Origin of the sequence: Frateuria terrea (assembly GCF_900115705.1) — a bacterium.
In the GTDB taxonomy this organism is placed as follows: domain Bacteria; phylum Pseudomonadota; class Gammaproteobacteria; order Xanthomonadales; family Rhodanobacteraceae; genus Frateuria_A; species Frateuria_A terrea.
Genome location: NZ_FOXL01000008.1, coordinates 110761 through 166767, shown reverse-complemented (window position 1 = coordinate 166767; position 56007 = coordinate 110761). Strand labels below are relative to the sequence as shown.

Genomic DNA, 56007 nt, shown 5'->3' with positions numbered 1-56007 from the left:
GAAGTCGTCAAGCGCCACCCGCACGCCGCGGCTGCGCATGTTCTCGAGCATGCGCTTGACCTGCGCCGGGTTGTCCAGCAGCGCGCGCTCGGTCACCTCGATGCGCACCTGCCGCGGCGGCAGGCCGTGCTCGGCCAGCAGGGCGAGCAGGCGCGCGTCGAGATCGGGCAGGCGGAAGTGGCGGCCGGAGACGTTGATGCTGACGAAGCCGTCCTTGCCCAGGATCTGCGGCGCCTGCGCGCAGACCTGCTCGAAGATCTGCCAGTCGATGCTCTCGGCGCAGCCGGCTTCCTCGGCGATCACCAGGAATTCGCCGGGGGCGAGCAGGCCGCGGTCTGGATGGTGCCACCGCAGCAGCGCCTCGTAGCCGACGATGCGACCGTCTTCCAGCGCCACGATGGGCTGGTAGAAGGGCGCGAACTCGTTGCGCGCGAGGCCGCGGCGCAGGTCGCTTTCCAGCTCCAGCAGCGACAGCGCCTCGCGGCGCAGCCGGTCGTCGAACACGGCGGCGCGGTGGCGGCCTTCGTCCTTGGCGCGGTACATGGCCGCGTCGGCGTCGCGCAACAGTTCTTCCGGCTTCTGGTAGTGCGGGCCGGGCAGGGCGATGCCGATCGAGGCGGAGGTGAAGATCTCCTTGGCGCCCAGACGAAAGGGCACCTGCAGCTCGCTGATCACGCGTTCGGCCACCGACACCGCGGTCGCCGGGTCGACGATGCCTTCGAGCAGCACGGCGAACTCGTCGCCGCCCAGGCGCGCGACCATGTCGCGGGTCTTCAGGCAGGCTCGGATGCGCCCGCCTACCTGGAACAGCAGGTCGTCGCCGACCAGGTGGCCGACCGAGTCGTTGATCACCTTGAAGCGGTCCAGATCGATGAACAGCACGCCGAAGCCCCCTTCGTCGGCGTCGGCACGGTAGCGTTCCAGAGCCTGCTCCATGCGTTGCAGCAGCAGGGTACGGTTGGGCAGGCCGGTCAGCGAATCATGCAGGGTCTCGTACTTGAGCCGGCGCTCGACCCGCTCGCGCTCGGCGATCTGTTCGCGCAGGTCGCGGTTGGCCAGCGCCAGCGCGCGGGTGCGTTCGGTGACGCGGCGCTCGAGCCCGGCGTAGGCCTGCTTGAGCGACTCGGCGGTGTGCTTGCGCTGCAGCGCGTTGGCGATGTGGTAGCTGACGAAGGTGAGCAGTTCCTGGTCGCGTTCGTTGTAGGTGTGCTCGGGGGTGTAACTCTGCACCGCCAGCACGCCCATCACCTTCTCGCCCCACACCAGCGGCACCCCCAGCCAGCACAGCGAGTGTGTGCCCTGGCGCTGGATCTCGCCCAGCGCGGTCAGCCGCTCCAGTTCCGCCGAGTCGGCCAGCAGCGGCTTGCCGTGGCGAAGCACGTACTCGGTGGCGCCCCGGCCGTGCAGGCGCGGGGCCGGAACGTTGTCGACCTCGTCGACCGAATAGGGGAAGGTCAGCTGTCCGCTGTCCTCGTCGACCAGCGCGATGTAGAAGTTGCGCGCGTACAGCAGGCCGCCGATGACCCGGTGCACAGCGGCGTAGAACGTGTCCAGGCCTTCGGAGGTGCTCGCCAGCTCGGCGATGCGGAACAGTGCCGCCTGCAGCCGCTCGCCGCGCTGGCGCTGCAGCACCTGCTGGCGGAGCACGCGGTTGGCCTCGCGCAGGGCGGCGGTACGGTCGGCCACGCGGCGTTCCAGCTCGGCCTGGGCCTGGCGCTTTTCCAGCGCGGCCTGCACGTGCTGGGCGACGTAGCACAACAACTCGCGATCCTGCGTGGTGTACTGGGTGTCGGCGCGGTAGCTCTGGATCACGATGCCGCCAACCACCTTGCCCTCGCGCAGCAGCGGCACTCCCAGCCAGTGCTCGCAGTCCGGGCCGATCAGCACCAGCCGGTCGGGCAACGTGCGGTTGAGCTCCTCGATCGAGCCCATCATGGCGCGCCCGCCCTTGAGCAGGTTCCAGGTCAGGCTGTGCTCCAGCTCGGCCAGCGGCACGCTCCGCTCTGGCGAGGGCGGGTCGCGGTCGGCCGCATCGGCGTAATACGGGAAGCGCACGCTGTCGGTGGGCTCGTCGTACAGCACGATATAGAAGTTCTCGGCATACATGAGACTGCCGACGATGGCGTGCAGCGAGCGCATCATTTCGGTCATGTTGCGCTCGGTGCCGGCCTGTTCGGCAATGGCGAACAGCGCGCGCTGCAGGCGCTCGGCCAGCGCCAGGCGGGAGATCGCCTCGTACAACCGCGCGGTCTCGGCCTGTTGGCGCATCCGCGTGCCGGCAAGGCGGCCGAACCAGGCCAGTCGCTCGCGCAGCGGTTCCGATAGCGGCGCTTCCGGCTCCAGCACCAGTACACGCAACCCTTGCGGATCTTCGGCCAGCTCCAGCCGGGCGGCAGACGCCGGGTTCTCCTCGCCGCCCAGCTGGCGCCAGCCCAGGCGGGCGCGCACGTGCCAGTCCGACAGGAGGGTTTCGCAAACGGCCGCCACACTGCCCGCGTCCGGAGACCCGAAAAGCCTCTCGACCGCCCGATGCAGCGCTTCCCGGTCGGCCGGGAACGTCGGGGGCTCGCGAGAGGGGGGAGCCGGGTTCATGGGAGGGCTGGAGGTTCCGTGGCGGGGGCCGTGGCGTGACTATATCGTGCGCCGCGGGCTTTGTTGGAGTCGGGTTTGCCCTGTTTTTCATTCAGGCGGAACCCCATCTTCACGGGACGGTCCGACATGGAGGATATGTGCCTAGGTTCACCGTTTCCCGAACGGGCGCTCGCCCCCGGGGTGTTAGGTAAACGTAAAGTAGCTATACTTCGATCCACTGGCTGGCATACGCCCGGCTGACACTGTCCATACCTGACAAAAGACCCATGCGCCGCCTGTTGCCCCTGTTGATCTTGCTGATGCCGCTTGCCGCGGCAGGGCAGTCGCTGGGCGGCGATCCGCATGAACTGGCGCAGCATTTGCTGCACCAGGCGCCCGATCAGATAGCCAACCTCGGCCAAGGCGTCGTCGTGCCGCTGTGGCGCGGTAGCGACGGCCGAATGCTGATGCTCAAGGCCGATGCGCAGTCATCCGCTTCGAGCCAGCGAGCGGATGCCCCGTTGTCCTTCCAGGCGGTCGATGCCGGCAGCGTGATGACCACCGGCCTGCAGTACGGGCTGGACCCGCACCTGCAGCTCCATGCCGGGGTGAGCGAGCACAACTGGATCTCGCGTGGCCCGCGGGTGGTCGGCAGCGAGATTGGTGCCACCTACAATCTGGGCCGCTACAGCGTAGGCCTGAGCGTCGGCGCCGACAGCACGCCTGACCAGCGCCTGCCGCGCGTTCTGCCGGGCGCCACGCCGGGCGTCAACGGACTGCCGGACTTCGACAGCAGTTCCCAGCTCAACGCGCGCGGTCGCGTCGAAGTCGGCGGGCAGAGCGGCATCGACCTGGGCGCCAGCGTCGGCCGCATCCGCCTGCTCCCTGGCAATGTGTTGGGCATCAATACCCTGGACCAGAAGGCGCTGACTTTCGGCGTGGACCACGGGCCGGTAAGCGGCATGCTTATCGGCCGCACCATGCAGCCTGCGCTTCCCGGTGGTTTCTACGGCGACAAGCGCTGGAGCAGCATCGATCTTGGCGTCACCTTGCGCCTGCCCTGGCAGGGCGAACTGAGCATCGGCGCGCAAAACCTGTGGTCGTCCGGTTCGTCGACACCGACGCCTGCAGGGCCGGAGCCGGACCAGTCGCGCACGCCCTACGTGCAGTACCACCAGGACCTGTAGGGCTTCTTCTGGACACGACAAAAGGCCGTCGCATGCGACGGCCTTTTCTTTTGCCGGTCTTTTTTCATTTGTCCGATCATGCCGAGATGGCGCTCCGAATATCGAAGCGCTTTGCGTATCCCGCACCCGCGCGCGCTCTTTCTCTGGAATGACCGACGCCAGTCAATCTTTCTTGCGAATCCGCAGGTCACCGCTGAAGGTTTCGACGTGGATGCGTCCCTTGCTCCCGCCGACCTCCGCGTTGAGCTCGCTGCCAGGGCCATGGTCGTGTTCGCTGACCTGTCCGAAATCGCTGCGCAGGTCGCCGCTGAAGCTGCTGGCGTGGATTGCCGCGGACAGGCTGGCAGGGACCTGGATCTGCACGTCGCCGCTCATGCTGTCGATGTCGATGCTGCCGCGTTCGGCCAGCCCTCCGTTGAGCTGCACATCACCCGATACGGTGCTCAGGTTGAATTTCTGCCACGGTCCGCCGCTGGCCTGGATGCGGCCGGAAACAGTCTGCAGGTCGGCGGTCGTGCCCAGCGTCGGGGCGAGGATATCGCCGCTGACGGTCTGCAGGTCGGCACGCTCGGCGTGGCCGGACTGCTGCACCGTGCCACTCACGCTCTCGACCGAAAGGTGGGGTGTACGAGCGTTGATGCGCACGCGGCCGCTGACGGAGTTGACCGAGATCTCGCCGCCGTCCATGCCGTCGATGCCCAATGGTGCGCTGACCACTTCCACGTCCAGCGAGGCGCCTTTGGGTACGTGCAGGTCGAGAGTGGTGTCACCCATCGAGTTGTCCCCATGCCAATTGAACCAGCCGTTCGAGCCGCCGCCCTTGGGCTTGACCTTGATCTCGAGATGGCCGTTGTCGCCCCCGATGGCGAGCGGTGCGGCACCCTCGCCAAGGCTGCCGCCGACCTGGACCTCGTTGCGGTCCCATGCGGTGATCGTGACCTGGCCCTTGACGTTGCTTACGCTGATGCGCGCATCGGGGCTGGCAGGGTGGCGCAGGTTGATGGGCGTATCGGCCAGCGCCTGGCCGATGCACAGGGTAAGCAGCAGGGGAAGGTAGCGTACGGTCTTCATGGGATGGTTCCTCAAGGGGGTTCAGCCTGCCTGCTGGTCGAGTTGGCGCAGCCGCGATTGTTGCTGGCGGGTGCGCGACAGGAGTCGCTGCAGTCCCGGCGAGTTGGGGGCCTGTTCCAGCGCCTGCCTGAGCTCCAGGCGCGCGGCGTCGAGCTCGATCGCCGCGCCGGCCAGGCGTGGGTCGCCGGGTTTCCAAGTCGTGTGAGCGGCGGCCGCGACGGTGACCTGCGGCTGGCCTGGCGAGTGGCTTTGGCGCAGGCTCAAGCCCACTGCGAGCAAGCTCAGGCCGGCAAAGCTGGCGGCAAGCAGCCAGCCCGGGCGAGAGCTTGAGCGCGCCGGCGCCGCCGGTTCGAGCGCGCTGTCGATGCGCGCCCACAGGTCGCTGCGAGGTGCAACCGGCGTGCGCAGTTCGCGCAACTGGCGTCGCCATTCGAATTCGTTCATGACGGTTCTCCGGGTTCGAGCATCCGGCGAAGCAGCGCGCGAGCGCGATGCAGTTGCGCCTTGGATGTACCGACAGCCATGTCCAGCTCGCTGGCGATCTCCTCGTGGCGCCAGCCCTCCACGTCGTGCAACACCAGCACCGCTCGCGCGCGGGGCGGCAGCTTTGCGATGGCGCGTTCCAATTCCTCGCGTTCGGCGGCGCAGAACGGGACTTCGCCGTGGTCCGGCAGCTCGTCCTCGTCCATGAAGCCGACCGGCTGCGCGCCGCGCGAGCGGATGTCCATCAGCGCCACGTTCACAGCAAGGCGGTAGAGCCAGGTGCCGAAGGCGCTTTCGTGGCGGAAGTCGGCAAGTTTCTGCCAGGCCCGCACGAAGGCGTCCTGCGTCAGGTCCTCGGCGCGTGCGTGGTCGTAGCCGGCCAGGCGGTACACCGCACCGTAGACGCGGTCGATGTGCTGGCGGTACAGCCGCTGGAAAGCCTGTCGATCGCCTCTGGCCGCGGCGCGCGCGTCATCGGCGTCGGACCACGCAATGGGCGGTGGCGGCATCGGGCTTCCGGTAGCGAGGCAGGCGGTGTCCATCTTGCCAGCTTGGATGCGCGGTGGCGGCGGAACGTTTAAGGCGCCCGGTGCCGTTCACCTTCCGTGCGCCGCTCAACGGCAGCGGCTCAAGGGCATGCGTTCATGCGAAGCGCAGGCGCGCAGCGCCGGAGCCAAAGCAAGCCCCCCAAAACCGCACACCCGGCACTCTCCCGCGAAGGAGAGAGTGCCGACAGGCGGGTGAGGGTTCGGGCGGAGCGAGCTGACCGGCTACCGAACCGTCGTCTCGACCCTCTTCCGAAAGGCAAAGGGCTCAGGCGCGGCTCAGGCCGTGGCGGCGCGGGGCGCGGTGTCGGCGGACAGACCGCTGGCTACGCGCCGCTGCTCCTGGCGCAGGCGTTCGGGCAGGCGCGTGCCGAAGGTATCCAGGTACGCGCCGATCGCGTCGAGCTCGGCTTGCCAGCCGGCCGTGTCGATATCGAGCAACTCGGTGGCGGCCTCGCGTGGAAGATTCAAGCCGTCGAGCTTGAGCTCGCCCTCGGCCGGCACGATGCCGACCGGGGTCTCCACGCCGCGGGCCTTGCCTTCGACGCGGTTGATCATCCACTCCAGCACGCGCAGGTTCTCGCCGAACCCCGGCCACAGGAACCTGCCGTCCTTGCCCTTGCGGAACCAGTTGACGTGGAAGATCTTCGGCAGGTTCATGCCGGGCTGGTCGAACGACAGCCAGTGCGCGAAGTAATCGCCGTAGTGGTAGCCGCAGAAGGGTTTCATCGCCATCGAATCGCGGCGCAGCACGCCGACTGCACCGGTAGCCGCAGCGGTCGTTTCCGAGCCCATCGCTGCGCCCATCAGCACGCCATGCGCCCAGTCGCGGGCCTCCATCACCAGCGGCAGCAGCGACGGACGGCGGCCGCCGAAGACAATCGCGTCGATCGGCACCCCCTGCGCGTCCTCGGCCTTTTCAGACCAGGTCGGGCACTGTTTCGCGCTTACGGTGAAGCGCGAGTTCGGGTGCGCCGCCGGACCGTTGGCCGGATCGTACGGACGTCCCTGCCAGTCGGTGACTGGCGTGCCAGGCAGGCCTTCCCACCAGGGCTGGTTGTCGGCGGTGACCGCAACGTTGGTAAAGATGGTGTCGCGCGAGATCGACTGCAGCGCGTTGGAGTTGGTGGCCGTGCTGGTGCCCGGCGCCACGCCGAAGAACCCGGCCTCCGGGTTGATCGCGTACAGGCGGCCGTCCTCGCCGGGACGCATCCAGCAGATGTCGTCACCGACGGTCCAGACCTTCCAGCCATCCCTGCGGTAGCCCTCCGGGGGAATCAGCATCGCCAGGTTGGTCTTGCCGCAGGCAGAGGGGAAGGCGGCGGCGATGTAACGCGTCTCGCCCTGGGGATTTTCGATGCCCACGATCAGCATGTGCTCGGCCAGCCAGCCTTCATCGCGGGCCTGGTTGCAGGCGATGCGCAGCGCATGGCACTTCTTGCCCAGCAGCGCGTTGCCGCCATAGCCCGAGCCGTAGGACTTGATCGTGCGCTCTTCGGGAAAGTGCATGATGAAGCGACGCTCAGGATCGAGTTCGCCGGTGGAATGCAGGCCCCTGACGAACGTCCCTTCGCGCTCGATGCGCTCCTGCGCGGCTTTGCCCATGCGCGTCATGATGCGCATGTTGGCCACCACGTATGGGCTGTCAGTGATCTCCACGCCGCAGCGCGACAGCGGCGAGCCGATCGGGCCCATGCAGTAGGGGATCACGTACATCGTGCGACCTTCCATGCAGCCGTCGAACAACGCGTCGATCTTGGCGTGGGCCTCGGCCGGGTCCATCCAGTGATTGTTCGGGCCGGCGTCTTCCTCGTTCTTGTGGCAGACGAAGGTCAGGTGCTCCACGCGCGCCACGTCGGAGGGGTTGGAACGGTGCAGGTAGCAGCCCGGATGGGTTTGCTGGTTGAGCTCGATCAGGGTGCCGTCGGCCAGCATCTCCTTGACCAGTTGCTGGTACTCCGCCTCGGAACCGTCGCACCAATGGATCTTCGCCGGCCGCGTGCGCGCCGCCACCTCGTTCACCCAGCGCTCGAGCGCTTCCAGCTTGCTGGCCATGATGTCCTCTTCAAGGTCTTAGGAAAAAAGGGTTCCGGAACGCTAGTTTGCGTGCACTGGTATTGCAAGGTTGAGCGCAGCAAAAGGCATGCGCGGGCGTGCGCGCACCGCGCCCCTGAAGGGGTTATCAGGCCGGAATCAATGTCGCGATCATGTGTTCCACGTAGGCGTCGAAGTCCTCGTGGCTGATGCGCGGAAGGCCAAGCGTGAAGTTCAGCTGCAGGAAGCCCACATAGGCGGCGTAGGTCAGCCGCGCACGATTGAGCGCTTCGGCCGGGGGCAACCCGGCCTCGCGGAACGCGGTGGCAAGGAATTCGGTGCGACGCTGCGAAACACGCGCCATGACCGGCACCACCAGCGGGTGATCCAGCGCCTTGAGCAGGGCAGCGTAGACGCGGTGCGGCTGCACCTCGTGCGCCACGCGGCGGAACAGCTCGGGCAGCCGCTCGCGTGGATCTGAAATGGCCTCGATCTGCGCGATCACTTCGCGCTCGCCGTACTGCTCCCATCGCTCCAGCGCCGCCTGCAGCAGCGCCTCGCGGGTACGGAAGTGCCAGTAGAAACTGCCCTTGGTGACGCCCAGCCGGCGCGCCAGCGCTTCCACCGCCAATGCCCCGACGCCCTGCTCGGCGATCAGGACCAGGGCTGCGTCTTCCCAGTTCTCGGCAGATAGACGGGTGCGTTCGGACTTGCTGCTGGCATTCATCGGCACATGGTAGCGCTTGTGACGGCGACAGGCGCGGGACGCGCCGGCGGCCCGTGACCAAATCCCCTTGGCATGGCCGGCGGTTGGTCGGATGGCGGTTGACGGGCCTTCTGTCGCCAATCCATACTCATGCGTATGGTAACGATCCGCACCAGCACCTTCCCGAGCCATGACGGCCTGCCGCTGGCGGTCGACGTGCGTGGCACTGGCGCACCGGCGCTGCTGTTCGCGCACGGCTTCGGCCAGACCCGCGGCGCATGGAACGCCGCCGCCGACGCACTGGCAGCCCGCGGTTGCCGCTGCATCACCTTCGACAGCCGCGGCCATGGCGAGAGCGGCCGAGTGGCAGGCGGTGACTACCACATGGACCAGTTCGCCGGCGATCTGATGGCGCTCGCGCGGGTCCAGCCGGAACCGCCGATCCTCGTCGGCGCCTCGATGGGCGGCCTGCTGGGCCTGGTGCTGGCCGGCGAAGCGCGCCCGGCGCCGTTCCGTGCACTGGTGCTTGTCGACATCACGCCGCGCTGGGAAACCGCCGGGGTCGAACGCATCCTGGCCTTCATGCAGGCCTATCCGGACGGTTTCGCCGATTACACCGAGGCGGCCGAGCAGATCTCCGCCTACCTGCCGCAGCGACGCGAGCGCAAGCGCGAAGAACAGCTCAAGCCGCTGCTGCGCGAGGGCGCCGATGGCCGCCTGCGCTGGCATTGGGATCCGGCGTTGCTGGAGGACGTGGTGCGCGAGAGCGAACGTTACCAGCCACGCCTGCTCGCCGCCGCGGCGCGCGTGGACGTGCCGGTGCTGCTGCTCTCGGGTGAACGCAGCGACGTGGTCTCGCGCGAGACTGTGGCCGAGTTCCTGAAGCTGGTGCCGCATGCACGCCACGTGGAAGTACCTGCTGCCACGCACATGCTCGCCGGCGACGCGAACGATGCGTTTACGCACGAGATCGCCAGGTTCATCGAAGATGTTTTCCCGGGGGGTGCCGTGCGCCGCCCGACCATTCCGCAAGAGGTGCATTGAAATGTCCGTGTTCCTGACTTTGCTGGCAGCGCTGGTCGCGAGCGGCGCCTGCGCCTACCACCGTACCGGCCTGCGCACCTGGGCGATCGCCACGGTGGCGACCACGCTGGTGGTTGGCCTGCTGACCGGCGCCTGGGCGACGATGATCGTGCTGCTCGTCATCGAGCTGCTGATCGCGGTGCCGCTGCTGATGCCCACCTTCCGTCGCCGCCAGATCAGCGCGCCGCTGCTGAAGATGTTCGCCCGCGCCACGCCCGCGCTTTCGGCCACCGAGCAGACCGCGCTGGAAGCAGGCACGGTCGGTTTCGAAGGCGAGCTGTTTTCCGGCAAGCCGGACTGGAAGCAGCTGCTGAAGCAGCCCAAGCCCGAGCTCAGCACCGAGGAGCAGGCCTTCCTCGATGGCCCGGTGGAAGAGCTCTGCGCAATGATCGACGACTGGCAGATCACCCACGAGCTGGCCGACCTGCCGCCGGAAGTCTGGGAGTTCATCAAGAAGAACAAGTTCTTCGGCATGATCATCCCGAAGCAGTACGGCGGCCTGCAGTTCTCCGCGCTGGCGCACTCGGCGGTGCTGCAGAAGCTGTCCACGGCATCGGCGACCGTGTCCTCCACGGTGGCGGTGCCCAATTCGCTGGGGCCGGCCGAACTGCTGCTGCACTACGGCACCGAGGAGCAGAAGAACCACTACCTGCCGCGCCTGGCCGTCGGCGAGGAGATTCCCTGTTTCGCGCTGACCGGGCCCTACGCCGGCTCCGACGCTACCTCGATTCCCGATTACGGCATCGTCTGCAAACAGATGGTCGATGGCGTCGAGACACTGGGGGTGAAGCTCACTTTCGACAAGCGCTACATCACGCTAGCGCCGATCGCCACGGTCATCGGCCTGGCCTTCCGTATGTATGACCCGGAGCGCCTGCTGGGCGAGACGGAAGACCTGGGCATTTCGCTGGCCTTGCTGCCGCGCTCCACGCCGGGGCTGGGGATCGGCAGGCGCCACTTTCCGCTCAACATTCCGTTCCAGAACGGTCCGGTCCACGGCAAGGACGTGTTCGCGCCGATGTCGACGTTGATCGGCGGGCCGAAGATGGCCGGCCACGGCTGGCGCATGCTGGTCGAAGTGCTTTCGGTGGGCCGCGCCATCTCGCTGCCCTCCAACGCCACCGGCGCAATGCGCGCCTCGGCCGCCGCGACCGGCGCCTACGCGCGCATGCGCAAGCAGTTCGGCCTGGCGATCGCGCGTTTCGAGGGCGTGGAGGAAGCACTGGCCCGCATCGGTGGCCTGACCTATGCCACCGCAGCGCTCTCGCGCGCCACTGCGGCAGCGGTCGACCGCGGTGAGAAGCCCGCAGTGACCTCGGCGATCGCCAAGTACCACGCCACCGAATGGGCTCGCCAGGTCGCCGGCGACACCATGGACGTGCACGGCGGCAAGGCCGTGCAGCTGGGCCCGAAGAACTACGCTGCGCGCGGCTGGGAAAGCGTGCCGATCGCGATCACCGTGGAAGGCGCGAACATCATGACGCGCAGCCTGATGATCTTCGGCCAGGGCGCGATCCGCTGCCACCCCTACGTGCTCAAGGAAATGCAGGCGCTTTCGATCGCCGACTACGGCGAGAAGCTGCGCACCTTCGACCGGTTGCTATTCGGCCACATCGGGTTCGGCATCTCCAACGCCGTGCGCAGCTTCGTGTTCGGCATCACCGGCGCTTCGATCGGCCAGTCCGCGGGTGACGCCTACACCCGGCGCTACTACCGCAAGCTCGACCGCTATTCGGCCGCGCTGGCACTGTGCGCCGACGTGTTCATGGGCGTGCTGGGCGGCAAACTGAAGTTCAAGGAGAAACTCTCGGCGCGCCTCGGCGACGTGCTGTCCTACCTGTACATCGCAAGCAGCATGCTCAAGCGCTACGAGGATACCGGTCGTCCGGAAGCCGACCGGCCGCTGCTGGCCTGGGCCTTCCACGAGTGCATGTGGCGCACGCAGATGGCGCTCGATGGCGCGATCCGCAATTTCCCCGTCAAGCCGGTCGGCTTCCTGCTGCGCGTGCTGGTGTTCCCGTTCGGCCGCCGCGAAGTGCCGCCGTCGGACCGCCTGGGCCGTCGCGTAGCCGCAATCCTCACCGCGCCAGGCGAGGCGCGCGACCGGCTCGTCGACTGGGTCTACCTCACGCCCACGCCGAACAACACGATCGGCCGCATGAACACGCTGCTGCCGGACGTGATCGCCGCCGAGCCGGTCGAGCGCAAGTTCGGCAAGGCACTCAAGGCCGGCCAACTGAAGGCGCACGACTACGAAGGCCAACTGGCCGCGGCCGTGCGTGAAGGGGTGCTCACCGATGCCGAGGCCGCCCTGCTCAGGCGCGTGCGCGATGGCGTGTTCGAATTCATCTCGGTGGATGATTTCGACCCCGCCGAGCTGGGCGCGAAGGTCACACGCGCGGACCGCAGGCACGAATCGGAACCGCAGAAGCGTATCGCCTGAGCGAAGCCCTAGGTTGTAGCCCTCTCCCCCTCGGGGGAGAGGAAGCATGCGTTCGGCAAAGCGTGGACTGTGAGGCGGCGCGCGCCCGGGGAAGCCGAGGGCGTTAGGTCGCCAGCACGCAGCGATTCTTGCCGCCATTCTTTGCCTGATACAGCGCACGATCTGCCGCCTGGATCAACGCTTCATCCCCACCGGTCCGGGCTGACCACAGCGCAATGCCGACGCTGGCGCTGACGTTCGCCACGAAGCTGCCCTGCGCCGACACGAGCGGATAAGGCTCCGCCAGGCTGGCGCCCAGTTCATGGCAGCGCTTCATCAGGACCGGTACGTCTTCCAGTTTGCCAATGATGAGCGCGAACTCGTCGCCGCCCAGTCGCGCCACCGTGTCGTCCGCGCGCAGGTTTAGCTTCAGCCGCGCCGCGATCGCCTGCAGCAGCGCATCGCCGGCTGGGTGACCGTGACGGTCGTTGACACCCTTGAAGCCGTCGATGTCCAGCAGCACCAGCGCAAAACCGGATCCACCTTCGAGTGCGCGTCGCATGGCGGTGTCCAGGCGGTCGTGGAACAGCGTGCGGTTGGGCAGGCCGGTGAGCATGTCGTGGGTGGCCTGGTGGCGCACCTGGGCTTCGACGCGCTCGCGTTCGGCAATCTCCAGCTGCAACTGGTCATTGCGTTCGGAGAGTTCCTCCAGCGTCTGCTCCAGCTTCACGCGCGCGGCGTAGAGCTCGAGGAACACGCGCACCTTCGACTGCAGCACCAGATCGTTGACCGGCTTGGCGATGTAGTCGACCGCGCCGTGGCGATAGCCTTTGAGGCGGTTGACGTCGTCGACGTAAGCGGCGGTGACGAAGATGATGGGCGTGTCCTTGAGCTGGTCGGCTTCGCTGAGCAGGGTGGCGACCTCGAAGCCGTCCATGCCGGGCATGTTCACATCGAGCAGAATCAGCGCGAACTCGTGCTCCAGGCACAGCGCCAACGCCTCGTTCCCACTGGCCGCCTCGTACAGCTGCGCACCGCTGCGAGCGAGCAGGCGGCGCATGGCCACGCGGTTGGCAAGGGTGTCGTCGGCCACCAGGATCTTCGGCGCGGTCGTGGTCATCGTCGAGCGCTGGCACACCTGTTTCGTTGGGGTGCCCGATCATAACGACCGGGACCGGCATTGGGCTGAACGGGGGCGCGCCTTGCGCAAGCTGCAAAGGCTCGACCGATCTGCGGAATGGACGGCTAGACCTCCAGCCAGCTCCGCACCAGCGCGGCCAGCCTGCCGATGTCGATCGGCTTGGATAGGTAGTCGTTGGCGCCGGCCTCCAGGCATCTCTCGCGGTCGCCCGGCATCGCCCGCGCAGTGAGCGCGATGATCGGCAGTTGCGCGCGCCCATGCTGGCTGCGGATGGCGCGGATCGTTTCGTAGCCATCCATGCCGGGCATCATGATGTCCATCAGCACCAGGGCCACGTCGGCGCGCTCGTCCAGCACGCGCAACGCCTTGGGAGCATCGGCCGCCATGCTCGCTTCGAGGCCCCAGCCGCGCAATACCTTCGATAAGGCGAACAGGTTGCGCATGTCGTCGTCGACAAGCAGTACATGGCGCCCATTCAGCGATGCCGGCAGGGCGGCGCCTGCTGGTGCCGTGGCGGACGATGGCGCCATCGCGGCGGCCGCCCGTGCCCGGCCGGCTGGCTGGCCGAGTGCTTGCAGGAACTGACGGACTTCCTCGCGCAGCCGTTCCGGCGAGCGCGCGCCCTTTACCACGATGGCGTCGGTGTACTGGCGCAGGTGGCGGCTGTCTTCCTCGCTGAGCTCGCGGCCGGTGTAGACCACCACCGGCGGCAGGCCCTGGGCACGGCCGGCCAGCCGATCCAGCAACTGCATGCCAGACATGCCGGGCAGGCCCAGGTCGAGCACGATGCAGTCGTAGCGCTGGTGCGCCGTGCGTTCGAGGGCTTCTTCCGCGGAACCGGCTTCGTCGATGGCGACCTGGTAGCCACCGAGCAAGTGACGCACGGCGTAGCGCGCGTCGGCATCGTCGTCGACCACCAGCAGCCGGCCCTGGCGACCATCGAGCAGCCGCTCGAACGCGTTGGCGATCGCTTCGCGGGTGACCGGTTTGACGAGGAAGCCGACTGCGCCCAGCTTGCGTGCGCGATCGACGCCCTCGGCCGAGGAAATGAAGTGCACCGGTACCGCGCGCGTGGCCGGATCGGAACGCAACCGTTCGAACACCGCCCAGCCATCCATACCCGGCAGCGCGACATCGAGCAGCACGCCGCTGGGCTGGTGTTCGCGCGCCAGTGCCAGGCCGCTCTCGCCGTCGGCCGCCAACAGCACGCGGCAGCCCTTGCGGTGGAGCATGTCGGCCAGGATCCGCGCGAAGGCCGGGTCGTCCTCGATCACCAGCACGCTGGCGTCGCCCGGAAGCAGATCACTGCGGTCGTCGTCGATCAGGCCCGGTGGCGCGATGGCGCGCACGGGTCGCGGCTCGGATGCTGCCGAAGAGGCTGCCGTCGCGTGCTCGGGCAGCAGCACGGTGAAGGTGCTGCCCTGGCCGGATTCACTGGCCAGCGTGATGGCGCCGCCCAGCAGCTCGCAGATGCGCCGGCAGATTGCCAGGCCCAGGCCGGTGCCGCCGTACTGGCGGCTGGTGCTGGCGTCGACCTGCTCGAAGGCGTTGAACACGCGCTGGTGTTTCTGCGGCGCGATGCCGATGCCGGTATCGCGCACGCTCAGCGCCACCAGTGGCTGGCCAGCCAGTTCGGGGGGCACGGGAAGGTCCGCGTCCGGCCGGCCGATACGCAGGTGCACGCTGCCCCTGGCGGTGAACTTGAAGGCGTTGCCGAGCAGGTTGTTGGCCACCTGTTCCAGCCGCGCCCCGTCGGTGGGCAATACGGTGGGAACGTCCGGCTCGATGGTCAGGCCGAAGTCGAGCCCCTTCTCCTGCGCCACGTGGTTGAACGTGCGCCGCAGCGCGCGGGCGAAGTCGGCCAGGTGCAGCGGCTCGATCACCAGTTCCATCTTGCCGGCCTCGATCTTGGAAAGGTCCAGGATGTCGTTGATCAGCCGCAGCAGGTGACTGCCGGCGTCGTGGATGATGCGCGCCGACTCGACCTCCTCGGGGTCCAGATGTCCGCCTTCGTTCTCGGCCAGGCTGCGCGAAAGGATCAGCAGGCTGTTGAGCGGCGTGCGCAACTCGTGCGACATGTTGGCCAGGAAGTCGGACTTGTACTGGCTGGCGCGAGCCAGCTCGCCGGCCTTCAGTTCGGTGTCGCGCTGCAGGTCCTCCAGCACGTGGCGCTGCAGGTCGAGGCTGGCGGTGGTGTCGCGCAATTCCTCGTTGGAGACCAGCAATTCCTCGGCCTGGCGGCGCAGTTCGTCCTCGGAGGCGATCAGGCGTTGCGACTGCTCTTCCAGCTCCAGCGTCTTGGCGTGCAGCGCGTCGTTGCTCTCGCGCAGCACGTTCTTCTGCTGGCGCATCAGCAGTTCCGAAGTGCGCAGCTCGTCGGCCTGCTCGCGGGTACGCTCGAGCAGTTGCCGGGTATCGATCGCGCGGGTGAGGTTTTCCTGGGTCAGCGAGACCTGCGGCAGCAGCGCATCGAGCAACTCGCGCCTGCGGCCGGTGATCGGCGTGAATCCGGCCAGCTCCAAAACGCCGGTGACGGTGCCCAGGTACACCACCGGCAGCAGCATGACGGTCGAAGGCGCCGCCTCGCCGCTGCCGGAGCGGACGTGCGGATAGTCGGCCGGCACCTCCAGCTCGATCGGCTTGCCCTCCAGCAGGCATTGGCCGACCAGCCCCTCGCCATGCACGGGTGCGGGCGACGAAGGCGGCAGGCCGTAGCTGCCGATCCGTTGCAGCAGCCCGGACTGCGCGTCGTGCAGGTGGTAGAGCGCCACGCCGACGCCCATCAGCGGCGCCAGTTCGCTGGTGAGGCAGCGGCCGAAGTCGTGGTAGCTGGATGCCTCCTGCAGCCGCCGCGCGATGCGAGAGGACTGCGACTTCACCCAGTCCTGCCGGTCCAGGTCCAGCATTATCTGCTTGAACACCTCCAGCGCCCGCGCGATCTCGCCGATCTCGTCGCGCCGTCCCAGCCGGGTGATCACCACGCTGGGGTCGCGGCGCGCCAGCTGGTTCATGATGTCGGTGGTCTGGCGCAGCGGGCGGATCACCGTGAGGAAGGTCAGTCGCAGCACGTACAAGCCGAACAGCAGGCCGGCGGCCACCGCCAGGATGTTGATCACGCGCAGGGTGCGCAAGGTGCCACTGAGCGCGGCATTGCGCTCGGCCAGCATGGCCCGCTCGGTATCCGCCATCTGCGTGAGCGCGGCGCCAATGTCCAGCGAGCCTACCTTGCGCTGCGCAAGGTAGGCATTGCGGATGCGCATGCGCTCCGCCAACGTGGCGGCCGGCTCGCCTGCGGGCAAGGCATGCAGCGGCCGGATGACCAGGCGGTCGGCTTCGTCGCTCCACTGTGCCACCTGGGCCTGCAGCCGGTCCAGCCGCGACAGTTGCAAGGGATTGTCGGCCATCAGGACGCGCAGCCTGGCGATGCCGCCATCCAGTTGCGGGCGCGCCTGCTGCCAGGCAGCCAGTTCGGCGGCGTCCGGCGACAGTATGTAGCCGCGCGCGGCGATCAACCCCTTCTGGCTTGCCAGCTGCGCCTGGTCCAGGGCAAGCAGCACGTCATAGGTGTGCTGTGCCCAGTGGCGGGTCCGCTCCTGCTGTCGAAGGGTGGCCAGGGTGGCCACGCTGGTCAGCAGGAACAGGCCCAGCAGAGGGCAGATCGCCAGCAGAATCTTGTAGCGGCCGGGCAGGTTCGCGAGCCAGGAATACCGATGGAATGCCTGCGTTGCCGCCATGCTGTTACCGTCTGTGGAGGTGGGCCGGTCCAGCTTAGCTTTCGGCCGGGCGGCTGCGCGTCAACGCCGCCAGCGCGGCGGCACCAGGTTGCCACGGCGCAGAGCGACCACCAGCAGCGCCGCCGAGGTGAGCGAGCACAGCACCAGCGCGACAACCGACGCTTCCGCGCCGAACACGCCGCCGCTCAGCCAGTCCGGGCCGCTGCGGGTGGACACCAGCCAGCCGTCGGCCCTGGTGCCCGACACCGGGATGCCGTAGACCGTGCCCTGCACGAAGTTCCACGCCGCGTGCAGTCCCATGCACACCCACAGCGAACGCGTGACCAGATAGATCAGCGCCAGCAGGATGCCGGCCTCGATGGCAATCGCCAGCCCGGCCCACAGCGTGGCGCCCGGATTGTTCAAGTGGACGGCGCCGAAGAACAGCGCCGAGACGAGCAAGGCGATCCAGCTGCCCAGCCCTTCCTCGGTCATGCGGTAGAGCACGCCACGGAACATGATCTCCTCGCCGATGCCCGCGCCGAGGCCGACCGTCACGGCGGCGACCAGCCAGTGCGCATCCGGGTGGGTGCCGACCACGTGATAGCTGCCCAGCAGCCAAAGGACGCCGACGACGGCGCTGAACAGCAAGGCGCCCGCGACCAGCCCGAGCGCGCCGTCGGGGGCGAGCCGGCGCAGCGACAGTTCGGCCACCGGCCGGCGCTCGATCAGCTTCACCAGCAGCAGGTAAGCGAGCAACGGCACCACCGCGCGGAAGCCGAATTCGCGCAGTCCCTTGATGAGCAGGCTGTCGGCCGGCCCATGCGGGATGACCCAGAACACCATGCTGAGCGCGACCACCAGCAAGACGAAGAACGCGATCCTCGCGACCGGCGAGAACACCAGCCAGCGTTGCCAACGCGGAGCCTGGGTGGGCGTGGTGAAGGCGAGTTGATATCCGTGCATGCAATTCCCCCGTGGTGAAAGGGGAACGCTAGCAGCGCGTCGGACAGGTGCCCAGTGGAGGAGGTCACCCGCCCGAGGCGCCTCCTGCCTGGCCGGCTACACCTCGACCGAGGCTGCGTGTTCGCGCGTGGCCGAGAATCGCACCTGCGGCCAGCGCTCCTGCGCCAGCTGCAGGTTGACCCGCGACGGGGCGAGATAGACCAGTTCGCCGGCCGCGTCGATGCCGAGGTTCATCGCGTTCTTCTCGCGGAATTCCTCCAGCTTCTTCGCATCGTCGCAATGCACCCAGCGCGCGGTGACCACGCCGACCGGGTCGAACGAGGCATCCACGCCGTACTCGTCCTTCAATCGGTAAGCGACCACGTCGAACTGCAGCACGCCCACCGCGCCCAGCACCAGGTCGTTGCTCATCAGCGGGCGGAAGAACTGCGTGGCGCCTTCCTCGGACAGCTGCGCCAGGCCCTTCTGCAGGGCTTTCATCTTCAGCGGGTCGCGCAGGCGGGCGCGGCGGAACAGCTCCGGCGCGAAGTTGGGAATGCCGGTGAAGGAAACCGGCTCGCCCTCGGTGAAGGTGTCGCCGATCGAGATGGTGCCGTGGTTGTGCAGGCCGATTACATCGCCGGGGTAGGCACTCTCGACGATCTCGCGATCCGATGCCATGAACGTCAGCGCGTTGGCGATGCGCACCTCCTTGCCGGTGCGCGTCTGGATCATCTTCATGCCGGCCGAGTAGGTGCCCGAGCACACGCGCATGAAGGCCACGCGATCGCGGTGCGCCGGGTCCATGTTGGCCTGGATCTTGAACACGAAGCCGGTCAGCTTCTCCTCCTCCGGCTGCACCTCGCGGCCCAGCGTGGCGCGTGGGCGCGGCCCGGGCGCGTGCTCGACGAAGAAATCCAGCAGCAGCTGTACGCCGAAGTTGTTCACCGCCGAGCCGAAAAACACCGGCGTCAGCTTGCCGGCCTGGTACTGCTCCAGGTCGAACGGATTGGACGCACCCTGCACCAGCTCCAGCTCGTCGCGCAGCTCGGCCAGCATGTCGGCGCCGACCGCCGCTTCCAGTCCGGGCGCGTCCAGGCCCTTGAAGATGGTCGAGTCCTGCCGCGTGAAGTTCTTGCCCAGCTCGAACACGTGCACTTCGTCGAGCAGCAGGTGATACACGCCCTTCAGCCGCTTGCCCATGCCGATCGGCCAGGTCACCGGCGTGCAGGCGATGCCGAGCACCGACTCGACCTCGTCCAGCAGCTCGATCGGCGAGCGGCCCTCGCGATCGAGCTTGTTGATGAAGGTCATGATCGGCGTGTCGCGCAGGCGGCACACCTCCATCAGCTTGATCGTGCGCTCTTCCACGCCCTTGGCGCAGTCGATCACCATCAGCGCAGAATCGACCGCGGTGAGCACGCGGTAGGTGTCCTCGGAGAAGTCCGCGTGGCCCGGCGTGTCGAGCAGGTTGACGATCTTGCCCTCGTAGGGGAACTGCATCACCGAGGAGGTGACCGAGATGCCGCGTTCCTTCTCCAGCGCCATCCAGTCGGACGTGGCGTGCCGCGCGGCCTTGCGGCCCTTGACGCTGCCTGCCATCTGGATCGCGCCGCCGAACAACAGCAGCTTTTCGGTCAGCGTGGTCTTGCCCGCGTCAGGATGGCTGACGATGGCGAAGGTGCGGCGGCGGCGGGTTTCTTGGGCGTGCGAGGACATGCGGGCGTCGGAGCGGGATTTGAACCGCCCATTGTAGCCGGATCGGACCTGCCGCCCGCCGGGAGCACGGGCGACCGCCACATGGCGTTCACACGTGCGCAACAGCCAGCGGGCGTAGCGTCGCGCGCGCGCCGCATACGCGTGCGCGCCCTGTCGCAAGGAGGTGGGCCATGAAACGTGTCGCCATGCTGTTCGCGTCGTTGATGATGCTGTCCGCGGTAATGGGTTCGGCTTTCGCGCAAGAGGCCAAGCCGTACAGGGAGGGGCCGGTCAGGCAGGTGAGCTTCATCAAGGTCAAGCCCGGCCAGTTCCACAACTACATGAAATACCTGGACGGCCCCTACAAGGCGGCGATGGAGGCCAGCATCAAAGCCGGACTGATCACCGGTTACTCGGTCTACCAGGCCCAGCCAAGGACGCCGCAGGACGCCGACCTGATCCTGGCGGTGACCTATCCGAACATGGCGGCGCTCGATCGCACCGACGAGGCCGATGCCATTCGCGCGAAAGTGATGGGTTCGCTCCAGGCGCAGGACAAGGCCGCCATGGACCGTGAATCGATGCGCGAACTGCTCGGCAGCCAGTTGATCCGCGAGCTGATCCTGAAATAGAGCGCCGACTCTGCATCACCGAAAGGCCCTCGCCGATGTGAGGCCTTTCGGGTCACCGGCTGGGGGCGCCCAGTAGGTCCTCGTAGAACGCACCGAAGGGCTCGGTGGGGTGGGCGATCTGGATTTCCAGCACCCACAGGCCCGGCGACGGCGTGCCCTCGAGGTCGCCCAGGTCGCCGGCCTTGTGCACGGCGTGCGGGAAGTCGCCCAGGCGGTGACCTTTGATCGCGTGGTTGAAGCGCCAACCCATGGCATCGGCGCGTTCGACCGCGAAGGCGTACAGCGCGCGGCCATCCAGGCCTTGCGTGCGCCAGGCCTGCGCCACCTCGTCGAACAGCTTGCGGGCGGCCTCGGCGCAGGCGCGCCGCTCCGGCGCCTCGCCCATCACGAAGGTATCGCCCACGTCGCCTTCGTGGCCTCGGAAAACCAGGCCCAGGTCGATGAAGTAGATGTCGTTCTCGCCCAGCCGTACCGAGGGATCGGAGCGCTGCCGGTAGGTCTTGAGCGTGTTCGCGCCGATGCGGATCACCACCGGATGCCATAGCCGTTCCACGCCCAGTTCCTCGAACACCTGCATGGCCTGGACCTTCGCTTCCTCTTCGCTGATGCCCGGGCGCATGCGCTCGCGGATGCCACGCAGGGCGGCCCAGCACTGCGTGCGGGCGTGCTGCATCCGGGAGGAATCGAAGCGTTCGCCGACGGCTTCGCGCTGGTTCATGGGCGATGTCCTGGGGCAGGGCAGCCATCATGGCAGGAGCACGCGCGGCACGCCCGTGGTTCGCCTGTGCGTGACGCCGGCTTGATCCGCCGTTAGCAGGCGCCGGCGTAGCGTGCCCGCGCCGGGTTCGGGATGAGGTCGACAGGGGCGGGCGGGAAGCGACCCCGGCCATAATCAACCTCTGGAGTATCGGCCATGAAAACCGCAATGCTGGCTGGCGTGCTGGCGGGTTTGTTGGTGCCTGCCGCCGCGTTTGCGCAAAATCCCATCGACGGCACCTGGAAGATCGACATGAGCAAAGTCCATCTTCCGACCAAGCCCGACGTGCTCGTGCTCAAGGACGGCATGTTCCAGTGCAAGACCTGCGTACCGCCGATCAAGGTCAGGGCCGACGGCACCGATCAGCCAGTCAGCGGCCACCCCTACTTCGATTCGATCGCGGTGGAGGTGGTGGACAAGCACACCGTCAAGGAAACCGACAAGAAGAACGGCAAGGTGGTCGCCACCGACACCACGACGGTGGCGCCGGACGGCAAGAGCGCCACCTTCGAGTTCAGCGACAGCAGCGCCAGCCAGGGCGCACCGGTCACCGGCAAGGGCAGCATGACCCGCGTGGCCGCCGGCCCGGCCGGTTCGCACGCGCTGTCCGGTTCATGGCGCACCAGACACATCAACAGCATGTCGGACAACGCGCTCACGATGAGCTTCAAACAGGACGGCGACACGCTGAGCATGCACAGCCCGACCGGCCAGTCGTACACGGCCAGGCTCGATGGCACCGATGCGCCATTCAAGGGCGATCCGGGCGTGAACAGCGTCAGCGTGCGCAAGAGCGGCAAGCACCGCTACGTGGAAACCGACAAGCGCGACGGCAAGGTGGTGAGCATCGCCACCATGACGCTGCATCCTGACGGCAAGACGATGGATGTGGCGATCGACAACAAGCTGCGCGGCACGACCATGTCATTCGTGGCGATGAAGCAGTGATCGATCGGCGGCAAAGCGCGGCGCTTGCCGCCGCGCCTTGGTGCAGCTCCCTTCAGCCGCCGGTAGCATCTGCGCGGAACGTCACCACCAGCACGTCCCGATGGGCGGGCAGGCTCGGATTCTTCGGCGTCACCGCGGTGACGCCGTGGAACACGCGTGCGTCGTCCACCAGCGCGGCATCCAGTGGATGGACCAGCGTGAAGCTGCCGAGCAGGCGGCCGTCGGGGGCATGGATGGTGGTGGTGCCGCTCTCGATGTTGGTCCGGTCGACCAGCAGCACCAGCACGTAGTCCACGCCATCGCGATGCACCCCTTCGGGCGTGGGTTCGCCGGCCTCGTCGGCGCGCGCCTCGATGCGGAACTGGTGCACCTCCACGCGCCAACGATCGACCTGCGGCGCGAGCCCCCCGAAGAAGCCGTGGCAGAAGCCGAGGATGCGGCGCAGGCTCGGGCCGTCGGCGACGATAGGCTCGAACCAGCGCTCGATGTCGCCCTGCAGCGTGTTGTAGGTCTTGCTCTGGTAGTGCGGCTGGTCCGGTTCGCGGCGGACGCCCTGCGCATCGGCCGCGAACACCGCATGGCGCCGCCGCCGGTGGCGGCCGACCGAGGCGAGGTAGGCATCCGGCGCGAGCGTGTCCCAGCTGGCGGTGAAGGTTGCCCAGTCGGGCAGGGTGGCGGCATCGAGCAGATCGCGCATCGTGTCGGCGGTGGCGAAGGCGAAGCCATCCTGGCGAAGCTGGTCGTACAGCGCTGGGAGTGCCGTGGTCATGGATGGGGCGCGCGGGAGGGGGCCACAGCATACGCCCGCGCGCGACCCCGAGCCCTCTCCCTGCGGGAGGCCGATCTGGAGCCCTTTCCCTCCGGGGGAGAGGGTTGGGTGAGGGGCCCGGGCTCGCGGAGAAGCTTACTGATACAGCGTGGCCCCTCTTTCGTTCTGTGGCAGGCCAGCCGCAGGGGCCGCCCTTCGCCGCAGCCCTGTCCTCGGAGATGGGAGGGGCGGAGGTTGAGGAATGCGCAAAGGACATCCAGACGTCTAGACGTCTATTGACACGAAGGTGCGGGACGACCAGAATCCACCCCACTCATCGAGACCGGCGGAGGGATAGGCCCTTTGATGCCGGGGCAACCTGCGGGAAGCGTTCCCGCCACGGTGCCAATTCCTGCGGGGCGCGTGAGCGCCACCGAGAGATGGGCGCGATTCGTCGCCGACGGCTTACCGTCGGCGAGGGGTGGCGACCTTTCCGGTTCCCGCGGGCGATGCCACGGAGAACCGCATGACCGCCCAGCTGCAGCCACTGTCCACCTCGTCCGTCGCCCCGCTGCCGTGGGTGGACGCGCGCAAGGGTGGCCTCACGTCCCGGCGCAGTACGCGGCAACTGGTGCTTTCCCCGAAGTACGGCCACGGCGCGCGTAGCGTCGACGTGCGCTATCTGTGGTGCGGCGCGGCCGATGCACCAACGGTGATCGTGCAGGGCGGAATTTCCGCCAGTCGCGACGTGACGGCCTTCGATGGCACGGAGGGCTGGTGGCAGGCGCTGGTCGACAGCGGCGCCGCCATCGATCTGGACCGCTGCCGCGTGCTCTCGATCGACTGGCTCGGTGCAGACGACCTGGGCGTCGAGGCGATTTCCAGCGAGGACCAGGCCGATGCGCTGGCCGCGCTGCTCGACGCACTGGGCATCCATCGCGCCCATGCCTTCGTCGGCGCTTCGTATGGCGCGATGGTGGCGCTCGCCTTCGCCGCGCGCCATCCGCGCGCCGTGGACCGGCTGGTGCTGCTGGCTGGCGCGCACCGCCCGCATCCGCTGGCCTCGGCCCAGCGCAGCGTGCAGCGCGGCATCGTGCGGCTGGGCCTGGCTCATGGGCAGGCCGACGAGGCGCTGGCGCTGGCGCGGCAGCTCGCCGTGACCACTTACCGCGGCCGCGAGGAGTTCGGCCGCCGCTTCGCCGGCGCGCCGGAGTTCCGCGGCGGCCGTTTTCGCCTGCCGGTGGAGGATTACCTGGAGCACCAGGGTCGCCGTTTCGTCGAGCGTTTCGATGCCCGGCGCTTCCTGGCCCTGTCCGAATCGATCGACCTGCACGAGGTCACGCCCGAGCGTATCCCCACCCCCTCTACGCTGGTCGGCTTCGCCTCCGACCTGCTGGTACCGCTGGCCGACCTGTGCGAACTGCAGCGGCGCCTGCACGGCCCCACCACGCTGGAAGTCCTCGAGTCGCCCTACGGCCACGACGGCTTCCTCAAGGAAACCCACCAGCTCGCGCCGCTGCTGCGCGCCGCGCTGGCCTGACCCTACGGAGCAATCCCCATGAGCGAATCGGCCCCCTGCACCCGCGCCGTGCGCGCCGGCATCGAAACGGATACGCAGCACGGCGCGGTCGTGCCGCCGCTGCACCTGTCGACCAACTACAGCTTCGCAGGCCTGGGTTTCGATGGCGTAGGCGGCAAGCGGCCGTACGACTACTCGCGCAGCGGCAACCCCACCCGCGACCTGCTCGGCAATGCGCTGGCCGAACTGGAGCTTGGCGCCGGCGCGGTGGTCACCGCCAGCGGGATGGCGGCCGTGGCATTGGCGCTGGAACTGGTGCCGGCCGGCGGCCTCGTGCTGGCCGCGCACGACTGCTACGGCGGCACCTGGCGGTTGCTCGACGCATGGGCGAAGAAGGGCCGCTTCGAGGTCGCGTTCGTCGACCTCACCGACCGCGCGGCACTGGCCGACGGTCTTGCGCGCAAGCCGGCGCTGGTGTGGGTGGAGACCCCCTCCAACCCGCTGCTGCGCATCACCGACATCCGCCACGTGGCGCAGGCCGCCCATGCGGGCGGTGCGCTGCTGGCGGTGGACAACACGTTCCTCTCGCCTGCGTTGCAGCAGCCGCTCGCGCTCGGTGCGGACGTGGTGGTGCACTCGACCACCAAGTACATCAACGGCCACAGCGACGTGGTCGGCGGCGCGGTGGTGGCGCGCGATGCCGCGGTCGCCGGGCAGTTGAAGTGGTGGGGCAATTGCCTTGGCCTGACCGGTGCGCCGTTCGACAGTTTCCTTACCCTGCGCGGCTTGCGCACGTTGGCCGTGCGCCTGCGCCAGCACCAGGAAAACGCCCTGCGCATCGCCGAGTACCTGGCGATGCACCCGGCGGTACGCACCGTGTATTACCCGGGTCTGCCGGGCCATTCGGGCCATGCGCTGGCCGCGCGCCAGCAGCAGGGATTCGGCGCCATGCTCAGCTTCGAACTGGAAGGCGGCGAGGCCAACGTCGCCGCTCTGGTCGATGGCCTGGAGTTCTTCTCGCTGGCCGAATCGCTGGGCGGCGTGGAAAGCCTGATCGCCCATCCGGCCTCGATGACCCACGCCGCGATGGCGCCCGAAGCGCGGCGCAACGCCGGCATCGCCGACACACTGCTGCGGGTGTCGGTCGGCATCGAGGATGGCGACGACCTGCTGCTGGATCTCTCGCGTGCGCTCGAGCGCGCCGCGGCCGCCAAGCCGTCCAAACACCGGGTGAGTGCATGAACGCAGTGCTGGCGGACTGTTGTCGTACGCAACCGACGCCCGCCATTGCCGTGGTGCTGCTGGGCACCGGCGTGGTCGGCGGTGCGTTGCTCAAGCTGCTCGACACGCCGGCCGCCGCGCCGCTCAGGCTGGTCGGCGCCGCCAATTCGCGCCGCCAGCAGACCGATCCCGGGCGGCTGGCCCAGCGCAACCTGCGCGAGCAACTGCGCAGCCAGGGCGAGGCGCGCGACGATGCGGCGCTGTTCGCCGCACTGGACTCCAGTGGTGCGCCGGTCAGGGCGATCATCGACGCCACCGCCAGCAGCACGCTCGCCGCGCGGCATGCGACCTGGCTGGCGCAGGGCTACCACGTGGTCACCGCGAACAAGGCGCTGGCCGGCGGCGAGCTGGCCGGCTGGCGCGCGCTGCAGGCCGCGCTCGCCCAGGGTGCACGCTATGGTGACGCGGCTACCGTCGGCGCCGGCCTGCCGGTGCTTTCCACGCTCCGCCGTCTGCGCGGCTGTGGCGATTGCCTGCTCACGCTCGAAGGTGTGTTCTCCGGCTCGCTGTCCTACCTGTTCAACCAGTACGACGGCAGCCGCCCGTTCTCTGCCTTGCTCGCCGAGGCGCGCACGCTTGGCTATACCGAACCGGATCCTCGCTCGGACCTGTCCGGCGAAGACGTAGCGCGCAAGCTGCTGATCCTGGCCCGCCATGCAGGCTTCGCGCTGGGCAGCGACGAGGTGGAAGTGGAAAGCCTGGTGCCGCCCGCGCTGTGTGAGGTCGACACCGCAGCCTTTCTCGATCGCCTGGCCGAGCTCGACGCGCCGCTGGCCGAGCGCCATGCACAGGCGGCCGCGCGCGGCAACGTGCTTCGCTTCCTGGCCCGCCTCAATCAGCGCGGCCGCGCCCGCGTCGGGCTGGTCGAAGTGCCGCCGACGCATCCGGCCGCGCGGCTTTACGGCACCGACAACCAGTTCGCCCTCACCACCACCCGCTACAACACCCAGCCGATGGTGATCCAGGGGCCCGGCGCGGGCCCCGAGGTGACCGCGCAGGCGTTGCTGGGGGATGTGTTGGCGTTGGTCTGAGGCGGCAGGTCCCTTCGACTTGCGCGCGGCAACGGCTCATTGCCGGCGGATCCGGGCCTGGAACGGCTCCTTGCCGGCGGATTCACCCGTCGACCGCTAGCGTCCGCTGGCCATGCCCCCGCGTCCCTTACCCAATCCCTTCGGCGTCCCGTTGGCCAAGCCGGTGGACGAGGTGCCGGCCGGCACGCTCACTACGCTGCGGCACAAGGCGCGCGGCTGCCGGGCCTGTCCGCTGTGGCGCTACGGCACGCAGACCGTATTCGGCCAGGGTCCGGCCGCCGCGCAGGTGATGCTGATCGGCGAGCAGCCGGGCCTGCACGAGGATCGCGAAGGCGTGCCCTTCGTCGGCCCGGCCGGGCAACTGCTCGACCGCGCGCTGGGTGAGGCGGGACTGGATCGTTCGGCGCTCTATCTCACCAACACCGTCAAGCACTTCAAGTACGAAACGCGCGGCACAGCCAAGCTGCACAAGCGCGCGAACGCAGCCGAGCAGGCCGCCTGCCGCATGTGGCTGGCCGCCGAGCTGCTGCGGGTGAAGCCGAAGCTGGTCGTGGGGCTGGGCGCGATGGCGGCGCAGACGATGTTTGGCAATGCCTTCCGCATCACCCGAGAGCGCGGGGTATGGCGACCGCTGGGCGAGGGTGCGCAGGGGCTGGCGACCTGGCATCCGTCGGCCGTGCTGCGCATGCCCGAGGAGCAGAAGCGACACGCGGCGTTCGGGGAACTGGTGGCGGACCTGCGGGCGGTCGCCGGCGCGCTGGAGGAATGGGCGTAGGGCGGCTCGGGGCGCGGTCCGCTTGTCAATGGAAATCCCGCGAGCGCACGTCCAGCTCGCCGAGCATCGGCGTCAGATCCTCCAGCGTGTGCGCGATCAGGTGCTGCACGCCGTGCTGGCTTTCCAGGTGGCCCTCGACCGCGAGCAGCCGCGAGGCCAGCAGCACGCGGCGCTGGCGCAGCACGACGCGCCGCCAGATCACCACGTTGGTCAGCCCGTGCTCGTCCTCGATGGTCAGGAACACCACGCCGCTGGAGGTCTGCGGCTGCTGGCGCAGCGTGACGATGCCAGCCACGCGCACCGGCCGGCCGCTGGGCAGCGAGGCCAGCTCGTTGGAGGCGCGGTAGTGCCGCGCGCGCAGCCGCGGGCGCAGCAGGTGCAGCGGATGCGGGCCCAGCGTGGTGCCGGTGAGCGCGTAGTCGGCGCGCAGGTCCTCGCCGCGCGTAGGCAGCGGCAGCGCGATGGCGTCGGTCTCGGGCGTCGGGCCGGGAAACAGCGGCAACTGCGGTTCCACGCCGGCGATCGCCCAGCGCGCGCGATGGCGATGACCGGCCAGCGCACGCAGGGCGCCGGCGTCGGCGAGCAGGGCCTGGTCGCGGCGGTCGAGTCTCGCGCGGATGCTGAGATCGGCCACGTCGGCGAACGGGCGCTCCTGGCGGGCGGCCATGATGTCCCGGGCGGTCGCTTCGGAGAAGCCGCGGATCAGCCGCAGGCCCATGCGGATCGCCGGTTGCAGGCGCGCGTCGCGTTCGGGCTCGAGCGTGCAGTCCCAATCGCTGTGGCGCACGTCGACGGGCAGCGTGCGGATGCCGTGGCGGCGGGCGTCCTGCAGCAACTGGTCGGGCGAGTAGAAACCCATCGGCGCGGAGTTGATCAACGCGCAGGCGAACGCCGCCGGCTCGTGGCATTTGAGCCAGCTGCTCACGTAGGCGAGCAGGGCGAAGCTGGCCGCGTGCGATTCGGGGAAGCCGTAGCTGCCGAAGCCCTTGATCTGCTCGAACAGGTGCTCGGCGAAGTCGCGCGTGTAGCCGTTCCTCGCCATGCCGGCGAGCAGCTTGTCGCGATGCGGCTCCAGGCCGCCGTGGCGTTTCCATGCCGCCATAGAACGCCGCAGGGCATCGGCCTGACTGCCGCTGAAATCGGCGGCCTCCATGGCGATCTGCATCACCTGTTCCTGGAACAGCGGGACGCCCAGCGTCCGCTTCAGCACGTTCTTCAGTTTGTCCGATGGGTAGTCGACCGGCTCCTCGCCATTACGCCGGCGCAGGTAGGGATGCACCATGTCGCCCTGGATCGGGCCGGGGCGCACGATCGCCACCTCGATCACCAGGTCGTAGAACTCGCGCGGCTTCAGGCGCGGCAGCATCGCCATCTGCGCGCGCGACTCGATCTGGAACACGCCGATGGTGTCGGCGCGGCCGATCATCTCGTAGGTCGGCCGGTCGTCCTTGTGGTCCTTGTTGATGCCGGCGATGGTGTAGTCGCCGCGGCCGTTCCCCTTCAGCAGGTCGAAGGTCTTGCGCAGCGCCGTGAGCATGCCCAGCGCCAGGCAATCGACCTTGAGCATGCCCAGCGTGTCCAGGTCGTCCTTGTTCCACTGGATCACCGTGCGGCCGTCCATCGCGGTGTTCTCCACCGGCACCAGGGTGGAGAGCGGATGCTCGGAAATGACGAAGCCGCCCGGGTGCTGCGAGAGGTGGCGCGGAAAGCCGATCAGCTGCGCGGTAAGGACGAGCACCTGGCGGATCAGCGGCGCGTGCGGATCGAAGCCGCGCTCGCGCAGGCGGTCCGACGGCGGCACCTCGCCGCTCCAGCGATCCAGCGTGGCGGACAGCTCGCCAGCCAGTTCCGGCGACATGCCCAGCGCCCGCGCGACGTCGCGGACCGCACCGCGGCCACGGTATTCGGTGGCCACCGCGGTGAGCGCGGCACGGTCGCGGCCGTAGCGGTCGAACACGTACTGCAGCACTTCTTCGCGGCGCTCGTGCTCGAAGTCGACGTCAATGTCGGGCGGCTCGTCGCGGTCGGCCGAGATGAATCGTTCGAACAGCAGGTTGCTCGTTTCCGGATCGGCCTCGGTGATGCCCAGCACGAAGCAGACCAGCGAGTTGGCTGCCGAGCCGCGGCCCTGGCAGAGGATCTGCTTCGAGCGCGCGAAATGCACGATGTCGTACACCGTGAGGAAATAGGATTCGTATGCCTTGGTCCGGATCAGGGCCAGTTCGCTCTCGATCTGCGTGCGCCACTCGTCCTTCGCACCGCCCGGCCAGCGCCAGCGCACACCTTCCTCGACCAGCTGCCGCAGCCAGCTGGCCGGAGTGTGACCCTGCGGTACCAGCTCGTGCGGATAGGTGTAGTCGAGGTCCTCCAGCTTGAACGTGCAGCGCTGCACGATCGCCACGCTCTCGGCGAGCAGTTCAGGCGGATAGATGGCCGAGAGCGCGCGACGCGTGCGCAGGTGGCGCTCGCTGTTGGGGAACAACCGATGGCCGGCCTGCGCCACGGTGGTGTGGTGGCGGATGGCAGTCATCACGTCCTGCAGCGAGCGCCGGGCGCGCACGTGCATGTGCGCGTCACCGCTGGCGACCAGCGGCAGCGCCAGGCGTTCGCCCAGGGCGCGCAGGGCGGCCAGGCGCGCGTCGTCGTCGGGGCCGCGGTGCAGCTCGACCGCGAGCCAGCAGCGGCCGGGAAAACGTGCTTTCAGCCAGGCGCCTTCGCGTTCGTCCGGCTCCGGGCCGGGCAACCACAGTGCGAGCAGGCCTTCGGTCTCGCCCACGTCTTCGCGCAAGGATTCGTAGCTGCCCTTGGGCGCGCGGCGGCGCGCGGCGGTGATGAGCCGGCACAACCGTGCGTAGCCTTGCTGGTTCTCCACCAGCAGCACGCACTTGGGACCGTCTTTGAACCGGAACTCGCTGCCGACGATCAGCTCGATGCCGGTTTCGCGCGAGGCTTCCAGCGCGCGCACGATCCCGGCGAGCGTGCATTCGTCGGTGATCGCCAGCGCGCTGTAGCCCTGTTGTTTGGCGCGTTCGAACAGCTCGATGGCGAGCGAGGCGCCGCGCTGGAAGCTGAAGGCGGACAGGCAGTGGAGTTCGGCGTAGGCGGGGAAGGTCATGGTCGCCATCCTTCTACGCATCGTAGGAACAAGTCTTGAGGCGAGCCCCAGCCCCTCGTCCCGGCCCTCTCTCCCATCCTTGATTGAGGCCGGGTGAGAGGGAGCAAAGGCCCGTTCATGCGAACCACCCGTGCAGCATGAAGCCCTCGCGCTCGCCGACCGGGCAGTAGGCCCAGGCGCGCTGGCCGGCAGCGGTTTCGATGACGTAGTAGTCGCGCCGCACGTCGCCGTCCCACCAGCCGCTTTCGATGCGCTCGGGGCCGGCCAGGATGCGTGGCGAGCGCTCGCGCAGCGGGATCGGTTGCGGCAGCAACCAGCCGGGGCGCGGCAATGGCGGGCCCTCGGCGCTGTCGCCATGGTCGCGCCAGGCGCGTTCGGGGCGGTGGTCGGCGTGGATCGAAAGGCCGTGCACGGCGGCGTCGCCCAGCCTCGCGCGCAGGCGTTCGCGCAGCTGCTCCCATGGCACCGCCTGTTGCGGGCGCACGTCGAACAGATCGCGGCCGGACGGCACGAACGGGGGCAGCTCGCGCGCGATCAGCTGCAGTGCACGCACCGGCGCGGCCAGTTGCACGGGATCGAGCCGGCCGCGGGCCAGTTCGAACAGCATGGCCGGATCGCGTTCGGGCGCGAGCAGGCCGACCGGCACTTCGGTGGCGGCGCCGCGCTCGTGCTCGAGCTTCAGCACGAAACGCTGTACGCCGCCGTCGCGGCCGGCAAGATAGGCCGCCAGGTCACCGGTCATTCGGCGCAAGGGGAACAGCAACTGCCCGGTGGCGCCGACCTCGTAGTTGAACTCGATGCGCGCCTGGAAATGATCCGGCGGCTGGTAGCAGTCCAGCGGCGTGGCCAGCGTGCCGGCGAGGCGATCGAGCTGGTCGAGGGTGTCGGTGCCCACGCGCCGGGCCAGCGCCGCGCGCGGCAATGCGTAGATCTGCGCAAGCTTGCGCAGGCCCATGCGACGCAGGCTGGTGGCGGCCTCGGGCGGAAGTCCCGCGCGTTCGACCGGCAATTGGCCGAGCGCCTGGCGCAGCGGTGCATCGTGGGTGATCGCCAGGCCGTCGTGCACGCCGGCCAGCGCACGCGCGGCCCACGGGTTGGGCGCCAGTGCGATGCGATGGCGGAAACCGAGCGCGACCAGTTCCTCGCGCATCATGGCTTCCATCCGCGGCCACTGGCCGAACAGGCGGAAACTGGCTTCTACCTCGACCAGCAGCGAGGCGGGCATTTGCCGGCTGACCTGCGCGCCGTAGCGATAGGCCCAGGCAGCGAGGAAGTCGTGCCAGCGGGCGGTGTCTGCCGGATCGTGCTCGACTGCGGCAAAGCGCGCGCAGATAGCCTGCGCGGTGGGCAGTGGCAGGCCGGCGCGCAGGCCTGCCGCCTTGGCCGCGGCGTTGACCGCGCGCAGCATGCGCCGCTGCAAGGGGCCATCGACCAGCACCAGCGGCTCGTCCGGCGTGGCATGGCGGCGGAGCACGCCGTCGAGCGCCAGCTGCGGCAACAGGATGCAGGCCCACAACATGCGCGCGCCTCAGGCGCGATCCGGAACGGCCTCGGATGGGCTGTCCGGGATCGGTGCGGGGGATGGGCCGGCCGGCAACGGCCAGGACAACGGCTGCGCCGGCGGATTGCCGCCGCGGCACTTGAGCACGCGCAGGCGCGCGGGGTTCGTTTCCAGCATCAAACGCAGCGCGGCGGGCGAGGCATGGGCGGCGGCCGATGCGGGGCGCATCGCCAGTCCCAGGCACTGCCCGGCTTCCGCCGCCAGTTGCAGCCGCCGCAGTGTGCGGTCGTCCGGTTGCTGCGGCCAGCACAGCACGGCGGCGCAGGCGGCCGAGCGCAGGCATTGCTCGGCCGCCCAGGGCGCGTCGCGCGGCTCGGCACGTACCACCTGCAGCCGATCCAGTCGGACGCCGGCGTTGGCCCAGGCGGCGGGGAAGGGAAGGTAGGGCGGAGCGATCAGTGCGACCAGGCCACTGGCGTGCGTCAGGCGTGCCAGCGTGGGCCATAGCAGGGTCAGTTCACCGATGCCGTCCAGGGGCAGCAGTACTTCGCTCAACGCGGCCTCGGGCCAGCCGCCGCTGGGCAGCGCCGCGTCCAGCAGCGGAAAACCGGTCGGCTGGCGCGAAGGCGGGCGCGCCTGCGGCTGGCCACGCCACAGGCGGCGGGCGTCGAACAGATGATCGAGGGCGACCACGTTGCTCATGTGCGCGCTGCGGAACGGTCGATGGCGATGTTGATCTTCATGGTGCGTCTTGCTTCGCTTGGGGCGAGGTGCGGGGCCGGCCTTGGTCCCTTACCCCGGCCCTCTCACCGTAGAGGAGGGGGAGTTGGTTATGGCGGCCTGGCCGTTTTCCTCAGCCGGGCCTCACAAGCCCGGCGAACAGGCCTTCGATGGCGAAGTCGGTGGCGCGCGGATCCACCTCGATCGGCGCGTAGGCCGGGTTGCGCGGCAGCAGGCGGATGCGGCCGTTCCCGCGTTCGAACCGTTTGACGGTGAACTCGCCTTCCAGCCGCGCCACCACGGTCTGGCCATGGCGCGCCTCGGGGGTGCGGTGTACGCCGATCAGGTCGCCAGGGAGGATGCCGTCCAGCAGCATCGACTCGCCGACCACTTCAAGCAGGTAGTCCGGTTTGAGTCGGAACAGCGAAGCGTCCAGCGCGACCTCGCGGCGTACTTCGGCGTCCGAGCCGATCGGCCGGCCTGCCGCCACGCGACCCAGCAACGGTACCTGCAGCGTCGGCACCGGCTTGGGCTGGCGCAGGCGGATGCCGCGGGCCTGGCCGGGCACCAGTTCGACGTAGCCCTCGCGCGCCAGCGCCTCCAGGTGCAATCGCGCGGAGCGGTTCTGCTTGAGGCCCAGTGCGGCGGCGATCTGCAGCTGCGAGGGCGGGCAACCATGCGCCGCGATGTGCTGGCGCAGGAAGTCGAGCAGGGCCTGGCGGGTAGGCGTAAGGGTCATGGTTACTAATATTAGTACATGAGGTAAGGTCGCGGCAGGGGCGTGCTTTTGGCATCATTTCGTTAAGGGGAATCCGGCGGTTTGCCGAAAGCGTGAAGGCCCAAGGGATTGCAATGCGCCCGTGATGGACTTCAGGCCGAGTGGGGGAAACACATGGTGTCCGCTTTGCTGCTGGGCGTTGGCTTGCTGCTGGGTGCGACCGCGGTGGGCGCCAACGTGCCGGCCTCCGCTCCCGCCGGGGCGGCCTCGACCGCAGTGCTGCCGACGCCGCAATTCCGCCGCTATGGCAGCGCCAATGGCTTGTCCAGCAGCCTGGTCTACAGCGCGGTCCAGGCGCCGGACGGCACCATGTGGTTCGGCACCAAGAACGGCATCGCCCGCTTTGATGGCGTGGAGTTCAGGAACTACCGCCATGCCTCCGGGAATCCCGGCTCACTCTATGCCAATGGCATTTCCACGCTGCTGATCGACACGCGGGGCCGCCTGTGGGCAGGCGGGCTGGACGCCGGCCTGAACCTGTTGGATGAGGCCACCGGCAAGTTCCGGCACTGGGGCCACGACCCGGCCAACCCCGCCAGCCTCTCCAGCGGAAAGGTCTGGGCACTGGCGCAGACGGCGGATGGCAGCCTCTGGGTGGGTACGCGCCTCGGGCTGGACCGGATGCGCGCGGACGGCAACTTCGAGCACGTCGTCAACCCGCTGCTCGGGCCGGCGCCGGCCGACTTCGGTGAGGTGGCCGCGCTCTACGTCGATCCCCGCCAGCGGCTCTGGATCGGCAGCGCCCACGGGCTGTTCCGTCGCGACGCGGATGGCAGCTGGCATCACGTACTGCCGGCCGACCCGGGCCAGACGGTGGACGCCTGGCGCATCGATGGCAACGGCGACGAGGTGCGCATCGCCACCGTGCGCGGGCTGCTGGTCGTGGGCGCCGACGGGCGGGCGCATCGCTTCGCCCGCGACGAGTTGCCCGACACCAACGTCATGGCCAGCACGCGCGACCATGCCGGACGCCTGTGGATCGGCACCCAGCGCGGCCTGTTCCTGCAGGATCGGCCGGGCGGCGCGGTGATCCCGGTGATGGACCGGCCGGTGCTCTACGGTAACCTCCCCGGCACCTGGGTCTGGCAACTCTACGTGGACCGCGAAGGCGGACTGTGGGTGACCATGCTCGATGGTGGCGTGGCCTACCTGGCGGCCGGCTGGTACAGCTTCAGCCGCTACACGCATGTCCCCGACGATCCGGCCAGCCTGCGCGATTCGGTCGCCACCACCATGGCCCGTGGCCGCGATGGCAGGCATGTGTGGGTGGGCGAGCGCGGCGGCAGGGTCGACCGTCTCGACCCCTACACTGGCGCGGTCGAGCACGAGTTCTCGGACCTGCACGGCGACGTGCTGGGCATGACCGAGGACGACGGCGGACGGTTGTGGGTAGCGGTGCAGGGTGCGCTCTACCGTGCCAAGGGTGGCAAGGCCGACCGGGTCGACCCGGAGGGCAGGATGTTCAGCCGCCCGCTCGAGGTCGAGCCCGGCCCCGACCATCGCCTGTACGTGCGCACCTACCGCGAGGGCCTGTTCCGCGTCGATCCGGACACGCTGGCGGTGACGCCCGTGCCGCTGCACCAGGCCGACGACAAGATGCTGTGGGGCGCGCAGATGACGCTCAACGACCGCGGCACGTTCTACTACGCCAGCGAAGGCGGCCTGATGCAGCTGGACCCCACGGACACCTTCTTCGAGCCGGTGCCCGGCGGTCCCACCGGGGTTTCCGTGGAGGCCTTCAGCTTCTCGCCCGACGGCTTGTGGCTGGCCACGCCCGACGGGCTGGAGCAGTACCGCTACCACGGCGACGGCCTGGCGCTGGTGCGGCACGTGGACATGGCGCACGGCTGGCCTTCGGTCGGGGTGGTCGACATGCGCGTGGACGCGCGCGGGCGGGTGTGGATCTTCGGCACCGACGGGCTGTGGCGCTTCGACCCGGACTCCGGCCGCTTCCGCTCGTTCGGCCTGCAGGATGGACTGAGCAACACCGAGTTCTCGCGCGGCTTCGCATTGATGCCCGACGGCAACCTCTACGCGCCGACGCTCGGCGGCGTGGTCGCCTTCGACCCCGACCGCGTATGCGAGCAGGCCACCGTGCCGCAGCTGGCGCTGACCCGCGTGCGGGTGCGCCGCCGCGGCCAGCTCACCGACCTGCCACTGGGTCCCGGGCCGGTCGAAGTGGACTGGCGCGACCGCGAGCTCGGCGTGGAAGCGCGGCTGTTCTCCTACGTCGACCCGCACGCCAACCGCTACCGCTTCCGCCTCGACGGCCTGGACAGCAACTGGGTCGACGTGGACAACCGCGGCCAGCGCGATTTCGCCGGACTGGGCGCGGGCGACTACACGCTCCGGGTGATGGCGGTCGGTGCCGGCGGCGCCTGGGCAAGCCTGGCCACGCCGCTGCGCATCCATGTCGAGGCGCCGCCCTGGGCGCGCTGGTGGGCCTGGCTGACCTACGCCATCACCCTGGTCCTGAGCGTGTGGATGGCGTTGTGGGTATGGCGCCGGCGCATCGCGCAGCGCCATCGCATCGCGCTGGCCGAACAGCAGCGCTGCCTTGCCGAGGAGGCCAGCGCTGCCAAGACCCAGTTCCTGGCGACGTTGAGCCACGAAATCCGCACCCCGATGACCGGCGTGATGGGCATGGCCGAATTGCTGCTGACCACGCCGCTCAAGCCCGAGCAGCGCGACTACACCCTGGCCATGCAGCGCTCAGGCGGCATGCTGCTCAAGCTGCTCAACGACGCGCTGGACCTGGCCCGCATCGAAGCTGGGCGGCTGGACCTGGAACAGGCACCGTTCGATCCGCGCGAGTTGCTCGATGACGTGGTGCAACTGCAGCTGGGCCACGCCCAGGCCAAGCGCCTCACCCTCGCGACGGAGCTGGACGACGGCCTGCCGCCGAAGGTCATCGGCGACGCTGTGCGCATCAAGCAGGTGCTGCTCAACCTCACCCACAACGCGCTCAAGTTCACCGAATACGGCAGCGTGAAGTTGCGCGCCGAGCGTTGCGCCGAAGACCTGGTCTTCAGCATCACCGACACCGGGCCGGGCATTCCCGAAGCCGCGCAGGCGCGGTTGTTCCAGCGCTTCGAACAGATCGAGGGCCCACAACGGAACGCCGGCAGCGGGCTGGGCCTGGCGATCTGCCGCGAGCTGGTCGGCATGATGGGCGGCAACATCGAACTTCAATCGCGCCTGGCCCACGGCAGCACTTTCCGCGTGCGCCTGCCACTGCACGCGCCCGGAGAGACCGCCGCGGCGACCGCTGGCGTGCCCGCGCCGATCGGCCGCGCGTTGCACGTGCTGCTGGTCGAGGACGACGCCATCGTCGCTGCCGTGATCCGCGGCCAGCTCGAGCGCCAGCACCATCGCGTCTGCTACGTCGCCAACGGCCTGGGCGCGCTGGCCGAACTGGACCAGTCAGCCTTCGACGTGACGCTGCTGGACCTCGATCTCCCGGGCGTCGACGGCTTTCAGGTCGCCCGCCTGATCCGCCAGCGCGAGGAACCGGGCCGGCACCTGCCCATCGTCGCGATCACCGCACGCTCCGGCGGCGGCGAAGAGGTGCACGCGCGGGAAGCAGGAATGGACGCGTTCCTGCGCAAGCCTTTCAGTGGCGAGGATCTCGCCGAGCTTTTCGCACAGCTGGTGCCCGAAGCGGCCATGCCGGCGGTCGAGGAGGTGGACCCGGCCTGATCGCAGGACGGCAGGCGCGTTCTCGCGCCGCCAACACCGGATACGCGAACCTCGGGGACACGCAACCTGCGAGGCCGCACATGAACAAGGAACAGCAAGCGAAGCCGGGCAAGCGAAATGCCTCCGGCAAGCACGACAAGCCCGACCGGCTCGACACCATCGAAGAAGCGGACAACCGCACGGAGCGACTCGACCCGGAGCGCGCCAGCGCAACCACCGACCCTGTCCAGGACATGCTCGAAGCAGGCGAAACCAATGCCGACTACAGGGACGAGGCCAATCGCAGGGCGCCTACACTGGGCCCGTCCGACCCGGCGGCCGACGTGTGAGCGGTGGTTCCTCGGCCGGGGTCAGGCAGTAGAGCAGGGGATTGAAAATCCCCGTGTCGGTGGCTCCGTGCCGCATTGGCGAGATCCGATGGGGGCGCGGCTCCGCTGCTTAGGCAGCGCATGTGCGGACCCGGGCCCATCGCCTCGACCTGCCGGACAGCAGGGACGAAAAAGCCCGCGGCATGCGCGGGCTTCGTCGTTTCATGGTGGCCGGGGACGGAATCGAACCGCCGACACGGGGATTTTCAATCCCCTGCTCTACCAACTGAGCTACCCGGCCGGGAAGAGGGCCACGATTGAATGCGTGCTACGTGGAGCCGCGCATTAAATCGGATGTGCGTACTTGCGTCAAGGTTCGTCGGGAGCGACGTAACCGGCGGGCTGGGCCACGTCGCCGCCGAAAAAATACTTCTCCATCTCGCCGGCGAGGAACTGCCGGGTCTTCGCTTCCAGCGGGTTGAGGCGGTACTCGTTGATCAGCATGGTCTGGTGGGCGAGCCATTGCTGCCAGGCCTGCCTGGAGACGTGTTCGTAGACGCGCTGGCCGAGCGGACCGGGCCAGGGGGCGAAGTCGAGGCCTTCGGCGTCGAGGCCGAGCTTGGCGCAGTGGACGGTGCGGGGCATGGGGGATTCCTCGGTGCTACTCACGTGCTCGTTCGCGCTGAGCGCAGCTTGCGCCGGCAAGCGGGGTTTTAGCGGTGCCCGGCTCGCTTCGGCGCATGTCCTTCGACTTCGGCCTGCGCCCGGCACGAACGGCTGGTGGTTTCAGGGCGGATGGTGCGGTTGGTGTGCCAGTGTTTCGAGCAAGGTGCGCACTGGGGCGGGCAGGCCGAGGCTCGGCCATTCGTCGCGGGCGTACCAGCGCAAGGATGCATTATCGGCGATGGCGGGCCGGGCTGTCGCGCCGTCGAACAACAGCGGCTCGACGTTGAGCCGGTAGTGGCTGAAGACGTGGACGAAAGGTGCGAGCGCCTGCGCGTCGTCCAGCTGCGCGTGGTCCTGCGCCAGGCGCCAGGCAGCTTCGTGGCCGGGCGCTTCGGGCAGGCTCCACAGGCCCGACCAGACACCGCTCGGGCCGCGTCGTTCCAGCAGCACGCGGCCTTCGCCGTCGCGCAGTACCAGCATGGTGGTGGCGCGCGTGGGCACGACCTTGCCCGGCCTCGGCGTGGGCAACTGCGCGGTGCGGCCTTCGCGGCGGGCGACGCAAGCCTCGGTGAGCGGACAGGCAAGGCAGAGCGGGCGCGAGCGCACGCAGACGGTGGCGCCCAGGTCCATGATCGCCTGGGTGTAATCGGCCACGCGCTCGTGCGGCGTATGCGCGTCGGCCCGTTCCCACAGATGCTTTTCGACCGCACCCAGGCCGGGATGGCCCTCGATGCCGTGGTAGCGCGTGAGCACGCGCTTGACGTTGCCGTCGAGGATCGCAAAGCGCAGGCCGTGTGCCTGCGCCAGGATCGCGCCGGCGGTGGAGCGGCCGATGCCGGGCAGCGCCGCGAGCGCGTCGAAATCGCGCGGCAGGTCGCCGCCGTGGCGCTCCATGCACAGCCGCGCGGCGCGGTGCAGGAAGCGCGCGCGGCGGTAGTAGCCCAGCCCCGACCACAGCGCGAGCACGCGGTCTTCCTCCGCCGCGGCGAGGGCGCGCAGCGTCGGCAGTGCCTCGGTGAAGCGCAGGAAGTAGGGGATGACCGTGGCGACCTGGGTCTGCTGCAGCATCACCTCGGACAGCCACACGCGGTAGGCGTCACGGCGACCATCGGCCGTAGCGGCCTGCCAGGGAAGGTCATGGCGGCCGTGGCGGTCGAACCAGGGCAGCAGGTCGGCGGCGAGGGTGGAACTCATTGGGTGTCGCTGGTGGCTGGCGCGGCGGGCTTGGCGGTGCTGGCCGCGGGCGCAGGCGCGAGTTCCAGGTGCAGGCCTTCGACGTGCACGCCGGCCATGTCGAACGTGGCGGCGTCGATGTGGCCACTGCCCGGCGGTGGATCGAGTCTGGGACCCTCCGTGTCGCCGATGTGCGACCACCAGCGCGCCACGGCCAGCGGCGGCAGGCGCAGATCGACGTGGTTGCCGGGTCCGTCGAGCTTGAGCGCGAGCAGCAGCGGATCGCTCTGGTTGGCGGGGGTCAGGCCCAGCGAGATGTCATAGCGGCCGGCGTCGGCCTCGTCGAGCGAGCCGGCGAGCGTGGCCGCGGCGTCGGCTGCGCCGTGCCAGTGCGCTTCACCGGTCAGTTGCATCGACAGCGTGGTGCCGCGGCTGAAGTCGAGGTTGATGTCGTTGAGCTGCAACGCATTGCCCTGGATGCGCGGCGTAGCGGTGAGGCGCAGCTGCATCGCCGTGCCGCCGGCATCCTTGGCCGAGACCACCAGCGGGAACGGCTGGCCGGTGAGCAGGCTGCCGGCGTCCAGCGAGAAGTCGCGCAGCAACAGCTGGTTGCCACGCACGAGCGTGCCGCGAGCGATGCGCACGCCGGTGTCGATGCGCGGGATGTTGGGGGCGCCGGCGGAGCCGGAGGGCAGACTGGAGAGCCACGCCTGCAAGGCGTCGAGATCCACCCGCGGCGCGTCGATTTCCAGCCGCGAGATCACCGTGGGTCCGCCGAACAGCGTGCTCCAGGGCAGCGCCAGGCGGCCGTTGGCGGCCAGCAGGATCGGCATGCTGGCGCCCTGCGCGGTGAGGGTGAGCCCCTGCAGTTCCAGCGCCGGGCGCGGGAACAGCGTGGGGCTGGCCGGGCTGGCCAGGCTGAGTTCAAGCCCGGCCTTGGCCGCCTGCTCCTGCAGCATGGCAGTGAAGCGTTCCGGCTGGAGCAGCAGGTAGACGGTCACCACCAGTGCGACCAGTCCGGCAACGAGAATGCCGGTCAGGGCCAGCAGCGCGTAATGCAGCCGCCGTGTCATTGCCATTGCGATCAGGCTCGGGCCAGCGTGGCCGGCAGCAGGCCGTCGACGAAGGCGCGGGCGTCGAACTCGCGCAGGTCAGTGGCGCTCTCGCCCAGGCCGACGAAGCGGATCGGCAGGCCGAACTCGCGCGCCAGCGCGAACACCACGCCGCCCTTGGCGGTGCCATCCAGCTTGGTGACGACTAGGCCGGTCACGCCGACGATCTGCTGGAACTGGCGCAGCTGGCTGATCGCGTTCTGGCCGGTGGTGCCGTCGATCACCATCAGCACCTCGTGCGGCGCGTCCGGGTCGAGCTTCTTCAGCACGCGGGCGATCTTGGACAGCTCGTCCATCAGGCCGCCCTGGGTGTGCAGGCGGCCGGCGGTGTCGGCGACCAGCACGTCGGCGTTGCGCGAGCGCGCGGCCTGCAGCGCGTCGAAGATGACGCTGGCGGAGTCGGCGTCCTGGCCCTGCGCGATCACCGGCACATTGTTGCGCTCGCCCCAGGCCTTCAGCTGCGCCACCGCGGCGGCGCGGAAGGTATCGCCGGCGGCGAGCAGCACCTGGCGGCCTTCGTCGCGCCACCTGCGGGCGAGTTTTCCGATCGTCGTGGTCTTGCCCACGCCGTTGATGCCCACGGTGAGCACCACGAACGGCTTGTGCCCGGAGATGTCCAGCGGCTGCTGCACCGGCAGCAGCATCGCGACCAGCGACTCGCGCAGCGCGGCCAGCAATGCATCGGCATCGGCGAACTCGCGTTTGTGCATGCGCTTGCGCAGGCCTTCGACCAGCGTGGTGCTGGCTTCCACGCCGACGTCGGCAGTGATCAGCAGGGTTTCGAGCTCGTCGAGCAGGTCATCGTCGAGCTTGGGATGGCGCACGAACAGCGAGCTCAGGCCCTTGGCGAAGCCGCTGCCGGCGAGGCGCTCGCGCCAGCTGCGTTTGGCCTGGGCAGGCTCGGGTGCTGCCGCGGGGGGCGGCGCCTCGTCGACCACCGCTGGCTCGGCGGCAGCCAGTTCCGCGCGGGCCTCGTCCAGCACCGGGTTGGTGGTGTCCTGTGCTGCGGCGTCGGCGACATGCATATCGGCAGGCGGCGTCTGGCCCTGGTCGGCCGGCTGCTCCGAAGTCGTTTCGGTGGGTTTCTTCTTCCAGAACTTGAGCATTGCGGCGGTGTTTCCAAGACAATGCACGGATGCTATCACCCGCTACCAGACTGCCCGCTGAGGGCCGCTCGCGCAGGCCTCGTTCCTGCAGGAGCGGCCCCTGCCGGCGATCGACCTGTATGTCGATGGCGAGCATGCGCCGTCGCGAAGGGGGGCCGGCATGAAGGGCCGCATCCGCATCATCGGCGGCAGCCTGCGCAATTCTCGACTGGAGGTGCCCGATCTGCCAGGGCTGCGGCCGACGCCGGAGCGGGTGCGCGAGACACTGTTCAACTGGTTGGCGCCGGTGCTCGCCGGGGTGTCGGCGCTGGATCTTTGCGCCGGCACCGGGGCGCTGGGCATCGAGGCGCTTTCGCGCGGTGCCGGGGCGGTGCGCTTCGTCGAGCGCGACGCACGCGCGGCGCAGGCGCTGCGCGACAACCTGGCGCGGCTGAAGGCTGGCGATGCCACCGTGTCCGCGGCCGACGCGGCGGCTTTCCTCGAGGGCGCGTCGGCGCCGTTCGGGCTCGTTTTCCTCGATCCGCCTTTCGCCGCGGACCTCTGGAGCGGGCTCGCGCAAAAGCTGGAGGCGAACGGGTGGCTGGCCGCGCAAGCCTGGATCTACGTCGAGTCGCCGCGCGACCTCGTGCCAGAGCTCCCGTCGAACTGGGCGTTGCACCGCGAGGGCAGGGCCGGCGAGGTGCGCCATGCGCTCTATCGCCGCTGTGCGGAGCTTCCGTTAAGCTAGCCGCCACCTCCGCGCTGCAGCCCTGACGTGAATACAGCCCCGGTCAACAAGCGCCTGGCCGTCTATCCCGGCACCTTCGACCCGATCACCAACGGCCATGCCGACCTGGTATCGCGCGCTGCGCCGCTGTTCGAGCGGGTGGTGGTGGCAGTGGCCGAGAGTTCCGGCAAGGGCCCGGGCTTCAGCCTGGACGAGCGCATCGCGCTGGCGCGGCTGGCGCTGGCCGATTTGCCCAACGTCGAGGTGCGCGGCTTCAACAGCCTGCTGGCGACCTTCGTCACCGAGGTGGGCGCGGGCGTGATCATCCGTGGCCTGCGTGCGGTGTCGGACTTCGAATACGAATTCCAGCTGGCGAGCATGAACCGCCACCTGATTCCACAGGCGGAGACGCTGTTCCTGACGCCTGCCGAGCAGTACAGCTTCATTTCCTCCTCGCTGGTGCGCGAGATAGGCCGCCTCGGCGGCGACATTTCCGGTTTCGTGCACCCGGCGGTGCAACAGGCCATGCGGCAGCGCTGGCGAAAAACCCAAATCCACTCACAGGGAGACACCCATGCGTAAGTTCCTGATCGCCGCAACCTTCGCGCTCGCCGGTAGCCTGGCCCTGTCCGCCTGCAACAAGCAGGAAGACAACCAGCAGACCACCCAGCAGGCCACCGCTCCGAAGCCGACCAACCCGAACGACGCCCAGGCCTGGAACGCCTACCTGAGCCAGATCGTGCAGAACAACATGCAGGGCATGACCGCCGAGCGCCCGTACGCGTACCTGGTGCCGGCCGGCGACGACGACGATGCCAAGGCCAAGTACGACCGCCAGCTGCAGAACGTGCAGGACACCATCGCCCGCGGCGTGCTGCCGGGCAACCTGCTGGCCTTCGCCGGCCCGAACTCGGCCAAGACGGCCGGCTTCGTGATCGCCGCCTTCCAGGGCGCCAAGCCGGGCTCGTTCAAGGACGTGATCGTGCTGTTCATCGGTGACCAGGCGGACAAGGACCGCGTCACGGCCGCGCTGCAGCCGACCGGCGCGACCGTGCGTTTCGTGGCGATGTAAACCACGCGCAAGTGCGGCGCACATACGCCCGCGAGGCCTGATGGCGTCGCGGGCGTTTTCGTTCGGGTCGTTCGTACTTCGGCGGCGCCGGCCTCGCCGCGGTACCATGGCCGCCATGTCCCTGAAGATCCTCGACACCTGCGTCAACTGCGACGTCTGCGAGCCCGCGTGCCCGAACAAGGCGATCTCGATGGGCGAGGACTACTACGTGATCGACCCCGCGTTGTGCACCGAGTGCGTCGGCCACCATGACGAACCGCAGTGCATGCTGGTGTGTCCGGTCGAATGCATCCTCGTCGACGACGCGCTGGCCGAAACCCATGAGCAACTCGAACTCAAATACCGCCAGTTGATGGCGAAGGAGACCACGGCATGACTCTGTCCCTGCGTTGGCGCGCGCTGTTGCTGAGCCTGTTCCTGACCAGTGGCGCTGCCTTCGCAACGGACCCTCCGGCCCAGGCGGCGCATGCCATTCCTGCCGCGGCGCAGGCGCAGAAGCCCGGGCACGCTGCGATCGCCAGCGCCAACTTCCTGGCCACCAACGCCGGGCTGGAAGTGCTGGCCAAGGGCGGCAACGCGTTCGACGCGGCGGTGGCGGTGGCCTCCACGCTCTCGGTGGTCGAGCCGGAAAGCTCCGGACTGGGTGGAGGTTTCATGGCGGTGCTGCGGCGGGCCTCGGACGGGCGCGAGGTGTTCATCGACGCGCGCGAAGTGGCACCGGCGGCAGTGAACGCCAAGGATTACGTGAATGCGGACGGCTCGCCCAACCGCGATGCCGCGTTGAACGGTCCGCTCTCGGCCGGCATCCCGGGCGAGCCCGCCGGCCTGGCGTGGCTGGCCGCGCACTACGGCAAGCTGCCGTTGTCGACCTCGCTGGCGCCGGCGATCCGCACCGCAGGCGACGGCTTCCAGCCGGACAGCCGCCTGCGCAACGCCATCGCCGAGCGCACCGATGACCTCAAGCGCTGGCCGGCCTCGGCGGCCAAGTATTTCGTCGACGGCAAGCCGCCCGTGGAAGGCCGCACCTGGCGCGACCCCGACCAGGCCCGCACACTCGAGACCCTTGCCAGGCAAGGGCGCGACGGCTTCTACAAGGGCGAAGTCGCAAAGAGGCTGGTCGCCGCCGTGCGCGCGGCCGGCGGCAACTGGAGCGAGGCCGACCTGGCCGGCTACCAGGTGAAGGAGCGCGCGCCGATCAGCATCGACTACCGCGGCTACCGCATCCTCACCGCGCCGCCGCCGTCTTCCGGCGGCGTGGCGATCGCCGAGATCCTCAACATCCTGCGCGGCGTTCAGCTGGACAAGCTCGACCGTGCCCACCGCGTGCACTACGTGGTCGAGGCGATGCGCCGCGCCTTCCGCGACCACAACGACTATCTGGGCGATCCTGACTTCGTGAAGATGCCGCTGGACATGCTGCTGTCGCCGTACTACGCCGACGGCCTGCGCCAGAGCATCCTGCCGGACAAGGCCACGCCCTCCTCGATGCTGCCTTCCAGCGCCGCACGCGACCCGGGTCCGCACACCACGCATTTCTCCATCATCGACAAGGACGGCAACATGATCGCCGTCACCTCGACGGTGAACTACACGCTCGGTTCCACCTTCGTGGCGGCCGGTACCGGCGTGCTGCTCAACGACGAGATGGACGACTTCGCGCTGGTGCCCAACAAGCCCAACGTGTACGGCCTGCTCGGCAGCAAGGCCAATGCGCCCAAGGGCGGCAAGCGCATGCTCTCCTCGATGTCGCCCAGCCTGGTGCTGGGCCAGGATCGCACCGCGGTGATCGGTTCGCCCGGCGGCTCGACCATCATCACGCAGGTGCTCGAGGGCATCCTCGCCTTCATCGATGGCAAGGACGCCAGCGGCATCGTGGCGCAGAAGCGCTACCACCACCAGTTCATGCCCGACCGGGTGGACGTGGAGGAGGGCGTGTTCGATCCGGCCACCGCGCGCGAACTCGAACGCATGGGCTACACGCTGCATCCGCGCGAGCCGTGGGGCTTCATGAACGTGGTGACCTGGGAACATCGCAGCAACACCTTGCAGGCAGCCAGCGATCCGCGGCGGCCGTCGGGACTGGGCAAGGTGCAGTAGCCAGGACGGGTCGCGGGCGGCGTTGTCGCCGGCGACCTCGCGCAGGACCGCAAGAACCCGCGGTCCCGCAGCCCCGGCGCGCCGGCAGACATGGCCGGCCCCCCTGCGTAGAATCCCCGACGGCATCCTTTGACTTTTCCACAGGGGACGAGAAATGCAGCTGTGGTCCCTTGAGGGCAACACCCAGAAGCTCGACGGTGGCGCCATGTTCGGCAACGCACCCCGGGCCATGTGGGCGCGCTGGATCGAGCCGGACGCGGAGAACCGCATCCTGCTGTCCTGCCGCTGCCTGCTGGTCAAGGACCTCGATGGCCGCAACGTGCTGTTCGAGACCGGCATAGGTGCATTCTTCGAGCCGAAGCTGCGCGAACGCTACGGCGTGGTGGAAGACCGCCACGTGCTGCTCGAGTCGCTGGCGCAGGCCGGCCTGTCGCACGAGGACATCGACGCGGTGGTGCTCTCGCACCTGCATTTCGACCATGCCGGTGGCCTGCTTGCACCATGGCAGGAGGGCGAGCCGCCGCGGCTGCTGTTCCCCAACGCCACTTTCCTGGTCGGCGCGGAGCACTGGCGTCGCGCGCAGTCGCCGCACCCGCGCGACCGTGCCTCGTTCATCCCCGAGCTGGCGGGCCTGCTGGAAGCCAGCGGCCGGCTGGAGCTGGTCGAGGGGCCGTATTCGAAGGCGCTCGGCAAGTCCGTGCGCTTCCATTTCTCCGACGGGCACACGCCCGGCCTGATGCTGGCCGAGGTCGGCGGCGTGGTGTTCTGCGCCGACCTGATTCCCGGCCGTTCGTGGGTGCACCTGCCGATCACCATGGGCTACGACCGCGCCCCGGAGACGCTGATCGACGAGAAGCGGGCCTTCCTCGAGGACAAGCTCGCCCGAGGCGTGCGGCTGTTCTTTACCCACGACCATGCCTGTGCGGTGGCCAGGGTGACCCGCGACGAGCGCGGCCGCTTCGGCACTACCGACGAGCACGCGAGCCTTCGTGGCGAGCCGGCCGGGGCGGTGGGGTGAGGCGGCAGTTGCGCATCGGCACGCAGGCCCTGCTGTTGCGCGGCGGCGGCGCGGTGCTGCTGATCGCCGGCCTCGGCCTGGCGGCGATCACCGAGCGCGGCCTGCTGATCCACCACCTGGCGGCCGTGCGGCACGGCGGCGACGTGGTCCAGGCCGGCGCCCGCGGGCCGCAGCCGGGCATGCACGGCAGCATGGTGCTGGTGTCCGGCACGCCCGATGTGGTCGAGGCGCCGCGCGACGACGACTTCAACCTGACCGTCGCCACGCCGGTACTCGACCGTCGCGTGGAGATGTTCCAGTGGCGCGAGGTGCACGTCGGCAGTGACGTTCACTACGAACTGGACTGGTCGGACGAACTGCAGGACACGCGCAAGTTCGCCGATCCGCGCGGGCATGCCAACCCGAAGACATTCCCGCTGCAGGGGCAACGCTTCGTCGCCGGACAGGTGCGGGTCGGCGGATTCGCGCTCGGGCCCGTGCTGGTGCATGCCCTGCCGGGCAGCGAAGCGGTCACGCCCGATCCATCGCGCTTGCCTGCCAACCTCGCCGCGAGTTTCAGCCTCTATCACCAGTACCTGACCACCAGCGCCGACCCGGGCTCGCCCCGGCTGGGCGACGTGCGGGTGAGCTGGCAGGCGGTGCCGGTTCAGCCCGTGACGATCTTCGCCCAGCTCGATGGCGACCGGCTGGTGCGCGCCAGCCAGGCGGACGATGGGCGGGGCTACCAGGTGCAGGTGGGCGCGCGTTCGCTCGGCGACGTGCTGCCGGACGTGCCGGATCCGCCTGAGTTCACCACCGCGCGGCGCGGCGGCGCGATCCTGCTGGCCGCGCTGGGCGCCTTCCTGCTGTTGTGGGACCGCCGCCGCCGCCTCGGGGACGTGCTGCTGGCGCTGGGCGTGGGTGTCGCGGCGATCGGCGCAGTCTCGTGTGTCTCGTGGCTGGGCGGTGAATGGCCGCCGGTACTCGACTGGCTGGCGGTGACGGTTGCCGGCGTGGCGGTAGTGGCCTCGCTGCATCGGCGGATGGGGCGGCCCTGAGGCAGGTCGCCGGGTTGCATCGCGCTCCGCCGAACCCCACCCGCCTGGAGGCAACCTCTCCCGGAGGGAGAGGTTCGATCGGGAAGGTTTGAGACAGGCGCTGCGACGCCGGCGCTGCGCGTTTTTGCTGAGCGCTGACAGTCCGGGGCGGCCCTGTGAATCCGATCCCTTTCCTCCGGCAGAAGGGAGGGTCGCAAGCCCACGGGAAGCGCTTCGACCTCGGCGCTGCGCGTCTACGCGTAACGCGAACGAATGCGGGAACGACGAGCGTGCGGCTTACGCCGCCGCGGCAGGCGCCTTGGGTTCGGCGAAGGCATACACCTGGTCGGCCCACTGGGTCGCTTCCAGGTAGATGCCGGCCATGCGCTGGATCTGCTGCGGCGGGATCTGGCCGCTGAGCTGGCCGGCCTCCCAGGCGTGGATCTGTTCCAGCAGAGGGCCGAACGGGCCGCTGTAGCCAACCAGCGCCTCCCGGATTTCCGGCACCAGCGGCAACTGTTCGAGCACGAACGCCATCGGCGCGCACATCAGCGTGTCCAGCAGCGAGAACAGACCGACGGTGAACGCCATTTCCTTCTGCTGGCGCGGCATGTGCGAGGCCAGTTGCTCGCACATGTGCGCGCGGATCAGCGCCGTGCGCAGCAGCTCCGGCGGACGGTCGTCCATGCCGCCCAGAGCCATCGTGAAGACCCAGTTGCGCATACGCGTGACGCCGAAGAAGATCGCCGCCTGCTGCACCGATTTGAGCTGCTTGGGCAGCCCGAAGTAGGCCGAGTTCACGCAGCTCAGGAGCTTGTAGGACAGGATCGCGTCGTTGCGAATGATGTCGCCCAGCTCGATCGGGCCCGGGTTGTTCTCCTGCAGCTCGCGCATCAGGCGCAGCAGCGACAGGCGGTTGGCCGAGAGCACCGGTACCTCGACCTGGTCGGGGATCAGCAGGTAACGCCCCTGGATCGCCTGCAGCGGCAGTTCCAGGCAGCGCTGGTAGGTGGCGTGGTCGTCCACGTGGCCGGCGATCACCCAGATGCCGCGTTCGTGCAGCTTTTCGGTGCGCTCGCGCATCTGCTCGGGGCTCAGCGCGCTGGCGTCCAGCCGCACGAACTGCACGACCTGCAGCAGCGACTCGAGCGCCACCGAACCGTGCAGGTCCATCGCTCCGGCATCGAGCATCAGCAGGCAGCCGCGCTGGGACATCTTCAGCAACCGGTCCATCAGTTCGGCGTCGTCGGCCATGGCCGGCTGCAGCACCACGCCGAAGCGAGGCTGGTGCGCCAGGACGTCGGTCTGGCCCAGCAGGAGTTCGCGCGAAAGAGTGAGGAAGGTGCGGTTGCCGCGCACCAGCCGGGTCAGGGCGCCATCGGCCAGGGTCGAGAGCACGCGCTGCATCAGTTCGTTCTCGTCGCCGGCCTGGCGGTGGAACATGACCTCGTAGGCGAACAGCTCGCGCTTCTGGTCCAGCATGGGCACCCGCACGACCGGCAGGGGCATTTCGCGGTTGCCGGCAAGGCGGGACTGGGTCGAAACGGCGGTGTCGCTCATGGTCTGATCTACTCGCGGGCTGATCCCGCCTGGGGTGGATCTCCACCGGCCCTGCGGCGCGGCGTCCGTAAGACTTTCTTTGCCGGCGTCAGGCCGAGGCCAGGTGGTGCGAGCGCAAGGCCGTGCGCACTTCGCCACCGGGGCCATACAGGCCACGGGCGTCGCCGCCCTGGCCGCTCAGCACCGCCAACGCCTCGCGCACCTGCGCCAGACGCTGGTTGACCAGGCTGCCGTTGCGCTGGTTCGTCTCATGGCAGCTGCGCAACAGTTCGAGCACTTCGCGCCAGCGCGGTTCGACCTGCGCGGCGGCGGACGGCTCGACCTTGAGCAGTTGCACGCGCTCGGCGTCCAACTGCTCGAGCTGCTGCATCAGCGCCTGCTTGCGTGCGCCGGCGCGGTCCAGCGCGGCCGCGTCGGCGCCGACCAGCGCTTCGCGCTCGGCGGCCAGGGCCGCGGTGAGCTCGGTGACGGACCGGTGCAGGTCCTCCACCACCGCGGCCAGGGCGGCTTCGAGCTCGTGGTGCAGCAGCTTGCTCATGTGCGGTTCGGTTACGGCTTCGCCGTGCCGGCGATCTGGCCTTCCAGCGCGATCATCCTGTCGGCGATGGCGGCCGGGTTGACCTGGTAGCTGCCATCGGCGATCGACTGGCGGATCTTCTCCACCTTCTTGCTGTCGATCGTGCCCTGGCCGTCTACCTTGGCGGCGTCCTGCAGCGCGCGCGCCGAGTCGGTCAGGCGGACGCTGTCGTCCTTGGCCGGCACCGCGGCGGGAGTGTCGCTGGCGGCATTGCCGGTACCCGCCGCCGGGCCATTGGCCTGGTTGCCGGGAGCCTGCGGCATGAGGGGCAAGCCGTTGTTGGAAATGGTCGTGTTCATCGGTCCTTCTCGCGTAAGTTGGGCCCTGTCCCGAGGGGAATCGGCGGGATCGGGGAAAACTTTAGCCTCGTCGGTCTGGCCGGTCCGGTCGGTTCAGGGTAGCGCCACGACCACGCCGGGGGCGCGCACGACGGCGTCCACCACGCGGCCGGAATTGCCGTTGCGCACCCGCATGCGGGCACCCGCGTCGCCACTGCCCAGGGCGATGCCCTCCGCGCGCACGGCGATGCCGTCCATCTCGGCCACCAGCTGCACGTGGTCGCCGGCACGCACCATCTGCCGGCCGCCCAGCGCGCTGGGCGTAAGCACGCTGCCGGCGGCGACCGGGCGCGACAGGCTGCGCTCGGCGACCTGGTCCATGCTCTCCACGTAGCCATAGGGCAGGCGGGTGACGTCGCGCTGCTCGGCGTGCACGTCCGCCGCCACGATGCCGTCGCCGCGGACCAGCGGCCGGCTGGCCACCAGTACCTGGCGGAACACGTGCAGCTCGACCGGCACGCGCAGCGTCCAGCCATCGGCCGCGGGACAGCGCACCAGCACGCTCAGCCGCGGCGTCATGCGCACGCCGCCCGGGAGGCTGGTGGCCAACGACGCGGCGCAGTCGGCGATGCGCAGGCGCGGATCCAGCGCCTCGGACTTCACGTCCACGCGGCTGCCTGGAGCGGCGTACTGCCGGACGACGAATTGCTCGGCCTGGGCGCGCACGTCCGCCTCCGACAGCGGCGCAGCCAGGGCCGGCAGAGCCGTCCCCAGCAACGCGAGCAGCAGACAGCGGCGCACCGGTGCCATCAGGCTTCCGCCAGCAACGCGGCCAGCTGGGCGACCAGCGCCTCGCGGTCCGATTCCAGCCGCTGGCCGATCTGCTGGGCCTGCTCGACCTGGCCGTTGCACAGCAGGCCGACGAAGGCGTTGCCGTGCTCGGACAGGCGCGCGCCGGCTTCGCTGAGCGCGCCGGCGGCCGGATGGTTCGGATGTTGCGCGGCCAGGCGACGCACGGTGCGATCCAGTGCCTCGGTATCGAACCAGCGCCGGTCCAGCGCGCCCGGCTCGAGCAGCGCCAGCTCCATCGCCTGGCGGATACCCTGCGCCGATTCGCGCACGGTCAGGCTCAGGCTGGCCGGGTCGTTGCCGGCTTCGTGTTCGAGCCAGCCCAGCGCCAGCCGGTGTGCCAGCAGTGCGGCGCGGCTGAGCGCCTCGCTCTGCCGGCGCGCCTCGGTGCTGCGGCGCTGCAGCGCGCCGAGCGCGGCCTGCGCGGCGGCGGCGCGGGCGTTCTGCACGTCCTGGCCCTGGCGCAGTTGGGCGACCTTCTCACTGGCGCCGGCCAGCGCCTCGGCGCTGCGGCGCATGGCTGCGTCAGCCTGGATCACCCCGGACTGCGCCCGCTCCAGCCGCTGCATGCCCTGCTGCACGTCGCCGTCCAGCTGCTGCGAGAAATCGCCGATGGAGCCGGTGACCCCCTCGATCTCGGTGGTGGCCTGGGTGGTCTTCTCGGCCAGCTGCTTGACCTCGTCCGCGACCACCGCGAAGCCGCGGCCGGCCTCGCCCGCGCGGGCGGCCTCGATGGCCGCGTTCAGCGCGACCAGGTTGGTCTGGTGGGCGATCTCCTGCACCACGCCGGTGAGCTTGCCGATCTGCTCGACCTGCTCGGCCAGGCGCGCCTGGTTGCGGTTCATCGCCGACAGCGCGCTGCGCAGCAGGCGCAGCTGGCCATCGAGCTCGCTTACGCCGGCACTGCCGGTCTGGCGCGCCTGCTCGACCTGCGTCAAGGCGGTGGCGACCTGCTGCAGGGCCGTCGAGATTCCGGCGCTGGCATCCGTCAAGCGGCCGACACCGTCGCGCCCTTCTTGGGTGGCTTTGTCCAGCGCGGACTGCTCGCGCCCGAGCATCTGCGCGGCGGCCAGCACCAGGCCCTGCTGTTCGAGGGTCTGCAGCGCCATCGCCGCGGGCCGGCCGCCGTCGAGGCGGGCCAGCAAGGGCGCCAGCGCACGGGCCATCGCCGGGTGCTGGCGCGACAACTGTTCGAGGCGTGCCTTGTCGCCAGCGGCGGCCGCTTGGACCAGCGCGGCCAGGGACTGGCTACGGATCAGGCTCATGGAGATGCGGTTTCCTGCGGATGAATGGGAAGGACATCGTCTGGATGCGTCGAAACTTGAACAAGCAACGCATGTGCCAGGGGATCTTCCTTCCGCGCGTTCGGGGCGGAGGGTCCAGGTGCGGGGGCTGCGGCTCGGGCGGACCACTCAAGCGGGGGGGCATGCCGCCGATATGCAGGAACGGGCTGCGGCCCGCCGTTCCCCTAGGAGAAACGCATGCCCGGCGCCCTGCTGGAAAACGTCGAACGCCAAACCCGCCTGGCCGGGCACAACCGGGTGGCAATGCTGCTGTTCCGGCTGGGCGATGCGCAGTTGTTCGGCATCAACGTATTCAAGGTGCGCGAAGTGCTGCGCCGCCCGCCGCTGGAACGCATGCCCGGCGCGCATGCACTGATCGCAGGCAGTTGCGATTACCGCGGGCAGACCATCCCGGTGATCGACCTGGCCGCGGCGCTGGGCTATCCCGCGCTGCTCGACGAACCGTCCGCGCACCTGATGGTTACCGAGTTCAGCCGCTCGGTGCAGGGCTTCCTGGTCTCGGACCTGCAGCACATGGTGCATTGCGAAGGCGAATCGCTGGTTGCGCCGAGCACCGCGCTGGGCTTCGGCTCGCGGGTCAACGCGGTCACCCGCGTCAATGGCGCGCTGGTGGCGGTGGTCGACGTGGAACACGTGCTGGCCAGCATCGATGCCACGCCGCACGAGCTCTCGGCGCAGATGCTGCGCGCCGCCGGCGCCCATCCGTTGCGCCCGCGTCGGGTACTGGTGGCGGACGATTCGCTGATCGCGCGCCGCCGCCTGGTCAGTCTGTTCAAGCAGATGAACATCGAATGCGTGGTGGCGCAGGACGGCCGCGAGGCGCTCGACCGCCTGCACGAACTGGCCGCGCTGCCGCCGGAGGAGGGCGTCAACCTGGTGGTCTCCGACATCGAGATGCCGCAGTTGGACGGCTACGCGCTGACCCGCGCGATCCGAGAGACGCCTTCGCTGCGCCGTCTGAAAGTGGTGTTGCACAGCTCGCTCTCCGGCCTCTTCAACGAGGCCATGGTGCGCGAGGTCAACGCCGACCGCTTCGTCGCCAAATTCCAGCCCGACCTGCTGGCACAGGCCGTGATCGAGCTGCTGCCGGATGACGAAGCGGCGCTCTGACGCGGATTGAAAACGCGCCCTGCCAGGGCCGTCAGAAAACCGTCTCGGCCCTACGGACGAAAACCCGGTCGCCCCCGCGAAGCCAGCTACGGCAAGGCTTGGCGGCGCCATGGCACACAACTTGCCTTCAGCCCCGTGCGGACGAATCGACCCGCGCGGAGGCAAGCGATGAGCCAACCCATCGACAACCTGTTCGGCATGCACACCGGCGCGCTCGCACTGTGGCAGCGCCGTACCGAGGTGCTGGCCAGCAACCTGGCCAACGCCGACACCCCGGGCTACCTCGCGCGCGACATCGATTTCAAGAAGGCGCTCGCCGCCGCCGGCGGCAGCGGCGACGGCAGCCTGCCGCTGGCCGCGCCCACGCCGGGGCAGATCGACCCGGTCGCCCAGGCGCGCGATACGCTCGCCTACCGCGTGCCGACCCAGCCGAGCATGGACGGCAACACCGTCGATGCCCAGCAGGAGCAGGCCGCCTTCGCCGCCAACGGCGTGCACTACCAGGCCAGCCTGGCCTTCATCACCGCGCAGATCCGCATGCTGCGCACGGCGATCACCGGAGGCCAGGGCTGATGTCGCTGTTCAACATCTTCAACGTCGCCGGCTCCGGCATGGCGGCGCAGTCCACCCGCCTCAACACCGTGGCCAGCAACCTGGCCAACGCCGACAGCGTGGCGAGCACGCCCCAGGCCGCCTACCGCGCCAAGGAACCGCTGTTCGCGGCGATCCGCAATGGCCTGGACGGCAAGCCCGCCGAGGCGGGCAGCGAAGGCGTCAAGGTGCTCGGCGTCACCGAGAGCCCCAATGCGATCACCAGCCGCTACGAACCGGGCAATCCCATGGCCGATGCCGACGGCTACGTCTACCAGAGCAACGTCAACCCGGTGGACGAGCTGGTCAACATGATCTCGGCCTCGCGCTCGTACCAGAACAACGTCGAAGTGATGAACACCGCACGCCAGCTGATGCAGAAGACGCTGGACCTGGGCAAGTAAGGACCGGCCATGAGCGATATCGCAGTCAATTCCAGCACCGCCGCGGGCGCCGCTGCGCAGTCCGCGCAGAAGGACAACAAGACGCTTAGCCAGGCGGATTTCCTCAGCCTGCTGATCCAGCAGATGCGCAACCAGGACCCGACCCAGCCGATGGATTCCTCGCAGATGGTCAGCCAGTTGGCGCAGATCAACCAGGTGTCGGCCACGCAGAACCTGCAGACCTCCTTCGACTCGCTGGCGCAGTCGATGCAGGGCAATCAGCTGCTGCAGGCATCAAGCATGGTCGGCCACAGCGTCACCGTGCCTTCGGCGGTGGGCAAGCTGCAGGGCGGTGCGCTCGATGGCGCGGTCAATGTGCCCGATGGCGGCGGCCGCACCTTCGTGCAGATCACCGACAGCGCCGGCAACGTGGTGCGGACGATCGACCTGGGCACGCAGGTGGCCGGCCTGGCCGACTTCCACTGGGACGGCACCGGCAGCGATGGCCAGCCGTTGCCCCCGGGCACCTATGGCCTGTCCGCGCAGGTGGGAAACACCGCGGTAGCCACCTACGTCAGCGGCACGGTCGCCGGCGTGGGCATGACCGGCGCCGATGGCGCCTATCTGGACGTGGACGGCTTCGGCGGCGTGCTGCTGAGCCAGGTCGCGCGCGTCAACTGATCGACATCCACCAACCGGAACCCAAACCCGTACAGGGGAAACACCGATGGCTTTCAATATCGCGCTGAGCGGCCTGAATGCGGCGTCCAAGGACCTCGAGGTCACCGCCAACAACATCGCCAACACCGGCACCACCGGCTTCAAGGGCTCGCGTGCCGAGTTTGCCGAGCTGTTCAGTTCGGCTGGCGGCAACCTCTCCGCCAACGCCATCGGCTCGGGCGTGCGCCTGGCCCACGTGGCGCAGCAGTTCGCCGCCGGCAACCCCGAGACCACCGGCAACAGCTTCGATTTCGCGATCAACGGCACTGGCTTCTTCACCATGCGCGACGGCAAGGGCTACTCCTATACCCGCGCCGGCGCCTTCCATCCGGACTCCGACGGCTACGTGATCAACTCCAGCCTGCAGCGCCTGCAGGTCTTCGCGCCGGCCGGCAATGGCTTCGATACGAGCAAACTGAGCGACCTGCGGGTCACCAGCGCGCAGAGCGCCGCCAAGGCTTCCAGCAACGTGGCGCTGACCATGAACCTGGCCTCGGACTCGACGCCACCGGCCACCACGCCGTTCGACCCGACCAACGCGGACAGCTACAACCAGGTCGCGCCGTTCACCGCCTACGACTCGCTGGGCGCGACCCACAACGGCACCGTGTACTTCGTCAAGGGCGCCGCGGCCAACACATGGGACGCCTATCTCTACGTCGATGGCGTGTCCGCGGGTGCGCCGCAGACCGTCACCTTCACCACCAGTGGCGCGCTGGCCACGCCGGCCGGCGGCAAGCTCAACTTCGGGGGGCTTTCGGTCAGCCCCGGCGCCGACCCGATGGCGCTGTCGGTGGACCTGACCAAGACCACCCAGTTCGGCAACACCTCAAGCCTCGATGCGGTCTACCCCGATGGCTACCCCAGCGGCACGCTGTCGGGCATCGACGTGTCCGACCAGGGTGTGGTGCAGGCGAAGTACTCCAACGGGCAATCGGTGTCGCTGGGCCAGATCGCGCTGGCGAACTTCGGCAACCTGCAGGGCCTGCGCCAGCTCGACAACACCAGCTGGGCGGCCTCGTTCGACTCCGGCGCGGCCATCATGGGCGGCGCGGGGCAGGGCACCTTCGGCAGCGTGCAGTCCGGCGCGCTGGAGGCCTCCAACACCGCCGACCTCACGGCGCAGCTGGTGAACATGATCAAGGCGCAGCGCAACTACCAGGCGAATGCGCAGGTGATCTCCACCGACGACAAGCTGACGCAAACCATCATCAACATCCGCAACTGACGCTGACGGCCGAGGCACAGCATGGATCGT

At 69.0% G+C, this 56007-nt stretch carries 49 protein-coding genes, 1 tRNA gene and 1 riboswitch (2 of these 51 cut by a window edge); of the genes, 24 read left to right on the top strand and 26 right to left on the bottom strand.

Translation table 11 applies throughout. The annotated features are described in order from the left end of the window. Positions 1-2592: the 5' portion of a bifunctional diguanylate cyclase/phosphodiesterase gene (locus tag BMZ38_RS14875; RefSeq protein ID WP_091339420.1), read on the bottom strand. It extends 303 nt beyond the left edge of the window; only the first 2592 of its 2895 coding nucleotides appear in the window; the start codon lies at positions 2590-2592; the stop codon falls past the left edge of the window. Between the two features lie 266 nt (positions 2593-2858). On the opposite strand from BMZ38_RS14875, the gene BMZ38_RS14870 reads away from it, so the two are divergent. Beyond that, positions 2859-3758, top strand: a complete 900-nt coding sequence (locus BMZ38_RS14870; RefSeq protein ID WP_091339417.1) for a hypothetical protein — start codon at positions 2859-2861, stop codon at positions 3756-3758. Positions 3759-3920: 162 nt separating this feature from the next. Here BMZ38_RS14870 and BMZ38_RS14865 read toward each other — a convergent pair whose 3' ends face one another. From BMZ38_RS14865 to BMZ38_RS14845, 5 genes are all read right to left on the bottom strand, one after another. Continuing rightward, on the bottom strand, positions 3921-4829 hold the full coding sequence (locus BMZ38_RS14865) for a DUF4097 family beta strand repeat-containing protein (protein WP_091339414.1): 909 nt from the start codon (positions 4827-4829) through the stop codon (positions 3921-3923). A 21-nt stretch (positions 4830-4850) separates the two neighbouring features. Continuing rightward, positions 4851-5273: a hypothetical protein gene (locus BMZ38_RS14860; RefSeq protein WP_091339411.1), complete on the bottom strand. Its 423-nt coding sequence runs from the start codon at positions 5271-5273 to the stop codon at positions 4851-4853. Then, positions 5270-5821: an RNA polymerase sigma factor gene (locus tag BMZ38_RS14855; protein ID WP_091339408.1), complete on the bottom strand. Its 552-nt coding sequence runs from the start codon at positions 5819-5821 to the stop codon at positions 5270-5272. The genes BMZ38_RS14860 and BMZ38_RS14855 overlap by 4 nt, the downstream gene beginning before the upstream one ends. 315 nt (positions 5822-6136) lie before the next feature. Continuing rightward, complete coding sequence (locus BMZ38_RS14850; protein ID WP_091339405.1) at positions 6137-7912, bottom strand: phosphoenolpyruvate carboxykinase (GTP); 1776 nt, start codon at positions 7910-7912, stop codon at positions 6137-6139. A gap of 127 nt (positions 7913-8039) precedes the next feature. Beyond that, positions 8040-8618: a TetR/AcrR family transcriptional regulator gene (locus BMZ38_RS14845; protein WP_091339402.1), complete on the bottom strand. Its 579-nt coding sequence runs from the start codon at positions 8616-8618 to the stop codon at positions 8040-8042. 129 nt (positions 8619-8747) lie between these two features. Here BMZ38_RS14845 and BMZ38_RS14840 point away from each other — a divergent pair, with 129 nt between their 5' ends. Next, entirely contained in the window at positions 8748-9641 is an 894-nt protein-coding gene (locus BMZ38_RS14840; RefSeq protein ID WP_091339399.1) for an alpha/beta fold hydrolase, read from the top strand. A gap of 1 nt (position 9642) precedes the next feature. After that, positions 9643-12123: an acyl-CoA dehydrogenase gene (locus tag BMZ38_RS14835; RefSeq protein ID WP_091339396.1), complete on the top strand. Its 2481-nt coding sequence runs from the start codon at positions 9643-9645 to the stop codon at positions 12121-12123. Between the two features lie 103 nt (positions 12124-12226). Here BMZ38_RS14835 and BMZ38_RS14830 read toward each other — a convergent pair whose 3' ends face one another. The 4 genes from BMZ38_RS14830 to BMZ38_RS14815 all read right to left on the bottom strand — a co-directional run bounded on the left by BMZ38_RS14830 (position 12227) and on the right by BMZ38_RS14815 (position 19620). After that, the gene (locus BMZ38_RS14830) at positions 12227-13222 is read right to left on the bottom strand and encodes a diguanylate cyclase domain-containing protein (protein ID WP_091339393.1); all 996 of its coding nucleotides are present in this window, start codon (positions 13220-13222) and stop codon (positions 12227-12229) included. A gap of 125 nt (positions 13223-13347) precedes the next feature. Beyond that, the gene (locus tag BMZ38_RS14825) at positions 13348-16977 is read right to left on the bottom strand and encodes a response regulator (protein WP_091339390.1); all 3630 of its coding nucleotides are present in this window, start codon (positions 16975-16977) and stop codon (positions 13348-13350) included. 60 nt (positions 16978-17037) lie between these two features. Further along, positions 17038-17922: a CPBP family intramembrane glutamic endopeptidase gene (locus tag BMZ38_RS14820; RefSeq protein ID WP_091339388.1), complete on the bottom strand. Its 885-nt coding sequence runs from the start codon at positions 17920-17922 to the stop codon at positions 17038-17040. A gap of 96 nt (positions 17923-18018) precedes the next feature. Then, complete coding sequence (locus BMZ38_RS14815; protein ID WP_091339385.1) at positions 18019-19620, bottom strand: peptide chain release factor 3; 1602 nt, start codon at positions 19618-19620, stop codon at positions 18019-18021. Between the two features lie 170 nt (positions 19621-19790). Between BMZ38_RS14815 and BMZ38_RS14810 the strand changes: the two genes are divergently transcribed. Next, positions 19791-20231, top strand: coding sequence for a hypothetical protein (locus BMZ38_RS14810; RefSeq protein ID WP_091339382.1), 441 nt, complete (start codon positions 19791-19793; stop codon positions 20229-20231). A 52-nt stretch (positions 20232-20283) separates the two neighbouring features. Here the strand turns inward: BMZ38_RS14810 and BMZ38_RS14805 are convergent, their stop codons facing one another. Continuing rightward, positions 20284-20949 carry a M24 family metallopeptidase gene (locus tag BMZ38_RS14805; RefSeq protein WP_091339379.1) on the bottom strand — a complete coding sequence of 222 codons (666 nt, stop codon included), beginning with the start codon at positions 20947-20949 and terminating at the stop codon, positions 20284-20286. A gap of 195 nt (positions 20950-21144) precedes the next feature. Here BMZ38_RS14805 and BMZ38_RS14800 point away from each other — a divergent pair, with 195 nt between their 5' ends. Then, positions 21145-21936, top strand: coding sequence for a hypothetical protein (locus tag BMZ38_RS14800; RefSeq protein ID WP_175483751.1), 792 nt, complete (start codon positions 21145-21147; stop codon positions 21934-21936). A gap of 52 nt (positions 21937-21988) precedes the next feature. Here the strand turns inward: BMZ38_RS14800 and BMZ38_RS14795 are convergent, their stop codons facing one another. After that, the gene (locus tag BMZ38_RS14795) at positions 21989-22705 is read right to left on the bottom strand and encodes a 2OG-Fe dioxygenase family protein (RefSeq protein ID WP_091339377.1); all 717 of its coding nucleotides are present in this window, start codon (positions 22703-22705) and stop codon (positions 21989-21991) included. 310 nt (positions 22706-23015) lie between these two features. Further along, a riboswitch (SAM riboswitch) is annotated at positions 23016-23131 on the top strand. Between the two features lie 79 nt (positions 23132-23210). On the opposite strand from BMZ38_RS14795, the gene metX reads away from it, so the two are divergent. The 4 genes from metX to BMZ38_RS14775 all read left to right on the top strand — a co-directional run bounded on the left by metX (position 23211) and on the right by BMZ38_RS14775 (position 27290). Beyond that, complete coding sequence (gene metX / locus BMZ38_RS14790) at positions 23211-24224, top strand: homoserine O-succinyltransferase MetX (RefSeq protein WP_091339373.1); 1014 nt, start codon at positions 23211-23213, stop codon at positions 24222-24224. A gap of 18 nt (positions 24225-24242) precedes the next feature. Next, positions 24243-25445: a cystathionine gamma-synthase gene (metB, locus tag BMZ38_RS14785; RefSeq protein ID WP_091339369.1), complete on the top strand. Its 1203-nt coding sequence runs from the start codon at positions 24243-24245 to the stop codon at positions 25443-25445. Beyond that, positions 25442-26515 carry a homoserine dehydrogenase family protein gene (locus tag BMZ38_RS14780; protein ID WP_091339364.1) on the top strand — a complete coding sequence of 358 codons (1074 nt, stop codon included), beginning with the start codon at positions 25442-25444 and terminating at the stop codon, positions 26513-26515. The genes metB and BMZ38_RS14780 overlap by 4 nt, the downstream gene beginning before the upstream one ends. 112 nt (positions 26516-26627) lie before the next feature. Continuing rightward, on the top strand, positions 26628-27290 hold the full coding sequence (locus BMZ38_RS14775) for a UdgX family uracil-DNA binding protein (protein ID WP_091339360.1): 663 nt from the start codon (positions 26628-26630) through the stop codon (positions 27288-27290). A gap of 25 nt (positions 27291-27315) precedes the next feature. Here the strand turns inward: BMZ38_RS14775 and BMZ38_RS14770 are convergent, their stop codons facing one another. The 4 genes from BMZ38_RS14770 to lexA all read right to left on the bottom strand — a co-directional run bounded on the left by BMZ38_RS14770 (position 27316) and on the right by lexA (position 33365). Further along, entirely contained in the window at positions 27316-30405 is a 3090-nt protein-coding gene (locus tag BMZ38_RS14770; protein ID WP_091339357.1) for an error-prone DNA polymerase, read from the bottom strand. Between the two features lie 115 nt (positions 30406-30520). Then, positions 30521-31924 (bottom strand): Y-family DNA polymerase, encoded by a 1404-nt coding sequence (locus BMZ38_RS14765; protein ID WP_091339354.1) that lies wholly within the window; start codon positions 31922-31924, stop codon positions 30521-30523. A 9-nt stretch (positions 31925-31933) separates the two neighbouring features. Then, on the bottom strand, positions 31934-32608 hold the full coding sequence (gene imuA, locus BMZ38_RS14760) for a translesion DNA synthesis-associated protein ImuA (RefSeq protein WP_091339351.1): 675 nt from the start codon (positions 32606-32608) through the stop codon (positions 31934-31936). A 151-nt stretch (positions 32609-32759) separates the two neighbouring features. Next, complete coding sequence (gene lexA / locus BMZ38_RS14755) at positions 32760-33365, bottom strand: transcriptional repressor LexA (RefSeq protein WP_091339348.1); 606 nt, start codon at positions 33363-33365, stop codon at positions 32760-32762. A gap of 153 nt (positions 33366-33518) precedes the next feature. On the opposite strand from lexA, the gene BMZ38_RS14750 reads away from it, so the two are divergent. Continuing rightward, positions 33519-37103, top strand: a complete 3585-nt coding sequence (locus BMZ38_RS14750) for a hybrid sensor histidine kinase/response regulator (RefSeq protein ID WP_091339346.1) — start codon at positions 33519-33521, stop codon at positions 37101-37103. Positions 37104-37183: 80 nt separating this feature from the next. Next, on the top strand, positions 37184-37432 hold the full coding sequence (locus BMZ38_RS14745; RefSeq protein WP_091339343.1) for a hypothetical protein: 249 nt from the start codon (positions 37184-37186) through the stop codon (positions 37430-37432). Between the two features lie 204 nt (positions 37433-37636). Here the strand turns inward: BMZ38_RS14745 and BMZ38_RS14740 are convergent. The 5 genes from BMZ38_RS14740 to ftsY form a co-directional block, all read right to left on the bottom strand. After that, positions 37637-37712 (bottom strand) — tRNA-Phe (locus tag BMZ38_RS14740). Positions 37713-37780: 68 nt separating this feature from the next. Further along, complete coding sequence (locus BMZ38_RS14735; protein WP_091339341.1) at positions 37781-38056, bottom strand: oxidative damage protection protein; 276 nt, start codon at positions 38054-38056, stop codon at positions 37781-37783. A 141-nt stretch (positions 38057-38197) separates the two neighbouring features. Next, a complete protein-coding gene (gene mutY / locus BMZ38_RS14730) occupies positions 38198-39271 on the bottom strand; it encodes an A/G-specific adenine glycosylase (protein WP_091339339.1) in 1074 nt (357 codons plus the stop codon). Then, positions 39268-40323: an AsmA family protein gene (locus tag BMZ38_RS14725; protein ID WP_091339337.1), complete on the bottom strand. Its 1056-nt coding sequence runs from the start codon at positions 40321-40323 to the stop codon at positions 39268-39270. Before BMZ38_RS14725 ends, mutY begins: the two co-directional genes overlap by 4 nt. Before the next feature lie 11 nt (positions 40324-40334). Beyond that, positions 40335-41186, bottom strand: coding sequence for a signal recognition particle-docking protein FtsY (gene ftsY, locus BMZ38_RS14720; RefSeq protein WP_425431874.1), 852 nt, complete (start codon positions 41184-41186; stop codon positions 40335-40337). Positions 41187-41628: 442 nt separating this feature from the next. Between ftsY and rsmD the strand changes: the two genes are divergently transcribed. The 7 genes from rsmD to BMZ38_RS14685 all read left to right on the top strand — a co-directional run bounded on the left by rsmD (position 41629) and on the right by BMZ38_RS14685 (position 47398). After that, positions 41629-42195, top strand: coding sequence for a 16S rRNA (guanine(966)-N(2))-methyltransferase RsmD (gene rsmD / locus BMZ38_RS14715; RefSeq protein WP_091339332.1), 567 nt, complete (start codon positions 41629-41631; stop codon positions 42193-42195). Between the two features lie 27 nt (positions 42196-42222). Continuing rightward, positions 42223-42756 carry a pantetheine-phosphate adenylyltransferase gene (gene coaD / locus BMZ38_RS14710; protein ID WP_091339330.1) on the top strand — a complete coding sequence of 178 codons (534 nt, stop codon included), beginning with the start codon at positions 42223-42225 and terminating at the stop codon, positions 42754-42756. Beyond that, positions 42749-43246 (top strand): hypothetical protein, encoded by a 498-nt coding sequence (locus tag BMZ38_RS14705; protein ID WP_091339327.1) that lies wholly within the window; start codon positions 42749-42751, stop codon positions 43244-43246. Before coaD ends, BMZ38_RS14705 begins: the two co-directional genes overlap by 8 nt. Positions 43247-43361: 115 nt before the next feature. Continuing rightward, positions 43362-43622: a YfhL family 4Fe-4S dicluster ferredoxin gene (locus BMZ38_RS14700; RefSeq protein ID WP_091339576.1), complete on the top strand. Its 261-nt coding sequence runs from the start codon at positions 43362-43364 to the stop codon at positions 43620-43622. After that, positions 43619-45343: a gamma-glutamyltransferase gene (gene ggt, locus BMZ38_RS14695; protein WP_091339324.1), complete on the top strand. Its 1725-nt coding sequence runs from the start codon at positions 43619-43621 to the stop codon at positions 45341-45343. The genes BMZ38_RS14700 and ggt overlap by 4 nt, the downstream gene beginning before the upstream one ends. Positions 45344-45497: 154 nt before the next feature. Further along, complete coding sequence (locus BMZ38_RS14690) at positions 45498-46361, top strand: MBL fold metallo-hydrolase (protein WP_091339322.1); 864 nt, start codon at positions 45498-45500, stop codon at positions 46359-46361. Beyond that, a complete protein-coding gene (locus BMZ38_RS14685; protein ID WP_091339319.1) occupies positions 46358-47398 on the top strand; it encodes a TMEM43 family protein in 1041 nt (346 codons plus the stop codon). Before BMZ38_RS14690 ends, BMZ38_RS14685 begins: the two co-directional genes overlap by 4 nt. 276 nt (positions 47399-47674) lie before the next feature. On the opposite strand, the gene BMZ38_RS14680 is transcribed toward BMZ38_RS14685, so the two are convergent. From BMZ38_RS14680 to BMZ38_RS18085, 5 genes are all read right to left on the bottom strand, one after another. Next, positions 47675-48937, bottom strand: a complete 1263-nt coding sequence (locus tag BMZ38_RS14680; protein WP_245747252.1) for an EAL and HDOD domain-containing protein — start codon at positions 48935-48937, stop codon at positions 47675-47677. 88 nt (positions 48938-49025) lie between these two features. Beyond that, positions 49026-49475, bottom strand: a complete 450-nt coding sequence (locus tag BMZ38_RS14675) for a flagella synthesis protein FlgN (RefSeq protein WP_091339318.1) — start codon at positions 49473-49475, stop codon at positions 49026-49028. 11 nt (positions 49476-49486) lie between these two features. Beyond that, on the bottom strand, positions 49487-49813 hold the full coding sequence (gene flgM, locus BMZ38_RS14670; RefSeq protein ID WP_091339314.1) for a flagellar biosynthesis anti-sigma factor FlgM: 327 nt from the start codon (positions 49811-49813) through the stop codon (positions 49487-49489). Between the two features lie 93 nt (positions 49814-49906). Further along, positions 49907-50602 carry a flagellar basal body P-ring formation chaperone FlgA gene (gene flgA, locus BMZ38_RS14665; RefSeq protein ID WP_091339312.1) on the bottom strand — a complete coding sequence of 232 codons (696 nt, stop codon included), beginning with the start codon at positions 50600-50602 and terminating at the stop codon, positions 49907-49909. After that, positions 50602-51906: a methyl-accepting chemotaxis protein gene (locus tag BMZ38_RS18085; RefSeq protein ID WP_091339310.1), complete on the bottom strand. Its 1305-nt coding sequence runs from the start codon at positions 51904-51906 to the stop codon at positions 50602-50604. Before BMZ38_RS18085 ends, flgA begins: the two co-directional genes overlap by 1 nt. Before the next feature lie 216 nt (positions 51907-52122). On the opposite strand from BMZ38_RS18085, the gene BMZ38_RS14655 reads away from it, so the two are divergent. The 6 genes from BMZ38_RS14655 to flgF all read left to right on the top strand — a co-directional run. Next, positions 52123-53055, top strand: coding sequence for a chemotaxis protein (locus BMZ38_RS14655; RefSeq protein ID WP_091339307.1), 933 nt, complete (start codon positions 52123-52125; stop codon positions 53053-53055). Positions 53056-53223: 168 nt separating this feature from the next. Further along, positions 53224-53628 (top strand): flagellar basal body rod protein FlgB, encoded by a 405-nt coding sequence (gene flgB / locus BMZ38_RS14650; RefSeq protein ID WP_091339304.1) that lies wholly within the window; start codon positions 53224-53226, stop codon positions 53626-53628. Then, positions 53628-54050, top strand: coding sequence for a flagellar basal body rod protein FlgC (flgC, locus tag BMZ38_RS14645; RefSeq protein WP_091339302.1), 423 nt, complete (start codon positions 53628-53630; stop codon positions 54048-54050). The genes flgB and flgC overlap by 1 nt, the downstream gene beginning before the upstream one ends. Positions 54051-54059: 9 nt before the next feature. Further along, the gene (locus tag BMZ38_RS14640) at positions 54060-54710 is read left to right on the top strand and encodes a flagellar hook assembly protein FlgD (RefSeq protein WP_091339299.1); all 651 of its coding nucleotides are present in this window, start codon (positions 54060-54062) and stop codon (positions 54708-54710) included. Positions 54711-54756: 46 nt separating this feature from the next. Continuing rightward, entirely contained in the window at positions 54757-55977 is a 1221-nt protein-coding gene (gene flgE / locus BMZ38_RS14635) for a flagellar hook protein FlgE (protein ID WP_091339296.1), read from the top strand. Positions 55978-55998: 21 nt separating this feature from the next. After that, a protein-coding gene (flgF, locus tag BMZ38_RS14630) for a flagellar basal-body rod protein FlgF (protein ID WP_091339295.1) crosses the window boundary here: on the top strand, positions 55999-56007 show its beginning. It continues 732 nt past the right edge of the window; the window shows 9 of its 741 coding nt (coding positions 1-9); it begins with the start codon at positions 55999-56001; its stop codon lies beyond the right edge, outside the window.

Bases quoted from the DNA above. Each gene is read 5' to 3' on its own strand.
- BMZ38_RS14870 (WP_091339417.1), top strand. From the start codon at position 2,859: ATGCGCCGCCTGTTGCCCCTGTTGATCTTGCTGATGCCGCTTGCCGCG.
- BMZ38_RS14865 (WP_091339414.1), bottom strand. From the start codon at position 4,829: ATGAAGACCGTACGCTACCTTCCCCTGCTGCTTACCCTGTGCATCGGC.
- BMZ38_RS14860 (WP_091339411.1), bottom strand. From the start codon at position 5,273: ATGAACGAATTCGAATGGCGACGCCAGTTGCGCGAACTGCGCACGCCG.
- BMZ38_RS14855 (WP_091339408.1), bottom strand. From the start codon at position 5,821: ATGCCGCCACCGCCCATTGCGTGGTCCGACGCCGATGACGCGCGCGCC.
- BMZ38_RS14850 (WP_091339405.1), bottom strand. From the start codon at position 7,912: ATGGCCAGCAAGCTGGAAGCGCTCGAGCGCTGGGTGAACGAGGTGGCG.
- BMZ38_RS14845 (WP_091339402.1), bottom strand. From the start codon at position 8,618: ATGAATGCCAGCAGCAAGTCCGAACGCACCCGTCTATCTGCCGAGAAC.
- BMZ38_RS14840 (WP_091339399.1), top strand. From the start codon at position 8,748: ATGCGTATGGTAACGATCCGCACCAGCACCTTCCCGAGCCATGACGGC.
- BMZ38_RS14835 (WP_091339396.1), top strand. From the start codon at position 9,643: ATGTCCGTGTTCCTGACTTTGCTGGCAGCGCTGGTCGCGAGCGGCGCC.
- BMZ38_RS14830 (WP_091339393.1), bottom strand. From the start codon at position 13,222: ATGACCACGACCGCGCCGAAGATCCTGGTGGCCGACGACACCCTTGCC.
- BMZ38_RS14825 (WP_091339390.1), bottom strand. From the start codon at position 16,977: ATGGCGGCAACGCAGGCATTCCATCGGTATTCCTGGCTCGCGAACCTG.
- BMZ38_RS14820 (WP_091339388.1), bottom strand. From the start codon at position 17,922: ATGCACGGATATCAACTCGCCTTCACCACGCCCACCCAGGCTCCGCGT.
- BMZ38_RS14815 (WP_091339385.1), bottom strand. From the start codon at position 19,620: ATGTCCTCGCACGCCCAAGAAACCCGCCGCCGCCGCACCTTCGCCATC.
- BMZ38_RS14810 (WP_091339382.1), top strand. From the start codon at position 19,791: ATGAAACGTGTCGCCATGCTGTTCGCGTCGTTGATGATGCTGTCCGCG.
- BMZ38_RS14805 (WP_091339379.1), bottom strand. From the start codon at position 20,949: ATGAACCAGCGCGAAGCCGTCGGCGAACGCTTCGATTCCTCCCGGATG.
- BMZ38_RS14800 (WP_175483751.1), top strand. From the start codon at position 21,145: ATGAAAACCGCAATGCTGGCTGGCGTGCTGGCGGGTTTGTTGGTGCCT.
- BMZ38_RS14795 (WP_091339377.1), bottom strand. From the start codon at position 22,705: ATGACCACGGCACTCCCAGCGCTGTACGACCAGCTTCGCCAGGATGGC.
- metX (WP_091339373.1), top strand. From the start codon at position 23,211: ATGACCGCCCAGCTGCAGCCACTGTCCACCTCGTCCGTCGCCCCGCTG.
- metB (WP_091339369.1), top strand. From the start codon at position 24,243: ATGAGCGAATCGGCCCCCTGCACCCGCGCCGTGCGCGCCGGCATCGAA.
- BMZ38_RS14780 (WP_091339364.1), top strand. From the start codon at position 25,442: ATGAACGCAGTGCTGGCGGACTGTTGTCGTACGCAACCGACGCCCGCC.
- BMZ38_RS14775 (WP_091339360.1), top strand. From the start codon at position 26,628: ATGCCCCCGCGTCCCTTACCCAATCCCTTCGGCGTCCCGTTGGCCAAG.
- BMZ38_RS14770 (WP_091339357.1), bottom strand. From the start codon at position 30,405: ATGACCTTCCCCGCCTACGCCGAACTCCACTGCCTGTCCGCCTTCAGC.
- BMZ38_RS14765 (WP_091339354.1), bottom strand. From the start codon at position 31,924: ATGTTGTGGGCCTGCATCCTGTTGCCGCAGCTGGCGCTCGACGGCGTG.
- imuA (WP_091339351.1), bottom strand. From the start codon at position 32,608: ATGAGCAACGTGGTCGCCCTCGATCATCTGTTCGACGCCCGCCGCCTG.
- lexA (WP_091339348.1), bottom strand. From the start codon at position 33,365: ATGACCCTTACGCCTACCCGCCAGGCCCTGCTCGACTTCCTGCGCCAG.
- BMZ38_RS14750 (WP_091339346.1), top strand. From the start codon at position 33,519: ATGGTGTCCGCTTTGCTGCTGGGCGTTGGCTTGCTGCTGGGTGCGACC.
- BMZ38_RS14745 (WP_091339343.1), top strand. From the start codon at position 37,184: ATGAACAAGGAACAGCAAGCGAAGCCGGGCAAGCGAAATGCCTCCGGC.
- BMZ38_RS14735 (WP_091339341.1), bottom strand. From the start codon at position 38,056: ATGCCCCGCACCGTCCACTGCGCCAAGCTCGGCCTCGACGCCGAAGGC.
- mutY (WP_091339339.1), bottom strand. From the start codon at position 39,271: ATGAGTTCCACCCTCGCCGCCGACCTGCTGCCCTGGTTCGACCGCCAC.
- BMZ38_RS14725 (WP_091339337.1), bottom strand. From the start codon at position 40,323: ATGACACGGCGGCTGCATTACGCGCTGCTGGCCCTGACCGGCATTCTC.
- rsmD (WP_091339332.1), top strand. From the start codon at position 41,629: ATGAAGGGCCGCATCCGCATCATCGGCGGCAGCCTGCGCAATTCTCGA.
- BMZ38_RS14705 (WP_091339327.1), top strand. From the start codon at position 42,749: ATGCGTAAGTTCCTGATCGCCGCAACCTTCGCGCTCGCCGGTAGCCTG.
- BMZ38_RS14700 (WP_091339576.1), top strand. From the start codon at position 43,362: ATGTCCCTGAAGATCCTCGACACCTGCGTCAACTGCGACGTCTGCGAG.
- ggt (WP_091339324.1), top strand. From the start codon at position 43,619: ATGACTCTGTCCCTGCGTTGGCGCGCGCTGTTGCTGAGCCTGTTCCTG.
- BMZ38_RS14690 (WP_091339322.1), top strand. From the start codon at position 45,498: ATGCAGCTGTGGTCCCTTGAGGGCAACACCCAGAAGCTCGACGGTGGC.
- BMZ38_RS14680 (WP_245747252.1), bottom strand. From the start codon at position 48,937: ATGAGCGACACCGCCGTTTCGACCCAGTCCCGCCTTGCCGGCAACCGC.
- BMZ38_RS14675 (WP_091339318.1), bottom strand. From the start codon at position 49,475: ATGAGCAAGCTGCTGCACCACGAGCTCGAAGCCGCCCTGGCCGCGGTG.
- flgM (WP_091339314.1), bottom strand. From the start codon at position 49,813: ATGAACACGACCATTTCCAACAACGGCTTGCCCCTCATGCCGCAGGCT.
- flgA (WP_091339312.1), bottom strand. From the start codon at position 50,602: ATGGCACCGGTGCGCCGCTGTCTGCTGCTCGCGTTGCTGGGGACGGCT.
- BMZ38_RS18085 (WP_091339310.1), bottom strand. From the start codon at position 51,906: ATGAGCCTGATCCGTAGCCAGTCCCTGGCCGCGCTGGTCCAAGCGGCC.
- BMZ38_RS14655 (WP_091339307.1), top strand. From the start codon at position 52,123: ATGCCCGGCGCCCTGCTGGAAAACGTCGAACGCCAAACCCGCCTGGCC.
- flgB (WP_091339304.1), top strand. From the start codon at position 53,224: ATGAGCCAACCCATCGACAACCTGTTCGGCATGCACACCGGCGCGCTC.
- flgC (WP_091339302.1), top strand. From the start codon at position 53,628: ATGTCGCTGTTCAACATCTTCAACGTCGCCGGCTCCGGCATGGCGGCG.
- BMZ38_RS14640 (WP_091339299.1), top strand. From the start codon at position 54,060: ATGAGCGATATCGCAGTCAATTCCAGCACCGCCGCGGGCGCCGCTGCG.
- flgE (WP_091339296.1), top strand. From the start codon at position 54,757: ATGGCTTTCAATATCGCGCTGAGCGGCCTGAATGCGGCGTCCAAGGAC.